This is a genomic window from Rhodococcus sp. 05-339-2, assembly GCF_002258965.1.
Taxonomy (GTDB): Bacteria; Actinomycetota; Actinomycetes; order Mycobacteriales; family Mycobacteriaceae; genus Rhodococcoides.
This window is the reverse complement of sequence record NZ_NOYW01000016.1, coordinates 453,600-511,270: the sequence shown is the minus strand read 5'-3', so window position 1 is coordinate 511,270 and position 57,671 is coordinate 453,600. Positions and strand designations below refer to the sequence as shown.

Sequence of the window (57,671 nt, the reverse complement as noted above, 5' to 3'; positions counted from 1 at the left end):
AGTCGAAGCCTGCGGCCGACGCTGGTTCCACAGCGGATGCGGATTCCGAGAAGACGGAAGCGGCACCGGCCACACCCGACGCCTCCGACTCGGCCGGCACCGACGAGGGTGCCACTGCAGCAGCCCCGGCGAGCGCTCCCGAGCGCACGCTTCGCGGCCCGACGCTCATTCCCGGTGCCTCCGTTGCCGGTGGCCGCTACCGACTGCTGGCACCGCACGGCGGAGCACGTGGACTCAAGTTCTGGCAGGCACACGACGTCAAGCTCGATCGCGAGGTCGCCTTGACGTTCGTCGACGCCGATCAGCAATCGACCGCCTCGACCGACGACCGCACGCAGGGACCGCAGGCGATTCTCTCGCGCACGCTGCGTCTGGGTCGGATCAATTCGCCCGGCCTCGCCCGCGTGCTCGACGTGGTACGCGGCAGCTCGGGCGGCATCGTCGTCGCGGAGTGGACTCCCGGCCGCTCACTGCGTGAGATGGCCGACACCGTGCCCTCACCGACCGGCGCTGCGCGTGCGATCAAGGTCCTCGCCGCAGCGGCCGAGGCAGCGCACCGCAGCGGAGGCGCCCTGTCGATCGACCACCCCGATCGGGTGCGTATCAGCTCGAGCGGTAACGCCGTCCTCGCATTCCCCGCGACACTGGCCGACGCCGACCCGAGTTCGGACGTCCGCGGACTCGGCGCGATGCTCTACGCCCTGATCACCGCCAAGTGGCCGCTGTCCGACACCACCGGCGATGCCGTCGTGTCCGGTGATGCAGCTCCGGCACGCAGCGTCGGTGGCATGCGTCCGGCCGACCGTGACGACAAGGGTGCCCCGCTCGAGCCGAGGCAGGTTCGTCCGGACGTTCCGTTCGAGATCTCCGCCGTCGCCGTGCGGGCATTGGAACAGAACAGCGGCATCAGGACCGCTGCCACCGTGCAGCACGTTCTCGATCAAGCAGCAGTGGTCAACGACAAGACCGATCTGATGCCGGCGCTGCGACTGGGCCAACGAGCGCCAGGTGCCAGTGGGCACTCGCTCGCCGATCCCGAGGAGATCGCTGCCGAGAAGGCCAAATCGATGCGCACCAACATCGCCATCGCTGTGCTCGGTGCCCTGACGGTGGTGGTTCTCGCATTCGCCGGCTTCTGGCTGTTCACCTCGATTGCCGGCAACGACACCGACACTCCGCTCGACACCCAGGACTTCGGTCTCACCACTCCTGCCACGGCGCCACCGGCGGGCGATGCGGCCGCTGCGCCGCCGGCCGAGACCGGTGGACCCGTGGCGATGGAGGACGTCAGCGTGTTCTCACCTCAGGGTTCCGCCGACAACCCCAGCACCGCGTCCAACGCGATCGACAACGACCCCAGCACAGCGTGGACGACCGACTCGTACTTCCAGCAGTTCCCGGCCCTCAAGAACGGCGTCGGGCTGCTCGTGTCCATTCCGTCCTCGACGCTGCAGAACGCGTGGATCGAGTCGACATCTCCCGGAACTGTCGTCGAGATCCGGTCGGCCCCGAACGGCTCGCCCAGTCTCAGCGACACCACGCTCCTCGGTGAAGCCACGCTGCAGAACGGCCGCACCGACATCGCCCTGAGCGACGCGGAGCCGACCGGGAACGTGCTCGTCTGGATCACCAGACTCGGCGAGCAGGGCGGCCGCATCGCCACCTCGATCTCCGGGATCGGTTTCGACTCCTAGATCGGGCTTTCGGTAGCCGATACCGACTTGTTTCGTACTTCGCGGTCTCGATGGCTTAGGCTCCCCCCAATGCGTTAACACGGGGGGAGCCGTTTTCGTATGACCGAACGTTTCGATTCGGCGCCAGGGGAGCGCACGGATGCGGAGCTTCTTGCTGCCCATGCGGCCGGGGAGCCGAATGCCTTCGCCACGCTGATCTACCGACATCACGAACATCTGTGGCTGACGGCTCGACGCACCAGCTACACGCCCGAGGACGCCTCCGATGCTCTGCAGGAGGCACTGCTCTCCGCTCACCGCACGGCCGGGTCGTTTCGCGCCGACGCCGCGGTGCGAAGTTGGTTACACAAGATCGTCGTCAATGCCTGCCTCGACCGCATCCGAAGAAACAAGGCTCGGCCGTCGGTTCCGTTGAGCGAGAACGAAAGTCACGAGCCCGTTTCGCCCAGGGACCGGATCTCCGAGACGGAGACGAGCATTCTCGTTCGACAGGCTCTGATGACGCTGCCACCCGACCAACGCGCAGCCGTCGTCATCGTGGACATGGAGGGCTATTCGGTGGCCGACGCTGCCGTGTTGCTCGGTGTTCCCACCGGTACCGTCAAGAGTCGATGCGCCCGCGGCCGGCTCAAACTCTCGACACAGCTCGCGTATCTGAAAGATGCAGGGAACCGAATCTGACCCTCTCGCGTCTATACCGTGTGAGAGGGAAAGCAGATTCGGCGGAGGGAGGCAGGAACGTGTCGCCGAGCACCGACGCTCCACAAGCCCCGTTCTCGCCGGAACTACTCGCCGATCTGCATGCGGATGCACTTCCCGAGGACGTCAGCAGACGACTGTGGCCACTGGTTCGTCTCGACGAGGATTCGATGCGGATCCTCGCCGGTCTCGACGCCGTCTCGGCTCGACTCCACGAGATGGGCGAGGACCCCACCGGAACGTTGTCGATCCCGCCCGAGGTCGCCCGGCAGATCGACCGCACTATCCAGACGGTCGAGCGATCGGCATCCGCGCCGGGGGTCGTCGTTCCGCTCCGTCCCCGAGGACGACGTGTCGTCCTCGGAACTGCCGCTGCCGCAGCACTTCTGGTGGCCGGGTCGGTTGCCGTCGTGGCACTGCTGTACACCCCGAACGAACCCGAATCGATCGCCGCCGACCCGTCGCAGGCTCCGGATTCGTCTCTGGTGCTCGATTCCGCCGACCTCGATTCCGGTTTCGCCTTCAGCATCATCGGCAAGCGCGATCCCGGAGCACTCGCCGATCCGGCCGATCTTGCTGCCTGCCTTCGGTCCAACGATGTGGATCCGGCCACCACCGTTCTCGGCTCCAGTCGAGTGCGCGTCGACGGCCGAGACGGAACCATGCTCGTCCTCGCCGGAGCACAGCCTTCACAGTTCATCGCCCTCGCGGTGGGCAACGACTGCGGCACCGCCAACCCCGATGTGCTCACGCGTCGCGATATCGGCTGACGGATCTCTCACCGGGGAACAACTGCCTCTAGGGTGGTGTTGACCAGATGTACGTCGAGAGCCGTGTGCGCTGAGCACTCGCTTGTCGACGACACGTACACGCCGCACAAGATCGGAAGGTCTGCATTGAGTACCCCCAAGGTTCACGATCTCATCATCGTCGGCTCGGGACCGGCCGGTTACACCGCCGGCGTCTACGCCGCACGCGCGGAACTGGAACCGATCCTGTTCGAGGGAACGCAGTTCGGTGGTGCGCTGATGACCACGACCGAGGTCGAGAATTTCCCCGGGTTCCGCGAGGGCATCATGGGCCCCGATCTGATGGAACAGATGCGCGAGCAAGCGCAGCGATTCGGTGCCGACATCCGAACCGAGGATGTCGAAGAGCTCGACCTGACCGGCCCGATCAAGACCGTCTCTGCCGGCGGCGAGACCTACCGGGCTCGCGCGATCATCCTCGCGATGGGCGCAGCAGCTCGCTACCTGTCCATCCCGGGTGAGGAGAAGCTGCTCGGACGCGGTGTCAGCGCCTGCGCCACCTGTGACGGCTTCTTCTTCCGCGATCAGGACATCGCCGTCATCGGTGGTGGCGACTCGGCCATGGAGGAAGCGACCTTCCTCACCCGCTTCGCACGCAGTGTCACCATCGTGCACCGCCGCAGCGAGTTCCGGGCGTCGCGCATCATGCTCGAGCGCGCCAAGAACAACGACAAGATCCGCTTCCTGACCGACACCAAGGTGCTCGAGGTCCTCGGCGACACGAGCGTGACCGGACTGTCGCTCGAACACGCCGACACCGGCGAAAAGACCACCCTGGACGTGACCGGAATGTTCGTGGCGATCGGTCACGATCCCCGCAACGAACTGGTCAAGGGCCAGGTCGAGCTCGACGACGCCGGCTACGTCAAGGTCGCGTCGCCCACTTCGGCCACGTCCGTCGAAGGCGTGTTCGCTGCCGGAGACCTCGTCGATCACGTGTACCAGCAGGCCATCACCGCTGCGGGTACGGGCTGCACCGCGTCGATCGACGCCGAGCGTTGGTTGGCCGAGCAGGGCGATATCACCACCAACACACTCGAACACGCCGACCAACCGGTCGACGCCGTCAACGCCTGACAGGCACCGAGCTTCCAATATCGAGGAGATAGATATGTCCGACGACAAGAGCACCGTCACCATCACCGACGCATCGTTCGTCGACGATGTTCTGACCAGTGAGAAGCCCGTCCTGGTCGACTTCTGGGCCACCTGGTGCGGCCCGTGCAAGATGGTCGCCCCGGTTCTCGAGGAGATCGCGGCCGAGCACAAGGACAAGCTCACCATCGCCAAGCTTGACATCGACGCCAACCCGCAGGCCGCCCGCGACTTCAAGGTCATGTCGATTCCGACGCTGATCCTCTTCCAGGGCGGCAAGCCGGTCAAGCAAATTGTCGGCGCAAAGGGCAAGGCCGCGCTGCTCAAGGACCTCGAAGGCGTTATCTGACTCACCCGCACACCGTGTGGATTGCAGCGGAAGCCAGTCTTTCTGCGACAATCATCTGATGTGCCGATGCTTCGGCATCGGCACATCGGCCGCGAGGTGCGAGTGCCGTCGGAACGATCGAGAGGCTTTGTCGAGGATGCAGGAACTCAGTCACGGCGATTCCGGACCCGCCGTCGCCGAGGTCCGCGGCACCCTGTCGGCACTCGGCTTTCTCCACGAAGCAGTCGTTCCCCCAGGTCCGATGGCCGACGGCCACTGGACCGCTCCCGGATCCGTGTTCGACGGTGCCCTCGGAGGTGCCGTGCGCGCCTTCCAACAACACCGCGGCCTGCTGGTCGACGGCGTGGTGGGCCCGGCCACGTATCGCGCGTTGAAAGAGGCGTCGTATCGCCTCGGCGCTCGAACCCTCATCTATCAGCTGTCCGCTCCGCTGTACGGTGACGACGTCGCCTCGTTGCAAACGAGACTTCAGGATCTCGGCTTCTACAGCGAACGCGTCGACGGCTTCTTCGGTCCGCGCACACACGAGGGTCTGTCCTCGTTCCAGCGCGAGATCGGGCTTTCCCCCGACGGCATCTGTGGGCCTGCGACTCTGCGCTCTCTGGACCTTCTCGGAACTCGTGTCACCGGTGGATCCCCTCACGCCATGAGCGAGGAAGAACTCGTTCGTAAGTCCGGCCCGCAGTTGACCGGCAAGCGCATCGTCATCGACCCCGATCTCGGCGGAGCAGACACCGGACACATCGTCGACGGAGCGTTCGGCCGAGTCTCCGAATCGGAGATTCTGTGGGATCTGGCCAGTCGGCTCGAGGGCCGCATGGCCGCGACCGGCATGGAGACGTTCCTCTCCCGAGCGCGCGGAACCAATCCTTCGGTTGCCGACCGCGCCGAGACCGCAAATGCCTGGGGTGCCGATTTGATGATCTCGTTGCGCTGCGCATCGAGCACCAGCCCCATGGCCAACGGTGTCGCAAGCTTCCACTTCGGTAACTCGCACGGATCCACCTCGATGATCGGCCAGGTACTGACCAGCTACGTGCAGCGTGAAATCGTCGCTCGCACACCGCTTCTGGACTGCCGTAGCCACGGCCGCACGTGGGATCTGTTGCGTCTGACCAACATGCCGACCATCCAGATCGATCTCGGTTACCTCACCAACGAATCCGATGTCGAAGTGCTCAGCGACCCGAAGTTTCGCGACATCATCGCCGAAGCAATTCTGATCGCCGTCAAACGTCTGTATCTACTCGGGCAGGACGATCAGCCGACCGGAACGTTCACCTTCGCGGAGTTGCTCGCCGAAGAACTCGCAGCCTCCGATCGCCCCTGACCGACCGCGCACGAACGTGTCGATCGGTGAGTACTCAGCGCGCCCCGACGGTCGACTTCTGCTCGATGTCGACGACGGAGATACTCGCCGCGATCAGTAGCTGCTCGAGTGCGGATTCGACGTCCTGCTTCCACCCGTGATCACGATCGAGCTCGAGCCGTAGTCTCGGGAATCTGTGGTGGGGAGCGATGACCTCGAACCCGACCTTCTCGAGGAAATCCGCTTCGATCATGCACGTCGATGCCGAACACGTCAGTTGCGCGGTGGCGTTGGGAACCACCGGCGCAGCATCGTCGGCGTTGCGTCGAATGCCGAACGCTTCCAGAGCGCGAACGCCACGATTGACCAGATCACCCACGACTGCCTGGATCAGGGTCGCCGAATGCAAATCCGCATCGTCGGGCGAATCGATGCGGAGTTGGGTCAGTAGAACCGCATCGTGGCTGACGGGCGAAGTCGGGAACGTCGCCGCGCGTGGAACTGCTCGGGGTGGGCAGTAGAGCGCGCAGCCGATCGTCCTGCCATCGATGGACAGCAACTGCCCACACGATCCCCATTCGAGCATGATGGTCGACAGCCATACTTCGTTCTCGAATTCGAGATCGACCGACGAACTCTCCGACGCGGGATCGAGTACCCAGAAGCTGCACCGCCGCGAATGCGTCGGCAAGTGCTCGAACGAACCGAGCGTCACTCCGGTCACCATCGCCGACACCGCTTACCTCAGCCTTCGTGCACTCGTTCAACGCGAGAATTCTCCGTCGGAGTCGATCCGCTCCTCGACAAGGATGTCACATGGGTTGTTCCGCAGGCGTCACCCCCACCATTCCATCGCCGAACCCGTCGAGCGGAGCGAATCATTCAAATGCGTTGTATGACAATATCTTTCGACCATTTTGCGAACATTCGTGACCGCCTCCGACCGAGCTACGTCACAGTGACGTTTCGACCGCGTATGACTGGTCCTGAAAATTCGCCACTACTTTTTCTTCTGTGCTTCCATCATCTCGACGATCCTCTGAAGGTCGTCTACCGAACCGAATTCGACCACGATCTTGCCTTTCCGCTTGCCGAGGCTGACCGTCACCCGAGTGTCGAACGAATCCGAGAGCCGATCGGCGACGTCCTGGAGGCCCGGCATCTGAATCGGCTTGCGTCGAGGTGCCGGATCCGGGCTCTTTCCGTCCTCCCGATTGGCGAGAGTGACGGCCTCTTCCGTCGCGCGTACGGAGAGACCCTCGGCGACGATTCGCGCAGCCAACGACTCCTGGGCATCGGAACCCGCGTCCAAGGACAACAAGGCGCGGGCGTGTCCGGCCGACAGAACCCCGGCCGCCACTCGTCGTTGTACGGGAATCGGCAGCTTCAACAGACGAATCATGTTGGTGACGACCGGCCGTGATCGACCGATTTTCACGGCCAATTCTTCGTGCGTGACGTCGAATTCCTCGAGCAACTGTTGGTACGCGGCCGCTTCTTCGAGCGGATTGAGCTGTACCCGGTGGATGTTCTCGAGCAAAGCATCGCGCAACATCGCATCGTCCGCGGTCTCCCGAACGATCGCGGGGATCGACTCGAGGCCGGCTTCCTGGCTTGCACGCCACCGACGCTCGCCCATGACGAGCTGATATTTTGCGTCACCGGCACCAGCGGAACCCGATACGAGACGGACCACGATGGGCTGCATGAGCCCAAATTCACGGATCGAGTGAACCAGTTCGGCCAACGACTCGTCGTCGAAGACGTGCCTCGGTTGCTTCGGGTTGGCTTCGATCCGGTCTGGTGCGATCTCGCGATAGACGGCACCGACGGGGGAGAGGTCGTCTCCACTCAGTACCGGAGGTGTCGGAGTGGGCGCCGTCGCAGTCTCGGTGAGATCGTCGGCCGGTGCGGCTCGCTTCGGCTTGGTGGACGTATCCGGACGGTCCTTGGCATTGCGATCCGCGCCGATGATCACGTCTGCCGCGGCGTTACCGAGGCGTGGTCCGGCGTCAGGTCCGGTGGGGATCAGTGAGGCCAGGCCGCGACCCAGACCACCCTTACGTGTCGAACTCATCTGGTTACTTCTTTCGTGCTTCGTCGATGCCGGCCGATCGGGCAGCGAGCTCTCGTCCGGCGTCCAGGTAGCTCATCGCACCTCGCGAACCGGGGTCGTAATCCAACACCGTCATGCCGTACCCGGGAGCCTCGGATACCTTCACGCTGCGGGGGATGACGGCGCGCAAGACGGCGTCCCCGAAGTGCTTGCGTACTTCTTCTGCTACCTGGTCCGCCAACTTGGTGCGGCCGTCGTACATCGTCAGGATGACGGTCGAGACGTGCAGTTCGGGATTCAGATGAGACTGCACCAGCTCGATGTTGCGGAGGAGCTGACCCACGCCTTCGAGCGCGTAGTACTCGCACTGGATGGGAATCAGTACCTCGGTCGCGGCCACGAGCGCGTTGACAGTCAGCAGACCGAGCGACGGCGGGCAGTCGATCAGGATGAAGTCCGCGTCGATGCCGGCGAGCTCCTCCACGGACAGCGCCGTCTTGAGGCGCCCTTCGCGAGCGACCATCGACACCAACTCGATCTCGGCTCCGGCGAGGTCGATGGTTGCCGGGATGCAGAACAACCTGTCGCTGTGCGGACTCTTCTGCACGGCGTCCTTGGCGCTCACCTCACCGATGAGGACCTCGTAGCTCGACGGCACACCCGAGTGGTGCTCGACGCCCAACGCGGTGCTGGCGTTGCCCTGAGGGTCCAGATCGACCACGAGAACCGTCAGGCCTTGGAGCGCGAGCGCGGCAGCCAGGTTCACGGCGGTCGTCGTCTTCCCGACGCCACCCTTCTGGTTGGCAATGGTCAGCATGCGTCGCTTCGCCGGCTTCGGCAGCGACACCGATCCGGGATGCAGAACCTGGCTGGCTCGATGTGCCGCGGCACCGATGGGGGTGTCGTTCGGTGAGATCGCGTTGGTGTACTCGAACCCTGAGCCGGCCGTCACCCCCGACTTGTTCTCCGAGTTGCTCGAGGCGTTCTTCTTGGGCGCTGTTTCACGTGAAACAGCGGGATCGGACCCACCCGACATATGTGCTCCTTAGTGCGGAACTGACTGTGTTCAATACGATCGATCGGGTCGAGCGCGCGGCGTGTGAGCCCGCAATCGACTTCAGTGACGACTCAGTCTCCGCGGCTCACGCACCGCTCTGACGACAATGGTGGGAGTGGGCAACAGCCCCACTCCGCACTCCACTACCTCCAGCTTGCCAGCACCCATCCGAGCGAGGGAAGCCCGGTCACGTTCGATCTCTTCTGCGGCGCTCGAACCCTTCAGAGCCAGCATTCGACCGTGCTCGTGAACGAGAGGCAGCGACCATTTTGCAAGCTTTTCCAAAGGTGCCACCGCCCTCGACGTCACCACATCGGCGCCGCCGGCTTCCTTCTTGACGCCGGGCTGCTCCGCGCGGCCGCGCACGACCAAGATGTTCAGATCGTGTTCCTCGATGAACTCGGCAAGATACACGGTCCGCCGGAGGAGGGGCTCGACGAGTGTCACGCGCAGATCGGGTCGCGCGATCGCCAGCGGGATCCCGGGCAAGCCCGCGCCGCTGCCGATGTCCACGACGGCCTCGCCTTCATCGATGAGCTCACCGATCGCCGCACAGTTGAGGATGTGTCGCTCCCAGAGCCGTGGAACTTCACGCGGTCCGATGAGTCCTCGTTCGACGCCTGCCGTTGCCAACGAGTCGTGATACCTCCGTGCCAACTCGAGCCGGTCACCGAAGATATGCTCTGCCACGGCCATCACTTGGTTGCTGTCCGAGCCTTCTTGTTCCACGTGAAACATCTTCCCGTGCCCGAGCGCGGAACGCCAAACGACATCGCTGTAACTCGACGGATTGCGACATCGACACCGGAATTGGCGACAGCACGGGCGCCGTGCGGGCGTCGCCTCTCGGACCGAGACTTAGCAAATCACGATTGGCGAGCCAGCCAGTTTTCGGTCAGGTCCGTCCGAGCAAACCGATCCGCCCGTGCGCTCGAATCAATGATCTCCAGCCCAGCCCGAATCAGATCGCGTTGATTGATCCAAACCCGACGGACTCGGTCCTTTCGACGACTCGAGGTCTACCGGCCCCACATCATGTTTCACGTGAAACTTCACCTCCCATCGATGGCACTCAATCGCCTACCGCGCACCGACTCGATAGGGCACACGTTCGTCGACTGAGCAACAAGTCGATGGGAGAAGAGTCGACGCAATCGATCGGTTCGTCCGCACCTGGCAGCAGCCTCCAGAATCCAACCGAATGGGCCCGGTGCGATCCACACCAACGCCGCCGTACCGATACCGCGGGACGGGTCCATCCCGTCGGCGAACGATCACAGTCGGTGGCGCTACGCCTTGACGACACGGATCCTCGAGAACAACGTTCTACGTGAAACCAACCCACCGTTGCTCGGCCCCGCGTCAAACGTCATCGCAGAACGATCGCGGGTAGCCGATGCACACCGCAGACATTCTCGGCCGCAATGGCGTCCCGGAGATCCTCGATCTCGACGCCGGGCACGGACGGGGGAGAGTCCACAGTTTCGATCTCGATCACATCGCGATCGACTCGAGCACCCAGCCGCTGCACCCGAACTCCAGACGCACCCACACTGCATGTGGATCAGCCGGATGGGTCAGCAGTCGTACACAGTCGATCGCTGGACGAGTGCTCCCGTGCAACTGTCCCGAGCACATCGTCGGCCCTCGCTCATGTCCCCGAATCGAGCCCGCGAAGATTTCGACGGGCACCCTCTCGAAGATCGACAACGCCGCGAGTGTCGCCTCATCGTCGGCTTCGCGGTACGGGCACTTCGTATCGCGCTGGAGTTCCCGCCGCGGCTACAGCAATGGAACGATTCTCTCGACCTTCACAACGATCGATGCGCGACTGTCCAAGGTGAGTCGCATCGTCGTCGGAAGGATCGTCCATGAGCCCGGGCCCGCTGTTGTCTATCTCCGAATCTCGGCAACGCCGATCTTTGCCGACATCGAATCCGACAGTGACGGCCGGATGTCCTGTCCCACGCATTTGCCCTCGGCCGGATCGTCGGCACACCCTGCGCGATCGGTGCCGTCGCCATTTCTTCGGTGAGTGTCTCGAACTCAGTTTCACTGCTATGCCGAACTCGATCCGGACACCCAACTGGCATCGCACTGTTTCACGTGAAACCGCCCCGGCTCCGGACCGTCTCGAACGGCAGTCGAAATGTTGCAACTTGATCAGAGAACGACCGTCACGACGGCCCAGTGTGCGCGGTGCCTAGAACCAGCGTCGGCGAGAACAGCACTGCGACGGACGCAACATGGTTGGAGGATGACGACATCGATGTCGCACGTTTCACGTGAAACAATTCCGCAGAATGTCCGCCCGATACCGACGCGTCACACCGCCATTGTTGCCGTCACAGTGACGAAAGCGCACTGGATGCCTGGATCTGGTAATTCGGCGAGGAAATCGATCGAACCGGCAACATCGTCGTCTGCTCAGCGCACAAATTACATCGATGATATTTGCCAGGATGTGCGGCTACATCCGGATACGACGATGGCCCCCACCGAAGTGGGGGCCATCGACTGGGAGGCTCAGTTACGCCTTGACGACGACTACTCGTCGGGCCGGCTCGACGCCGGTACTTTCGCTCGCGACGCCGTCGATCTTGGCCACCGCGTCGTGCACGATCTTTCGCTCGAACGGAGTCATCGGGGTCAGTTCTTCGCGTTCACCGGATTCGAGAACGCGCCGGGCTGCTTCGGCACCGAGGTTGCCGAGTTCCGTACGCCGGTTGGCGCGCCAGCCGGCGACGTCGAGCATCAGCTTGCTGCGCTCACCCGTCGACTGCTGAACGGCGAGACGAGTCAGCTCCTGCAGTGCATCGAGAACTTCGCCCTTGCGACCGACGAGCTTGGCGAGATCGTCGCCGCCGTCGATGCTGACGATCGCGCGATCACCCTCCACGTCGAGATCGATATCGCCGTCGAAGTCCAGGACGTCCAGAAGTTGCTCGAGGTAGTCGCCGGCAATCTCGCCTTCCTCGACCAGATAATCCTCGTCGTCCTCGTCCTCGTCATCCTCGTCGGTCTTGTCCTCGACCACTCCCGAGTCATCGGATTCCTCGACCACAGGAGTCCGATCTGCCTCCGCGTCGACTGCACCCACCTGATCGGCCTCGACCACCACGTCACTCGCTCCATCCCCGGATACCGCGCCGGTTGTCCGTACTTCGTCGTTCTGTGCTTCTTCTACGTCCGCTGCCATCTTCGTCCTTCTCTCGACGTGTCGGTCAGCGCCGCTTGCGCTTGGTCGACTTGTTCCGGTTCGCCTGCGGTCTCGGTTTCGCCGGCGTTGCGGCACCGGTCGTCGAACCGGAACTGCCCTCGCCGGTCTCCGCCACGGACGAATCGCTCGTCGGCGTCATCTTCGAGAGCTTGGGACGAGCACCTGGCTTCGGCTTGGTGGTCGATACCGGCTTCACACCGGGCTTGGGCGCGTTCTCGGAACGCTTCTCCACTGCGGCAGCGACCTTCGCGGCTTCTTCCTTGTCGATCTTTCCGAACACCAGGTGCTGCTGCGCGTAGGTCCAGGTGTTGTTGCTGACCCAGTACAGCAGGATCGCGACGGGCAGCAGGGCACCGAACACGAGAACACCGAGCGGGAAGACGTACAGCGCGAGCTTGTTCATGATCGCGGACTGCGGGTTCGCTGCGGCCGCCGCGCTCTGACGCGCGACCGATGCGCGCGAGTTCAGGTGCGTCATGATGGCCGCGATGATCATCAGCGGGATGGAGACTGCTGCGATGACCCAGGTGGACGGAATGGTCGCATCCGGTCCTACGGCGAATGCATTGAGCTGGTCCTGCGGCATCGTGATCCACGCCGAGATCGGTGCACCGAACAGGCGGGCGTCCAGGAAGGACTGCACGTCCGCCACGTTGAACGCGTAGTTCGACAGCTCGCGGTTCTCCTCGGGAGTCAACCCGAGCTGACCGAAACCGGTACCGGTGCGGTTGAACGAGCGCAGTACGTGGAACAGGCCGATGAACACAGGCGCCTGCGCCAGCACCGGCAAGCAGCCCATCAGCGGATTGAAGCCGTGCTCCTTCTGGAGCTTCTGCATCTCGACGGCCATCTTCTGCTTGTCTTTGCCGTACTTCTTCTGCAGCGCTTTGATCTGCGGCTGTAGCTCCTGCATCTGCCGCGTGGTGCGAACCTGCTTGACGAAGGGCTTGTACAGAATCAGGCGGAGGGTGAAGACCAGGAAGACGACGGACAGTGCCCAGGCGAACCCATTGCTGGGATCCTGGAACACAAAGCCGAACACCTTGTGCCACACCCAGAGAATCCAGGCAACCGGGTAGTAAATGAAGTCGAGCACGGCTCTATGTACTCCTCTGTTCTTCCACTCGCACGAGATCGTGGTGTTCTTCGGTTTCGGTAGGTTCGGTGACGATCGCGCGCCACCTACCGGGTTCGGGTACCGGGTCCCACCCTCCAGAGTGCCAGGGAGCACATTTGAGGAGGCGGACGACTGCCAGCAACGAGCCCTTCGTCATTCCGTGCACCTGGAGGGCCTCGATGGCGTACTCGCTGCAGGTGGGGGAGAAGCGACAGGTGGGAGGTCTCATCGGGGACACGTATGTCCGGTACAACCCGATGACGTAGACGAGTGTTCGAGCAGGAATGGAACGAAGGTTGCCCATGAATGTCATGACGGCGGACCCTTCGGAGCTTCGAGAAGACCGAGCTTCTTCAATCCTGAACGCAGTTGAATCGATAGATCTGCCGAGGACGCGCGCGCGGCTCCGGGCAGTGCACGGATCACCACGTCGGTGGTCTCGGGGAGCTCACCGATGACGTCGGTACAGATATGCCGAAGCCGGCGCGCAACTCGATGACGAGTTACGGCCGGCCCGACTGCCTTGCTGACGATCAATCCGAATCGTGGCCCGCGAACGGTCGATGCGATGTCCTGTTCGTCACGCACGACGGCGTGAACCACAAGATCCGATCTACCCATTCGGCGTCCTCGACGCACCGCTACGGAGAAATCACGTGCTCGGTGTAGTCGATTCGGCTCAGGAAGCATCCCGAGCTCCAAGCTTCGGACGAACAGATATCAGGCTGTGAGTTCTTTACGGCCCTTGCCGCGACGTGCGGAAACGATTGCACGACCCGCACGGGTACGCATACGAAGACGGAAGCCATGAACGCGCGCGCGGCGGCGATTGTTCGGCTGGAACGTCCGCTTGCCCTTGGCCACGGTCAACACTCCTCGAGATTCGACGACGCCGATCTGTCGGCGCCTGCTGTAAAGGTTCTCAGCGAGTTCGGATGAAGTCGCTAGCCTCCCGAGCGAGAAATCCGAGTGAAGACAGACTGTGAGCAGCCAGCAAGCATCGGCCACCTCGCTATTGGGTGACTGTTCGAGAGTACTGATCGAGTCACTGCCGGTCAAACTCGCTCTCGAGTGCACCGTGCCGTCGTTCATGCACAGGCAGTGCCGGTCCGGGGCCACCGATGGTGGGACGGTGCTCGACATCGCCGCCGAACGAGCAGGCACTGCGACACAATTCGTCCGATCGCACGACAGACAGTCGGCATCGATGCAGGTCAGACTGGCGCAAACGCCATACCACGAACCGAAACGCGTTCTGGGGTCACATCGGTGTCGTTTATCCACACCTGTGGATAATTGTGTGGAAACACAGTTCAGGTGGCATATTCGTACCTTGCGGGGTCCACCCACGGACCCTGGTCTCGGCCGCAGCGACGCACGAACGACGACGCTATCCGACGCTGTTGCTGCGCGGGTACGAAACGACGCACGAACTCACGCGTCGAACACCGCCCGAGACCAATGCTCGACGACGGAGGGCCCAACGTGAACGACGATCCGGATGCGCTCGCGCGCATCTGGCCCGAGGTGGTCGCGGAGCTCACATCCGACCGACACAGTGGGTCGCCGCTGACCAAAGGCCAGAAGGCCTGGCTCGCGCTGGTCAAACCGCTGACCTTGACGCAGGGGTTCGCACTGCTCGCAGTTCCGTCGACCTTCGCGCAGGAAGCGATCGAGCGAGATCTTCGCGAACCCATCCTCGGCGCCCTCGGGCGTCACCTGGGACAGGGTGTCGAGGGACTCGGTGTGCGTATCTCGGCTCCCGAGGACGAGAAGATCGAGGCCGAGCGATCCACGTACCCCGATGCAGTCAGTTCTCCTACCTACCGGCGCCGCATCCTGACCAGCAGAGACGACGAGCCGTCGGACTCCGAAACAGCCGACTACGAAGAGGTCGACGACGAACGCGAGGCCTTGGCCAGCGTCCAGAACTCCTGGCCGACGTATTTCACCAAGCCTCCCGACTCGACGCCACCGTCCTCGGGCGCCAACAGCCTAAACTCGAAGTACACCTTCGACACGTTCGTCATCGGTGCCTCCAATCGCTTCGCACACGCAGCCGCGGTGGCCATTGCCGAGGCACCTGCTCGCGCCTACAACCCGCTGTTCGTCTGGGGGGCGTCGGGTCTGGGCAAGACGCATCTGCTGCACGCGGCCGGCCACTACGCGCAGCGGTTGTTCCCGGGCATGCGCGTCAAGTACGTCTCGACCGAGGAATTCACCAACGACTTCATCAACAGTCTTCGTGACGACCGGAAGGTGGCGTTCAAGCGCCGCTACCGGGAGACCGACGTGCTGCTCGTCGACGACATCCAGTTCATCGAAGGCAAGGAAGGCATCCAGGAGGAGTTCTTCCACACCTTCAACACCTTGCACAACGCGAACAAACAAATCGTCGTCTCGTCCGACCGGCCACCGAAGCAACTGGCCACGCTCGAGGAGCGACTTCGTACCCGCTTCGAGTGGGGCCTGATCACCGATGTGCAGCCACCCGAGCTCGAGACGCGAATCGCAATTCTGAGCAAGAAGGCTCGGATGGATCGGCTCGATGTGCCGCACGACGTGCTCGAGCTCATCGCCAGCCGGATCGAACGCAACATTCGTGAGCTCGAAGGTGCCCTCATTCGAGTGACGGCCTTCGCATCGCTGAACGGACAGGCACTCGACCTCACCCTGGCCGAGGTGGTCCTGCGCGATCTCATCCCCGATTCGTCGAGTCTGGAGATCAACGCGGCCACGATCATGGCAGTGACCGCGGAGTACTTCAACACGTCCATCGAGGACCTGTGCGGTCCGGGTAAGGCCCGAGCACTGGCCATGGCCAGGCAGATCGCGATGTATCTCTGCCGTGAGCTCACCGATCTGTCGCTGCCCAAGATCGGCCAGACGTTCGGTCGCGACCACACGACGGTGATGTACGCGGACAAGAAGATCCGCAAGGAGATGACCGAGCGTCGCAAGGTCTACGACCAGGTCCAGGAGCTGACGGCGCGGATCAAGCAGCGCTCGAAGAGATAGACGACCCGGCACGGACCGACTCGTCGGACGGCACCGAATCCCATCGCGGGTTCGGTGCCGTCGTGCTTTTCTCGTCGTTCGGCGGACCGATTCTCGACGCGGATTCGGTGAGTTTTCGAGGCGTCGACCATTGATTCACACCTGTGGATAACCATGTGGACAACATCGAAGTTCTGGGGATGGAGTGTGGGCGCCTGTGCACCGATGTGATTCGTCCACAGGCAGCGGTTCGTCAACCACGAATTGGTCCCGAGTTCATCCCCACGACACCACGCTCGGCCACCAGCGGATCGAGTGGTCCGTGCACAGATTCCACAGGACCTATTAATACTTCTGTTTTCTCCTTGAAAGAACTTCTTTGAAAACAGGTGTTGGGGAACGATCCGTTCACAGGCCCCTCGGGGACACCCGAATCCCGAGTTAGGCGAGACCCTCGCGCTTCCGTCTTCGGTTCGGAGGGCATACGGTGTGCTTGCGCTGGATGTGCCACACTCGTCGTTGCATCGGTTCGAGCGGCAACCATCGTGGTTGCACCGCCGGATCGTGAAGACGAACGCCACCGAACGAGAGGAAATGCCGAGCGATGGAGCTTGGAAGTTTGAAGTTTCGCGTTGCTCGTGAAGATTTTTCCGATTCCGTCGCGTGGGTGGCTCGTAGCCTGCCGTCCCGGCCGCCCGTTCCCGTTCTCGGTGGAGTTCTTCTTGCCGCCGACGAGCAGGGTCTGACGGTCTCCGGATTCGACTACGAGGTCTCCGCTCAGGTCAAGGTCTCCGCCGAAGTTGCCACTGCAGGCCGAGTTCTGGTGTCGGGCAAGCTACTTGCCGATATCACCAAGTCGTTGCCGAACAAGCCGGTCGACGTCACCGTCGACGGAACCCGCGTTCTGGTCAACTGCGGCAGCGCCAAGTTCTCACTGCCCACGATGCCGGTGGAGGACTACCCGCAGCTCCCCGAGCTGCCCAACAACACCGGTTCGCTGGCCGGCGATGTCTTCTCCGAGGCAATTGCCCAGGTCGCCGTGGCGGCGGGCAAGGACGACACACTGCCGATGCTCACCGGCATCCGCGTCGAGATCGACGGCACCAACGTCGTTCTCGCGGCCACCGACCGTTTCCGGTTGGCTGTTCGAGAGGTGGAGTGGACACCCGCCGGCGCCGATACCACCACCGCGGTGCTCATTCCGGCCAAGACCCTGTCCGAGTCGGCCAAAACCCTCGGCGGCAACTCCGGCTCACCCGTCGAACTGGCCCTCGGTTCCGGTTCGACCATCGGTAGTGACGGGCTGCTCGGCATCGTCAGCGATGGGCGCCGCACCACGACGCGTCTGCTCGACGCCGAATTCCCGAAGTTCCGTCAGTTGCTGCCGGCCGAACACACTGCGGTGGCGACCCTCGAGATCGCGTCGCTGATCGAGGCGATCAAGCGTGTGGCTCTCGTCGCCGAGCGTGGCGCGCAGGTTCGACTGGAGTTCAACGGCGAGGGTGTGTTGCTCTCCGCAGGTGGAGACGATGCAGGTCGCGCCGAGGAGGCGCTGCCTGCCGATTTCCAGGGCGAGGCGTTGACCATCGCGTTCAACCCCGGTTACCTCATCGACGGCCTGTCGTCGCTGCACAGCGAGAAGGTCACGTTCGGATTCACGACGCCGAGCCGACCCGCAGTGCTGCGGCCGACCTCGGACGAGGAATTGGTGCCCGACGACGCGGGCAAGTTCGCGGCGCCGCAGTCCGAGTACACGTACTTGCTGATGCCGGTCAGGCTGCCGGGCTGATCCGGTCTGGTTACTGTTGAACCCGCGCGAACTTTCGCACCTGACACAGACAAGGACGCCTCATCATGCAGCTGGGCTTGGTCGGTCTCGGAAAAATGGGCTTCAACATGCGCGAGAGACTGCGTGAGCACGGTCACGAGGTGGTCGGCTACGACCCCCGACCGGAGGTGACCGATACTCCGTCACTGGCCGGTCTGGCCCAGGCGCTGACGGCGCCTCGTGTGGTGTGGGTGATGGTTCCGTCGGGCAAGATCACCCGCGACACCATCACCGGTCTGGCCGATGTGCTCGAACCGGGCGATCTGGTGATCGACGGCGGAAATTCTCGATTCACCGACGACAAGCCCAACGCAGAGCTGTTGGACGCCAAGGGAATCGGCTACATCGACGCCGGAGTGTCCGGTGGCGTCTGGGGCCTGAAGAACGGCTACGGCCTGATGGTCGGCGGTCAGGACGAGCACGTCGCTCGGGCGATGCCGATCTTCGACGCATTGCGTCCCGAAGGCGAGCGTGCGGACGGTTTCGTGCACGCCGGTCCGGTCGGTGCAGGTCACTACTCGAAGATGGTGCACAACGGCATCGAGTACGGGTTGATGCAGGCGTACGCCGAGGGTTACGAGATCCTCGAGGCCGAAGAACTCGTGCAGGATGTCCAGGGCGTACTGCGAGCCTGGAGCAAGGGAACGGTCGTGCGATCGTGGCTGCTCGACCTGTTGGTCGAAGCGCTGGGCCAGGATCCGGAATTCAGTGCGATCTCCGGCTACACCGAGGATTCCGGTGAGGGCCGTTGGACCGTCGAGGAGGCCATTCGCCACGCGGTCCCTGCGCCGGTCATCTCCGCGGCCCTGTTCGCGAGATTTGCGTCGCGGCAAGAGGATTCACCGGCAATGAAGGCTGTTTCCGCACTGCGCAACCAGTTCGGCGGGCACGCGGTGAAGAAGGCCGATGCCGACGAGACCCTGCGCGCCCCGGCGCCGAAGAATACCGAGTAAGTGTTCGTTCGGTCTCTGCAGCTGCACGATTTTCGATCCTGGGACGATCTCACCGTCGACCTCGGACCGGGCTCGACCGTGTTCGTGGGGCCCAACGGACACGGCAAGACCAATCTGCTCGAGTCGCTCAACTATCTGTCGACGTTGTCCTCGCATCGTGTGTCGTCGGACGCTCCCATGATTCGGGCCGGTGCTGCCAAGGCCTTCGTGGGCAGTGCCGTGGTCAATCACGGTCGCGAACTGATCATCGATGTCGAGCTCCTCGAAGGCAGAGCCAACAAGGCTCGGATGAACAGGTCTCCGCTGCGGCGCCCCCGTGAGATTCTGGGGGTGTTGCAGAGTGTGCTGTTCGCTCCCGAGGATCTCTCGCTCGTGCGCGGCGATCCCGGCGAGCGACGCCGCTATCTCGACGAGCTACTGACCACTCGGATTCCTCGAATGGCCACCGTCCGTGCCGATTACGACAAGGTGCTGCGGCAACGATCGGCTCTGCTCAAGACGGCGAGTGGATCGCTGCGCCGCGGATCGTCCTCGGGCGACGGCGCGAGTGCGCTCGCCACCCTGGACGTCTGGGATGGTCATCTCGCAGCGCACGGAGCTCGATTGCTCGCTGCCAGAATAGCTTTGGTGCACGAGCTGATGCCGTTCGTGCAACAGGCCTACAGTTCGATCGCACCCGAGTCGCGGTTGGCTGCCGTCGCCTATCGCTGCAGTCTGGCCGAGGCGCTCCCACCGGAGTTCTCCGATGCCGACCGTGCACCCGAGCCCGACGACACAGAAGTTCTCGAAGCTGCCTTCCTCCACCAACTTTCGGTGATGAGACAGCGTGAAATCGAACGCGGGGTCTGCCTGGTCGGACCACACCGCGACGACCTGGAACTGATGCTCGGTGACCAACCGACGAAAGGCTTTGCCAGCCATGGTGAATCGTGGTCGTACGCGTTGTCTTTGCGGCTCGGCTCCTTTGCCTTGTTGCGGGAGGACGGTACCGATCCGGTACTGATGCTCGACGACGTCTTCGCCGAACTCGACCGCAAACGGCGTGCCGCGCTGGCGACGGTGGCGGCCGGTGCCGAGCAGGTGCTCATCACGGCCGCGGTGCCCGAGGACGTACCACCCGAGCTGGACGCTCGTCGTTACGGAGTGGAAGCGAAGCAGAGCGCGGATTCCGGTGCAGCAGGACGTATCTCGCGTATCTCGGACTTGTCGGACGATATCGACATCGCACGTTCGGAAGGTGAGGATCGATGACCGACGACGACGCGACTCCCACGGACAACGGTGACGTACCGGAACTGAAAGGCGTGGATCTGGCGCGTCGAGCACTCGAGGACGCCCGAGCCGCAGCCAAGGCCAGCGGCAAATCGGTGGGACAGGGACGGTCGTCACCGACAGGCGGAGTCAGAGCACTGCGGGGGCGTCGTCGCCGGGGCTGGTCGGGAGCGGGGCCGGACGACCGTGATCCCCAGGCGTTCGGGGCGCTGGCGAACTCGATCGCATCCAAGCGCGGATGGTCGGCGAAGGTGTCGGAGGGCGCGGTGCTCGGCCGGTGGCCGAGCGTGGTCGGTGAAGACATCTCGGCTCATGCGGACCCCACCGGTCTCAAGGACGGAGTGTTGAGTATTTCCGCCGAGTCCACGGCGTGGGCGACCCAGTTGAGGCTGATGCAGTCGCAGATTCTGGCCAAGATCGCTGCCGCCGTCGGTCACGGCGTGGTGACCTCGCTACGCATCACCGGTCCGACGACCCAGAGTTGGAGAAAAGGCGAACGGCACGTCCGGGGACGAGGGCCGCGCGACACGTACGGATAGTGAGAGGTCCCAACCTTCGCTTTCGAAACCTCCTGGTCCAGGTGATTCTCAACAGATGTTGGGGCCAGTGTTGCTGTGACGTGGTCGATGTGCGTAGCGTGATTCGGGACACGCAACGGTCGGGGGACCGATTTACTGTTCTGTGCGCATCGGACGAGGAGAAGTTGTGTCTGCACCAACGAAGAAGACATCGACAGCAGCCGTCGATGTCGACGGAACCCCCGAAGATCGCGTCATCCTGCACGCGCGGAACGTGGAGTTCGATTGGAACTCCCTGCCGCTGCACTACATGGACGGCAACCCACTCGCGACGCACCTGATCAACGTGATGCACCTGCTCCTGCCCGAGGGTGAGGAGTGGTTCGTGCGCACGTTCAAGGAGGCGCTGCCACTCATCCACGACGATCAGTTGCGCGACGACGTGATCGGATTCATCGGTCAGGAAGCGATGCACGCGCAGGCGCACACCGATGTGCACGATCAGCTTCGGGCCCACGGCATCGACGTCGATCCGTACGTCGATCAGATGAAGTTCCTGTTCGGCCGTGCTCTCGGCAACCGGACCGGCCACGGCCAGAACAGCCTGGTCGAACGTCTCGCCCTGATCGCCGCCGCCGAGCACTTGACCGCTTTTCTCGGCGATTGGGTTCTCAATGCCACGGCGTTGGACGAAGCGGACATCGATCCGATCATGCTGGACCTGCTGCGGTGGCACGGAGCCGAAGAAGTCGAGCATCGATCGGTGGCCTACGAGGTGATGCGGTACTTCGACGTCCGCCCGGCCCGCCGGATCCGAACCTACGTCGTCATCGCGCCCACGCTCGTGTGGTTCTGGACCCGCGGTGTTCGCTTTCTCATGAGCCAGGATCCGACGCTGGCGCACCTTCCCGCCAAGCAGCGCACACCGTCGTTCCGAGAGTTCCGCCGAGTGGCCGCTGCGGGTCTGTTCCCGACCCCGATGTCGATGGTGAAAGCGTCGCTGCGCTATTTCAAGCGCACGTACCACCCTTCGCAGGAAGGGTCGACGGCGCAGGCAGTGCAGTATCTGGCCACCTCACCGGCAGCTCGGTCCGCCGATCGATGACCAAACGCACGTTGCGGAGCAAGCTCGGCGCAATGGCACAGAAGGTGGATTCGTTCCGACTGGGACGCACGATTCCGAAGAATCTGTACGGCCGCGACGAGCCCGATCAGACCGTGTCACTGGTGACCGACGCGCTCGACAAATGGTTCGCTCTGCTCGACGGTGACGACTACGACGCGTCGTTCGCGGCACCGCCCGTCGTACGGACCCGCGTACTGACCTTGGTCTCACGCGAAGTGCTCTGCGTGGACGAGCAAGTGGTCCGACTGACGTTCGCCGCGGGCGACGGAGCGGTGTTGCCTGCGTGGGCACCGGGAATGCATCTGGACTTCTATCTCCCGTCCGGCCGCCGTCGGCAGTACTCGTTGTGTGGCGATCCGGATGCCGACTCGTACTCCATCGCGGTGCGCCTGGTGCCCGACGGCGGCGGCGGGTCGCGCGAGATGCACGATCTCCCGGTCGGCACCGAAGTCTCGATTCGGGGGCCGCGCAACGGTTTTCCGTTCGTACAGTCCGAGCATGCACTGTTCGTGGCGGGAGGAATCGGTATCACCGCGATCATCTCGATGGTCCGTCGCGCTCGCCGGACGGGAATGGACTGGCACTTGGTCTACTGCGGCCGTTCGCGCGAATCGATGCCGTTCCTCGACGAGATCGCCGGCTGGGAGGCCGATCGTGTCACGGTGCGGACCGACGATGTGGACGGCATGCCGTCGAGCATGGATCTGCTCGGTGCCGCGGCACCGGGTGGTTCGGTCTACGTGTGCGGGCCGCCGCCGATGATCGACCTGGTTCGGGCTTCGTTCGACTCCTTGCCCGCAACGCATCTGCACTTCGAGCGGTTCTCGCCGCCACCGGTGAAGAACGGAGCCGAATTCGAGGTCCAACTCGTCGACTCCGGTGACATCGTCACGGTCGGCCCGGAAGAGACTGCGCTGCATGCCATTCGGCGGCTGCGCCCGGATGTGGCGTACTCCTGTCAGCAGGGTTTCTGCGGGACGTGTCGCGTTCGAGTACTGAGCGGAACACCGCAGCATCGGGAGAATCGGCTCACGGCCGAGGAGCAGCAGCGTGAGATGTTGATCTGCGTGTCGCGTTCCGAGGGCGAACGGATCGTGCTCGATCTGTAGCCGAATCGCCGGTTTTACCCTTCATCTTTGCCGTCCGGTATCGAAAAAATGCGTCTGTGAAGCAATCAGGGGCCTTTTAGGGGTGTCATCGTGCCCATGCTGTCGCAGGCAACCAGTACTATGGACCGGTACGACATCAAGCCCGGAAAAAACGCATGGACTCGGGCGCGGCCGGAACCGACTGCGCCCATCCCTGCGGTAGCACCCTGCGGGGTGTGAGCGGGGTAGTGGACGCGTAGAAGGAGAACCAGCTAACCGTGGCTGCCCAGAAGTCAGGTACCAACGACAACAGCAAGGATTACGGCGCTTCGTCCATCACGGTCCTCGAGGGCCTGGAAGCGGTTCGTAAGAGGCCCGGTATGTACATCGGTTCCACCGGTGAACGAGGCCTGCATCACCTGATCTGGGAGGTCGTCGACAACTCCGTCGACGAGGCCATGGCCGGCTATGCGTCCACCGTCGACGTCACCATCCACGAGGACGGTAGCGTCGAGGTCAAGGACGACGGTCGAGGAATTCCCGTCGCCATGCACGCCTCCGGTGTTCCCACCGTCGAGGTCGTCATGACACAGCTGCACGCAGGCGGCAAGTTCGACTCCGACTCCTATGCCGTCTCCGGTGGACTGCACGGCGTCGGCATCTCGGTGGTGAACGCACTCTCCACCAAGGTGGAACTGCAGATCGCGCGCGACGGTCATCGCTACAAGCAGACCTACGACTACGCCAAGCCCAGCCCCCTCGAGACCGTCGGCGATACCGACGAGACCGGCACCACCGTACGATTCTGGGCCGACGGCAAGATCTTCGAGACTCTCGACTACAGCTTCGAGACCGTACATCGTCGCCTGCAGGAGATGGCGTTCCTGAACAAGGGACTGACCATCAACTTCACCGACGAGCGGGTGGCAGCCACCGACGCCACCGAGGAAGAACTCGGTGAGACGGCCGAGGCACCCAAGACCGCCGAGGAAGAACAGGCCGACGCGGCCGTCGCCAAGCCGGCCAAGGTGCGCAAGCGGACCTATCACTACCCGGACGGCCTGGTCGACTTCGTCAAGCACATCAACAGGACCAAGACCGCGATCCACAATTCGGTCGTCGGCTTCACCGGTAAGGGTGAGGGCCACGAGGTCGAGATCGCCATGCAGTGGAACGCCGGGTACTCCGAGTCGGTACACACCTTCGCCAACACCATCAACACGCACGAGGGCGGCACCCACGAAGAGGGCTTCCGAACCGCGCTCACCTCGACGGTGAACAAGTACGCACTCGAGAAGAAGCTCGTCAAGGAGAAGGACGTCAAGCTCACCGGCGACGACATCCGTGAGGGTCTGGCCGCAGTCATCTCGGTACGGGTCGGCGAGCCGCAGTTCGAGGGACAGACCAAGACCAAGCTCGGCAACACCGAGATCAGGTCGTTCGTGCAGAAGGCATGCAACGAGCACCTGGCGCACTGGTTCGAATCGAACCCTGCCGACGCCAAGACCATCATCAACAAGGCGGTCTCCTCCGCGCAGGCCCGGATGGCCGCACGCAAGGCGCGAGAATTGGTGCGCCGCAAGAGCGCAACCGACATCGGAGGCCTGCCGGGCAAGCTCGCCGACTGCCGCTCGAACGATCCGAGCAAGTCCGAGATCTACATCGTGGAGGGCGACTCCGCCGGCGGCTCGGCCAAATCGGGACGAGATTCGATGTTCCAGGCGATCCTGCCGCTGCGCGGAAAGATCATCAACGTCGAGAAGGCTCGCATCGACCGCGTCCTCAAGAACAACGAGGTCCAGTCGATCATCACCGCCTTCGGCACCGGCATCCACGACGAGTTCGACATAACCAAGCTTCGCTATCACAAGATCGTGCTGATGGCCGACGCCGACGTCGACGGCCAGCACATCTCGACCCTGCTGATGACGCTGCTGTTCCGCTTCATGCGACCGTTGATCGAGCACGGCCACGTCTACCTGGCCATGCCGCCGCTGTACAAGTTGAAGTGGAGCCGGGGTGAACCCGACTTCGCCTACTCCGACCGCGAGCGCGACGGTCTGCTCGAGGCCGGCATCGCCAACAAGCGCAAGATCAACGTCGAGGACGGCGTCCAGCGCTACAAAGGCCTCGGCGAGATGAACGCCAAGGAACTGTGGGAGACCACCATGGATCCGTCGGTGCGCGTCCTGCGTCTGGTGACACTGGACGACGCGGCGGCAGCCGACGAGCTGTTCAGCGTGCTGATGGGCGAGGACGTGTCCGCGCGTCGCAGCTTCATCGCCCGCAACGCGAAAGATGTTCGCTTTCTTGACGTTTAGTCACTTCCCGTCACGCACCGATGAGTTCTCTCGGTGCGTGACGGTGACCGTTTCTCGAGGAGATTTGCATGTCTGACATCACCGAACCGCCGGTAGGACCCCCGCCGGGTTCGACCACCAACGCCGAGGGCGGCGACCGGATCGATCCGGTCGACATCCAGCAGGAAATGCAGCGCAGCTACATCGATTACGCGATGAGCGTCATCGTCGGGCGCGCACTGCCCGAGGTGCGTGACGGACTCAAGCCCGTGCACCGCCGCGTGCTGTACGCGATGTACGACTCCGGCTTCCGGCCCGACCGCAGCTACGTCAAATCCGCACGCCCCGTTGCCGAGACGATGGGTAACTACCACCCCCACGGCGACACCTCGATCTACGACGCACTGGTGCGTCTGGCCCAGCCGTGGTCGATGCGATACCCGCTGGTCGACGGCCAGGGCAACTTCGGCTCCCGCGGCAACGACGGCGCCGCAGCCATGCGTTACACCGAGGCCCGGCTGACTCCGCTCGCGATGGAGATGTTGCGCGACATCGACGAGGAAACCGTCGACTTCATCCCCAACTACGACGGCAAAACCCAAGAGCCGACGGTCCTTCCGTCCCGCGTGCCGAACCTGTTGATGAACGGCTCCAACGGCATCGCCGTCGGTATGGCCACCAACATTCCGCCACACAACCTGCGTGAACTGGGCGACGCGGTGTTCTGGGCCCTCGACAACTTCGAGGCCGACGAAGAAGCGACGCTCGCGGCCTGCATGGAACGCGTCAAGGGCCCCGACTTCCCGACCCACGGCCTCATCGTCGGTGGCCAGGGCATCCAAGATGCGTACTCCACCGGCCGTGGCTCGATCCGCATGCGCGGCGTCGTCGAGATCGAAGAAGATTCCAACGGTCGCACCACGATCGTCATCACCGAGCTGCCCTACCAGGTCAACCCGGACAACCTGATCACCTCGATCGCCGAGCAGGTCCGAGACGGCAAGCTCTCGGGCATCTCCAAGATCGACGACGAGTCCTCCGACCGTGTCGGCATGCGCATCGTCGTCACGATCAAGCGCGACGCCGTCGCGAAGGTCGTGCTCAACAATCTCTACAAGCACTCGCAGCTGCAGACGAGCTTCGGCGCGAACATGCTCTCGATCGTCGACGGCGTTCCGCGGACGCTGCGCCTGGATCAGATGATCCGCTTCTACGTCACTCACCAACTCGATGTGATCGTCCGACGTACGCGGTATCGCCTGCGCAAGGCAGAAGAGCGCGCCCACATTCTGCGCGGCCTGGTCAAGGCTCTGGATGCGCTCGACGAGGTCATCGCGTTGATCCGGGCATCTCCGACGGTCGACGACGCGCGGCAGGGCCTGATCTCGCTGCTCGACATCGACGACATTCAGGCCCAGGCCATCCTCGACATGCAGCTGCGGCGCCTCGCAGCCCTCGAGCGTCAGAAGATCATCGACGAGCTGGCCGAACTCGAACGCACCATTGCCGACCTGCAGGACATTCTGGCCAAGCCGGAGCGGCAGCGACAGATCGTGCGCGACGAGCTCGCCGAGATCGTCGAGAAGTTCGGCGACGACCGTCGCACGCGCATCATCGCCGCCGACGGGGACGTCAACGACGAGGATCTGATCGCCCGGGAGAACGTGGTCGTGACGATCACCGAGACCGGTTACGCCAAGCGCACCAAGACCGACCTCTACCGCTCGCAGAAGCGCGGCGGCAAGGGTGTGATGGGAGCGGGGCTCAAGCAGGACGACATCGTCAGCAAGTTCTTCGTCTGCTCGACGCACGACTGGATCCTGTTCTTCACCACCAAGGGGCGCGTCTACCGGGCCAAGGCCTACGAACTGCCCGAGGCCAACCGGACCGCTCGCGGTCAGCACGTCGCGAACCTGCTCGCCTTCCAGCCGGACGAACGCATCGCTCAGGTCATCCAGATCAAGACCTACGAGGATGCGCCGTACCTGGTGCTCGCCACCAAGGGCGGTCTGGTCAAGAAGTCGCGACTGACCGACTTCGACTCCAACCGCAGCGGCGGCATCGTGGCCGTCAACCTGCGCGGCGAGGACGAGTTGGTCGGGGCCGTTCTCGCGTCCTCGGACGACGATCTGCTGCTGGTCTCGGCGCAGGGACAGTCCATCCGGTTCTCTGCCACCGACGAGGTGTTGCGCCCGATGGGCCGCGCCACCTCGGGCGTGCAGGGCATGCGCTTCAACGGCGAGGACGCGTTGCTCTCGCTCAACGTCGTCAGCGAGAACAAGTTCCTGCTGGTCGCGACCTCGGGTGGATACTCCAAGCGCACCGCGATGGAGGACTACCCCCAGCAGGGCCGCGGCGGAAAGGGAGTGCTGACAATCCAGTACGACCCGAAGCGTGGCACGCTGGTGGGAGCTCTCATCGTCGACGACGAGGACGAGCTGTACGCCATCACGTCCAGTGGTGGCGTGATCCGGACCGCTGCCAAGCAGGTTCGGAAGGCCGGCCGACAGACCAAGGGCGTGCGGTTGATGAATCTCGGTGAAGGCGACACACTGCTCGCGATCGCGCGCAACGCCGACGAGATCGAACCGGATTCTCTGGGCACCGAAGACGATGCAGCGAAGGAGTCGTAAGTGAGCACTCCCAACCGGCCTGGTAGCAGGCCCGGCCCCAGCGGTGGACCGGACAGCCGGGATGCCGCGCGGGCCGAGCAGCCCGCGCGTCCCGCGCCGCCCGAGGGAGCTCGCCCGGGCAACCGCCCGCAGCCGGCCACTCGTCCCGCGCCCGCCGCAGGCCGTGGTCCGGCCCCGCAGGGGGGTGCACGCCCGCCGATGCGACCCGCACCGGGTGCTCCGAACGGTCCGGCACGTCCGGCTCAGGGACCCCCGCCGCAGCGGCCGCCTGCACCTCAGGGACCGCCGCCTCAGGCTCCTTCGGGGGCCACCGAGCAGGGTGCGCCTCGGCAGGGACAGGCTCCTGCCGGTCCGGCGCAGGCCCAGCCGCCCCAGGCTCCCGGCCGTCCGCCCGGACCCGGTCAGCAACCGGCCGGTCGACCCAACGCTGGTCCGCCGCAGAACGGCCAGCCGCCACAGCGGCAGGCACCGGGCGGTCAACCTCCACGACAGCAGGCTCCACAGCCCTCGACTCCACAGCGATCGGCACCCGGCGAGACCGTGCGCACTCCGGAGGTCTCCGCCGACTCGACGGCCACCGGCGAGGCGTCACGCGCGCCGGAAGCCGCTCGGGGTCAGGACCAGGCCGGTCCGGCAGCAACTCAGGCGATGCCGGCCCAGCAGAACGACGGTCCGCAAGGTGGGTCGGGAACCCCGCCCTGGCAGCGCGGTCAGCGTCCCGCATCGCCGGGAACCGACGATCGGCAGCAGCCGCAGAATCAGCCGCAGACCAACCTCTCCGGACGCGGTGCGGCACTGCCTCCGACCGGTGAGTTCGATCGATCGGCTCGCACGTCCGCCGAACCGATCCAGCGCGAATCGACCGAGGACAAGACCGAACGGCGAGAAGCCGCCAGGTCGAAGGCCGCGGTCATCGACGGACCGACACGGCACATCGAACGCAAGGATCTGGCGAAGGACATGCCGGATCTGTCTGCGGTGCGGCACCCGGAGCCGTCCCTGTCCGAGCGTGCGGCACCTGCATCGATCACGGCCGTGCCCAGTGCCGACGGCGATCCCCTGCGGGCGACCATCCAGATCCGCAAGATCGATCCGTGGTCGACGCTCAAGATCGCCCTCGTGATCGCAGTGTCGCTGTTCTTCGTGTGGATGGTGTCGGTCGGCCTGCTGTACGCAGTGCTCGACGGCATGGGCGTCTGGGAACGGCTCAACAGTGCGTTCACCGAGATTGTCAACGAATCCGGCGACGGCGGACTCGTCAGCGCCGGGCAGGTATTCGGCTACGCGGCGGTGATCGGTGTGATCAATGTCGTACTCTTCACCGCTCTGACGACCATCGGCGCCTTCATCTACAACCTGTCGTCGGACCTGGTCGGCGGCGTCGAAGTGACATTGGCAGACCGCGACTGACCTGCATCATCGACAGCCGTATCGGGCCGTTTTGGAAGACAGCGGCCCGATACGGTAATCTCATCCCTCGGTTCGAGGAGAGGTTTTCTTCGGTCCGAAGCAGTGATGAGGGCCTATAGCTCAGGCGGTTAGAGCGCTTCCCTGATAAGGAAGAGGTCGGAGGTTCAAGTCCTCCTAGGCCCACACCGAACGAACGAAAAGAGGCAGGACGTGAAAATCCTTCTTCTGGTCGCATCGGCGGTGATCGCAGTGCTGACACTATCGAAGGTGCGCTCGCAGCGCAGCGCAGACGGCGTCTGGCACAGCATCCCCACCGCGTGACAATCGCTCGGAGTGGACGTGTAAGGTTCGTCTACGATTACCGGCAACACCCGGGGCCTTAGCTCAGTTGGTAGAGCGCTGCCTTTGCAAGGCAGATGTCAGGAGTTCGAATCTCCTAGGCTCCACAAGAAATAGGACGTCCACTTCGGTGGGCGTCCTTTTTCGTTTCTCCACCGGCCCCACGTCCACTCGATGTGACATCGACCCCCCAAAAGTCCACTGAATGTGACATCGAGTGCCCTCGAGTGCCGAGAGGTCCGAAGCGGATTCGGCGGCCCGGTTGTGATCGGACCCAAGGCGGTCTGTGCTTCGGCGCCCACATGTCCAGACAGTCGCCGGTTCTGTGTCGTATCCGTATTTCGATCCTTAGCGTGGTCGCTGTGCAAAGCACGTCGGTTCTCGGATCGATGTGGACGGTCGCGACGGCGCACCGCAGGGGGGTGTGCCGTCGTCCGATCTCGGTGGACGCTGTTCGCCACTGTCTCGAATCGGTTGGCGGTTCGGGCATCTCGAATCTCTAAGGAGTCCCGCAGATGACGCGTGTTCTCGATCATGAAGAGCTGTTGACGGAACTCGACGGCACTCTGGAAGCCAATTTGAATCGCCATCTGTCGATGGCGAAGGAATGGCATCCGCATGATTACGTTCCGTGGGATCTGGGTCGGAACTTCGCGGCGATGGGTGGGCAGGACTGGTCTCTGGAGCAGTCGTCGTTGTCGGAACTGGCTCGCACGGCGATGATCACCAATTTGCTCACCGAGGACAATCTGCCGTCGTATCACCGGGGGTTGGCAGACAACTTCTCGTTGGACGGTGCCTGGGGGACGTGGGTGGGGCGTTGGACTGCGGAAGAGAATCGCCACGGCATCGTCATGCGCGACTATCTGGTCGTGACCCGAGCGGTCGACCCGGTGGAGCTGGAGCGGGCTCGAATGCATCACATGACGGTGGGCGTCGATGCGCCTATGGATGGCGCGAATTTTCTCCATTCGGTGGCGTATGTGACGTTTCAGGAGTTGGCGACGCGGGTGTCGCACCGCAACACGGGTCTGGCGTGCGGAGATCCGGTGGCGGATCGAATGTTGGCTCGTGTTGCCGCGGACGAGAACCTGCACATGATCTTCTATCGGAACCTCGGTGAGGCGTCGCTGGATCTGGTGCCCGATCAGATGGTCCGCGCCATCACCGATGTCGCGACCGACTTCCAGATGCCCGGTCTGAACATGCCCAATTTCCGCAAGAATGCGATGACCTTGGCCAAGCACGGGATCTACGATCTGCGGCAGCATCTGGACGAGGTGTTGATGCCTGTCTTGCGCAAGTGGAAGATCTTCGACCGCAACGATTTCACGGGTGAGGGCGAGCGGGATCGTGATCGGCTGGCAGCCTTCGTCGAAGACCTGGCAGTCAAGGCGACCAAGTTCGAGGAGTCTCGCGATCGACTTCTTGCCAGGGAGGCGGCACGCGCCGAGAAGGCGTCCTGACCTGCTACGTCTTAGCCGGCCAGAGTCGTGATCACGTCTCGGAGGTGTTAGAGTCCGGGCATCGTTGGGTCATGTGAGGCGATGGCCGTAGTGCGTGGGGAGGGCCGATGGTGCCTGGGGGGTATCGGGTGAGTGGTGGTGTTTCTTTCGGTGAATGCTGCCTCCAGTCGGCCGAATCATGGTCTTGCACGGTTGGAATCGACTGGTGAGCAGGCCCAGGTTCGACGAATCCGGACGCATGCTCGCCGTGTTCGCGGCGGTCACCACGGTTCTGTACGCCGCCAGCGCGATAGCGTCGTGGTCGAATCTGACCGGTGCGCAGCAGGTTCTGGCCGCCTTGGCTCTGATACTCGGTCCGACGGCGATCGTGGTGCTGGCAAGGGCGGGTGTGCCGAGCCCCAAGCAGGCGGTGGGATTGGCGACCGCATTGTCGGTGATGGCACTCGCCTGTGCGCTGGGGAGCAGCGACACCATGCCGGCGTTCTTGATCTGCGTCCAGGCGGCCATGTTCCTCGGCATGCACATCGGTGCGTTCTGGTCCGAACGCAGTGCAGGCATTTGGGTTGCAGTGCTTGCTGTTTCGGCGGTCATCGGAGCGGCGATCGCGCCGTACGGCACGCCGTTCATCAGTTACATCCTCGTGGCGCTCGGCATCGTCGGTGCCACGGAGGTGTTCGGTGTCTTCGCGCGTCGAATGCGCTATTCCGCGACGCACGACGCTCTGACCGGCCTGCTCAACAGATTCGGGTTCGAGTCCAAGATCGAGAAGATGTTGCCGGCATGTGCCGCTCGCGGATTGTCGGTCAGCCTCGCCGTGCTCGACCTGGACAATTTCAAGGAGATCAACGACGAGTACGGCCACATTGCCGGTGACGTCCTGCTCGCCCGGGTCTCGAAGGCTTGGAAGGGGCAGTTGACCCGACGTGATGTTCTCGGTCGGCTCGGCGGAGACGAGTTCGTGCTGTTCATGCCGGGGGTTCTCGAAACGGAGGCCTGGCAGATCATCGAGCGACTGCGCCGCGCTCATCGTGCGGAGTGGAGCGTCGGATTGGCCTGCATGCCCGCGGGTCGCCGCTGGGGTGAGATCTATCGGGCAGCCGACGCCGATCTGTACCGGGCGAAGCGAAGCCGGCCGCCGAGGACGAGTCGGCCGTCCGATCCCGACGCCGGGTACAGCGGACCGATTCGCAGGATCGCGCAATAGCACTCCGTCGATGCAGCGTTGATCCCCAGATTTCATCCACAGGCTGGGGATAGATTTTCCCGCGCGGTGCACTTCTCGCGTTGACTCGTCGACAACGACGATGCTGCGGGGGATACGCGATGGTCACTCTCGACGAGTTCAGAACATGGGACAGCCGAGTGCTGGCAGCCGCGTCCGAAGCCCTGATGCGGCGCTGGCGTGAAGTGACTGCCGTGCACGATTCGGCAGCGGTCGCGGCCATGGGCACAGGCTGGGACGGTCCTGCGGCCGAGGCGGCGCGTGAGGCGATGAGCCGCATCCGATCCGATCTGGCAGACATCGCGGCCGAGTTGCTTCGGATCGCGACCTGTACCGCGGATGCCTCGATCGACATGCAGAGTCTGGTCGCTGCCCTCCGCTCGGTGGAGCAGAGAGCGGCGGACGAGCGATTCGCGGTCGAATCCGATGGCTCGGTGTCCGACGCTGCAGCGTCGTATTCGGTTGCGCTCGTGGATCTGTGGTCGACGATGCGAGAGCGGCGGCGGTGCCGTGACGAGCTCGCCGAGCGAATCGCGCAGCTGATTCGTACGGCCACGGACTTCGACGACTTCCTTGCCCGACGCCTCGCCGGGGAAACGTCCGTAGCCTCGGTCGCGACGGCAGTTGCGGCTTCGGTGCCGCGCGACGGGTCACCGGCGGCCAATGCTGCCTTCTGGAGCGCGCTCTCGCCTGCGGCACGGACCAGGTTGCTCGTCGAACAGCCCGCGCTGATCGGCAATCTCGACGGCCTGCCTGGACGGGTACGGGACAGCGCCAACCGCCGAGTGTTGGCCGCCGAGCGTATCCGCCTCCGCGCCGTCGAGGCCGAACTGCAGAAAGAGTTGGACGACAACGTGTTCGGCGGAATCTTCAGTGACGCCGATGCCGGACTCGAGCAGACTCGCACACGGCTGGCATCACTCGATGCGATCGACGCGACGCTGGCGCAAGGAGCTCGACAGCTTCTTGTCCTCGACAATTCCTCGTACGAGGAGACGATGGCGGCCGTGGCGGTCGGCGATGTCGACACCGCAACCCATGTCGCCGTCTTCGTGCCCGGTCTCGGCTCGACGGTGCACGGTCATCTTCTCCGCTACGACGGCGACATGGAGGACCTCGAAAGCACTGTGCAGCAACTTGTTTCGCAAGACGCACCGCAATCTGCGGCTGCCGTGACCTGGCTGGACTACCAAGCCCCTCAGGTGGGGTGGAGCTTGCTCGATCCGAATCGGACCGTGGTCTCGGGTGCGGCTGCGCAGGCGGGAGCCGATCGACTGGTTCCGTTTCTGAACGGCCTCGACGCCGCGCGTGCGAGCGATCCGCATCTGTCGGTGTTGGCCCACTCCTACGGATCCCTCACGGCAGCATCCGCGCTCCGAGGTGACACGGGAGTCGACGAGTTCGTAGCTCTCGGGTCACCGGGGCTCGGCACCCACAGCCTCGCAGACCTTCAGCTTCCCGTCGGACACGCCTTCGCAGCGGAGGCCCAGGGCGATATCGTCGCCGATCTCGCCGCGTTCGGCCGCGATCCGGGCGCACTCGACGGAGTCACACTGCTGTCCACCGAGCCGTCCGACGGGACCGGCGGCTCGAGCGGGCACAGCGACTATCTCACCGAGGGCACCACCAGCGGCCACAACACGGCACTGGTCGTCGCCGACCGCGGCGCTGAGGCCGTGATCAGAACGAGGCCGGGTCTGCTCGACCTGCTGCAGAAAGCTCTGTACCTATGACGGCGTGTCGTCGTAGTCGGCCAGACTCGGCGGAACGTCGGCAGGCGGGGGCACCTCGTTGCGACGGCGACCGAGGAAGAACACGACACCTCCGACGACGGCAGCAGCAGCACCGAACACCAGGATTCGGCGGGTCCGACGCGATCCGGCGTCGACCGTGACCAGCGCTGGGGTGCGATTCGCTTCGACAATACGTTCCGCGGTCACCGCTCGCCGCTGCGCAGCCTGCTTGCGTGCCAGCCCGTAACCCTGTCTGGCCAACAGCAGGCCCACTCCGGCCGGACCCTTGCTTGCGGCAGATGCGGCTCCGAGCAGCGCGGACGCTGCGGTACCGGTGGTCGACCGACCCTGGTCGGGCTTCGTTGTGCTCGTCATACCCTCACTGTTCCACAACACGCCCCCGCTGAACCCTCCCGATACACCCGACTCGATGCCCGTTGTGAACTGCCCGATCACCCGAGATGGCACGATGGAGGGCGTGACTTCACCAAACAAGACCCAAACGGCCACGCTGCACACCAACCGCGGCGATATCGTCATCGAACTGTTCGGCAATCACGCCCCCAAGACCGTCGCGAACTTCGTCGGTCTCGCGGACGGATCCAAGGAGTACACGACGCAGAACGCATCGGGTGCCAAGACCGGACCGTTCTACGACGGCGCGGTCTTCCACCGCGTCATCGACGGCTTCATGATCCAGGGCGGCGACCCGACCGGCACCGGTGCAGGCGGACCGGGCTACAAGTTCGAGGACGAGTTCCACCCGGAGCTCTCCTTCGATCGCCCGTACCTGCTGGCCATGGCGAACGCCGGCCCCGGCACCAACGGCTCGCAGTTCTTCATCACCACCGGCAAGACCCCGCACCTCAACCGCAAGCACTCGATCTTCGGTGAGGTCACCGAAGAGGCGTCGAAGAAGGTCGTCAACGCGATCTCGAGCACGCCGGTCGGCCGCGGAGATCGCCCGGTGGACGAGGTCGTCATCAACAACGTCACCATCTCTTGATCTGACCGAAGGACTCTCGACAAGATGACGAACCCCGGCTGGGGTGGCGCCTACGGCGACCAGCCCAACCCACCCCAGTCGGTGTGCGTCCGACATCCCGATCGCCCCACCGGCCTGGCCTGTTCGCGCTGCGGCCGGCCGGCATGTCCGCAGTGTCTGCAGGCCGCCGCCGTCGGACAGCACTGCGTCGATTGCGTGCGCGAGGGCAACAAGAACATCCGCACTGCGCAGACCGTCGCCGGTGCACCCATGGCACGATCGGCCAAAACCCCCCTGACGTACGCCCTCATCGCCGTCAACGTGATCGTCTACGGCATCACCGTGGCACAGTCCGGCGATCCGATGAACAACACCTCCGGATCCGCGCTCGCGCGCAGCTGGGCTCTCAACAGCCTGCTCGTCTCGAACGGCGATGTGTTCCGGTTGGTCGGCAGCGGCTTCGTCCACTACGGGCCGATCCACCTGCTCGTGAACATGTTCGCGCTGTACATCATCGGTCGCGACGTCGAACTCGTGCTCGGCCGAACCCGCTATCTGGTCGTCTACTTCCTCTCGCTCCTCGGCGGAAGCGCGTCGGTGATGCTGCTGGAGAACCCACTGGCGCTCACCGTCGGCGCGTCCGGTGCCGTCTTCGGCCTCCTCGGCGCGCAGGCCGTCATCCTGCTGCGGCTCAAGCGAAGCCCGGCACCCATCCTCATCGTCATCGCAGTGAACATCTTCATCAGCATCTCGATCCCCAGCATCTCGCTGTGGGGACACATGGGCGGACTCGTCGCCGGAGCCGCCGCAACCGCCGGTCTGGTGTTCCTCTCCCGACGAACCCCGGACACGGGTCGACAACGAACCATGGCCGGCGTGTCCATGGCCTGGCTCTCGGTCATCGCCGTCGGTCTGGTGTCACTGGGCATCATCGCCATCCGTGTACTCGACCTGCGCGCCCATATGGGCCTCTAGCCAGTCCACTCGATGTGACATCGACCCCCTAAAAGGCCACTGAATGTCACATCGAGTGACCCCTGGGGGCCGGGCGGTCAGGAGTTGCGGGGCACCAGACCATGTATTTCGAGTGCGTCGAACACATCTCGGGGGTCGGTTCCGAGGTCCCATCTGCCGAAGATGATGAGTCGGTCGTCGTCTTCGCCGGGTGGGCGGACGTCGAGTTCGAGCATCGGGACGCGTCGGCCCAGTCGTGGGTATTTCACGATTTTGACGCGGACGATGTCATTGCGGGTGTACGTGTGTCTGCCGCCGAGGCGTTTCATCACCAGTGATCCGTCGTGGGTGATGGCCAGTCGGGGGCGTTGTGCGGCGGCGAGTGCGGCGATGATCCACATTCCGACGGCGGCGAGCCCGACGAGGAATGTTCCGGCTGCGTCGGTGGATGAGAGTGCGGCTCCGATTCCGAGCGCAATTCCGCCCACGACCAGGGCTGCGACGGCGACGAGGGGCGTCGCCCACTGCTGTTCGTACACACCCTGTGGATCGCTCGAAGAGTTATCCACAGGGTTTATCCACATTGGGGATGAATGACATCGATGTAACTCGGTCGGCTCTCAGCGCCACCGCATGGTCATCACGAGTCCGACGACCATGAACCCGAAGCCGATCAGGAAGTTGTAGGCGCCGAGGTTCCCGATGAAGGCGATGTCCTCGGAAGCCAGGTAGTAGACGATCAGCCACAGCAGCCCTACCAGCATGAATCCCAGCATCAGCACCACGTACCAGACCGGTGACGGCCCGGCGTTGACCTTGACCGGCGTACGGTTCGCCGGGTTGATCGTGTAGTCGTTCTTCTTCCGTACCTTCGACTTCGGCATTGCTTCCTCTTCGTGTTCGTGACGGCCGGTGGCACTGCGGCCGTACCTGTGGACAACTTACGGTCGGAACCTGTGGATCGGCGGGTGCCGCGCATCCCCAGGCTATTGTCACCTCAAGGACCGTGACGGTCACCGAACCGGTTGCTGTACACGCTAACGCAGGTGAGCCCAGCACCGACCCACCGGACAAATTGCGAGCACCCGTGAGACGACGATCGACTGCCCCCGCCGACACGCGCTGGTGGGTGCTCGCCGTTGTGGTGTGCGCTGTCGTGGGTCTGCTGCTCGGCACCACCAGGCATGTCTCGGACGGCTCCGAGCTGCGCGGCGGCGACACCACTCGGCTCGCAGATCTGGTCGATGCGGCCCGACTCAGCAGTGACGATGCCCAGCGGAGCCGGGACGCGCTCGAGCAGCAGGTCGAGTCCATCCAGCAACGCACTGCGACGGGGGACACCGAGGTTGCCGATGCGTTGGTGCGTATCGATTCCCTGGCCGACGCGGCGGGACGCGAGCCCGCGTCCGGCGGGGGTGTGACCGTCACGATGGCCGACGCTCCCCGTGGACCGGACGGCTCGTATGCGTCCGACGCGTCCGTCGACGATCTGGTGGTTCATCAGGTCGATGTCCAGAGCGTGCTGAACGCGTTGTGGGCCGGCGGCGCGTCGGCGATCGCGATGCAGGATCAACGCCTGGTGGCCTCGTCGGCTCCGCGGTGCATCGGGAACACCCTTCTGCTCGGCGGGCGGACGTACAGTCCGCCGTACGTGATGACGGCGATCGGGGATTCGGATCGGTTGCGCGCGGCCTTGAAGAACGAGCCGGGTGTGCGGTTGTACGAGCAGTACGCGCTGCGGTACGGCCTCCGTTACGACGTCGCAGCGTCCGAGGACCTCTCGGTGCCCGCGTATTCCGAATCGGTGCGCATGCGGTACGCACAGCCTCGCTGAGTACGCTGTCCACATGCGTATTCTCGTCGTCGACAACTACGACAGCTTCGTCTTCAACCTCGTCCAGTACCTGGGCCAGTTGAATGCCGATGTCGAGGTCTGGCGCAACGACGACGAGCGCCTCACCGACCGTGACGCCGTTGCTGGCCGGTTCGACGGCATTCTGCTCAGCCCGGGGCCGGGCACGCCGCAGCGCGCGGGTGCCACGATGGATCTCGTCTCGGCCAGCGCTCGCGCGAAGACGCCCCTGCTCGGGGTCTGTCTGGGCCATCAGGCGATCGGTGCAGCCTTCGGTGCGACGGTGGAGAAGGCTCCGGAACTGCTGCACGGTAAGACCAGCCTGGTGCACCATTCGGGCGTCGGAGTTCTCGAGGGGATGAACGAGCCGTTCACGGCCACTCGCTACCACTCGCTGACCGTCCGGGAGGACACGATCCCGGCCGAACTCGAGATCATCGGGCGCACCGAATCCGGTCTGGTGATGGCCATGAGGCACACCGAACTACCGATTCACGGCGTCCAGTTCCATCCGGAGTCCATCCTCACCGAGGGCGGCCACCGCATGCTGGCGAACTGGCTGACCGTCTGCGGGATGCCCACCGACCAGGGCCTGGTTTCCAAGCTCGAAGCCCAGGTCGCCGAGGCGTTCGCCTGAGCCGGCCTCGACGCGGCTAGTTGCCGCTGGGGATTCCCAACGCCCCGATGCTCACGGTGATGGTGTCGGTCTTGCTGATCTCCGAGCCTGCCGGCTGCGTCTGGTTGACGATTCGCCCGACCATCAGTGGGTCGAGTGTCGACTGCCTCGACGTCGACAGGTTCGATGCAGTTCCGGTCCACCCTGCCGATTCCAGCGCTGTCAGGGCCTGAGCCTCGGTGAGGCCGGACAGGTCCGGCATCGGGATCTTGTCTCCGTTGGAGACCCGCAACGTCACGACGGTGTTCTCGGCGACGTTGGCACCACCGGTCGGGTCCGTCGAGACGACCTGTCCCACCGGCTGACTCGAGTCGATGTTCTGTATCTGGACACGGAGCCCGGCACCCTCGACGTTCGGCTGCGCGACGTCGACGAGCTGGCCGACGACGTTGGGCATCCGGACCTGCGCAGGCCCCGAACCGAGCGTGATGCGAACCTGCGAGTCGGCGTTCATGCTCACGCCCGAGGACGGGTTCTGCTCGATGACCTTGTCGAGGTTCTCCGGCGTCGACGGCGCACGGGCGACGGTGGGATCGAGTTCGAGGCCCACCTCGTTCAAGGCGTCTGCCGCCTCCTGTTGCGTTCGTCCGGTCAGCCGCGGCACCTGCACCTGCTGCGGGCCCGAGGAGACGTCGAGCTGAATGTCTCCCGGTGATTCGGTCTGTGACCCTGCGGCCGGGTTGGTGCCTATCGCCGAACCCTCGGGGACCGACGCATCCGGCCTCTCCTGCACGGTGACGCGTAGTCCGACGTTCTCGAGTTCCCGCTGGGCCTCGTCCGCGACGAGTCCGGCGACGGACGGCACGGTGACGGACGTGGGCTCCGCTCCGGGACCGAGGGACCACAGGAATGCTCCGACGATCGCGACGACGATGATCGACGCCGCGGAAACGAGGGCGATCTTGAGTCCGCGACGGCTCCTGGGTTCGTCCTCGCGTTCGGCGTGCCTCGACGCACGGGGTGCGGCGGCTGCGGCCGGTTTGTCCGCGCCGGAGAAGTCTGCCTGCCGGGAGTCGACCGATCCGAGGATCGTGGTGCGGTCCTCGTCGTTCATGACCATCGGGGCGCTCGGGCGTTGACCTCCGAGGACACGGACCAGGTCGGTACGCATCTCGGCGGCGCTCTGGTAGCGGTTGGCGGGGTTCTTGGCCATCGCCTTGAGGATGATCGAGTCGAGTTCGCGCGGCACGGTGTCGTTGACCAACGACGGCAGCTGAGGATCCTCGCGCACGTGCTGGTAGGCGACGGCGACCGGTGAATCACCCTTGAACGGCGGTTCGCCGGTGAGGATCTCGAACAGCACACATCCGAGCGAGTAGACGTCCGATCGAGCGTCGACCTGTTCGCCGCGGGCCTGCTCGGGTGAGAGATATTGAGCGGTCCCGATGACGGCGGCGGTCTGGGTCATCGGCGACGACGAATCGGCGATGGCACGCGCGATGCCGAAATCCATCACCTTCACGGCGCCCGCGTTGTTGATCATGATGTTCGCGGGTTTGACGTCGCGGTGCACGATTCCGTTGCGGTGGCTGAAATCGAGTGCAGCACAGACGTCGGCGATGACCTCCATGGCCCGACGCGGCGCCATGGGTCCCTCGGCGCGCACGATGTCGCGCAGGGTGTCGCCGTCGACGTACTCCATGACGATGAACGGGAGCGGTCCGGCCTCGGTCTCGGCCTCGCCGGTGTCGTACACGGCGACGATGGCGGGGTGGTTCAGGGCGGCCGCGTTCTGGGCTTCGCGTCGGAAGCGCAGGTAGAACGTGGGGTCGCGAGCGAGATCGGCGCGCAGGACCTTGATGGCGACGTCGCGATCAAGCCGAGTGTCACGTGCCAGATGAACCTCGGACATGCCGCCGAAACCGAGTATCTCGCCCAGCTCGTAGCGAGAGGACAGCGTACGGGGAGTCGTCATTGTTGTCCTCGAGGATCTTGCTGGAATGGAATCTCGATCAGCGGCCGTCTCGTCGTCGTCTGCGTCGGCTCGGCCGTAGTCGTGGTGGTTTCCTCGGTGGTCGTCGGCGCCTCGGTTGTGGTCGTCGTCGTGGTCGTCGTGGTTTCTTCGGTGGTGGTTTCTTCCGTGGTCGTCGTGGGTTCGGTGGTTGTGGTCGTGGTGGTGGTCGGCTGCGTGGTCGTGGTGGTCGGCGGCACGAACGGAGTCGGCGTGTCGTCCCTGCCCCCGGTCAACAGCACGTAACCGCCGATGAGGATGGCCAGCAGCAGCAGTCCGGCGCCGCCCCAGGCCAGGGCCTTCTGCGCCGACGACATTCCGGTGGACTCGGGGACTGCGGCGGCTGCCGTTCCGGTGACCGGTCCGCGGTACTCGCGCTGCGATGTCGGCATCATCTGGGTGCTCGACGGCGGTGCCGCAGGGCTCGGTACGACGCCCGGCATCATGACCCGGCCGGTGCCCGTACCGCGGGAGTTTCCGGGTGCGGGCGGGCGACGGCCTGCACGGACCGCGGCGACGGCGTCGGCGAACTCGCCACCGTTGGCGTAGCGCGCGGCGGGGTCCTTGACCATCGTGATCTCGATGAGTTCGCGTACGGCAGGGGGCAGGTCGAGCGGCATGGGTGCCGGCGTTTCGCGGACGTGCTTCATGGCCACGGTCAGGGCGCCGTCGCCCACGAACGGCCGCGTGCCCGCGAGTACTTCGTATCCGACGACTCCGAGCGAGTAGACGTCGGAAGCCGAGGTGGCCTCTTCGCCGAGTGCCTGTTCGGGGGCGATGTACTGCGCCGTGCCCATGACCATTCCGGTCTTGGTGACCGGCGACGCGTCGACCGCTTTCGCGATACCGAAGTCGGTGATCTTGACCTGCCCGGTGGGGGTGATCAGGATGTTGCCCGGCTTGACGTCGCGGTGGACGACGCCTGCGGTGTGCGCGATCTGCAGGGAGCGGCCGGTCTGTTCGAGCATGTCGAGGGCATGGCCGAGCGGCAACCGGGACATCCGGCCCAACACCGCGTTCAGCGGCTCACCGTTGACCAGTTCCATCACCAGGTAGGCCAGCGATTCGCCCGCGCCGTCGCGGGTCTCGCCGTAGTCGTAGACCCCGGCGATTCCGGGGTAGTTCAGCTGTGCGGTGGTGCGCGCCTCGAACCTGAAGCGCTGCAGGAATTCCGGGTCCTCGGAGAACTCCGCCTTGAGTACCTTGACCGCCACGCGGCGATCCAGGCGATTGTCCATCGCCTCCCACACCTGACCCATACCGCCGGTGGCGATCAGGCGCAGCAGTCGGTAGCGCTGGGCGATGACAGCCCCGTTGCTCAATGGCACCGTACGTTCACCTCCCCTGCAATGCGGCTGCGATGACGGCTCGCCCGATGGGGGCGGCCACGGATCCACCGGTTGCGGCGAGAGCTCGGTCGCCGCCGTCCTCGACGATGACGGCGATGGCGACCTTGGGGTCGTCGGCAGGTGCGAATCCGATGTACCACGCGTGCGGTGGGGTGTTGCGCGGGTCGGAACCATGTTCTGCGGTACCGGTTTTCGACGCGATCTGGACGCCGGGGATCTTGCCCTCGCCGCTGGTGTTGTTCTCGGAGCCGATCATCAGATCGGTCAGCGTCGCCGCGGTCGCCGAGCTGATCGCCTCGCCCATGGCCTTGGGCTGGTAGCTCGACAGGTCCGACAGGTCGGGAGATTGCAGCTGCTGCACCAGGTTCGGGGCCATCCGCACGCCGCCGTTGGCGACGGTGGCGGCGATGACGGCGTCCTGCAGCGGGGTCAGCGCCACATCGCGCTGGCCGATGCTGGATTGGCCGAGCGCGGCGTCGTCGTCGATGGGCCCGATGGTGCTGTCGGCGACGGTGAGCGGAATGGTCGAGTCCTCACCGATGCCGAATGCCGCGGAGGTCTCACGCATCCTGTCGACCCCGGTGTCGATGCCGAGCTCGACGAAAGCGGTGTTGCACGAGCGTGCGAACGCTTCGCGCAGGGTTGCCGTCTGGCCACCGCCGCACGTCGACCCGTTGTAGTTCTCCAGTGTCGTCGAGGTCCCCGGCAACGTGATGTTCGACGCGGCCGTGAGTTGATCGTCCGGTGTCGCGCCCGCTTCGAGTGCGGCTGCGGTGGTGATCACCTTGAACGTCGATCCGGGTGGGTAGGTCTGCGAGATCGCCCGGTTGACCATCGGCTTCTCGGGATCGTTGCTCAGGTTCTCCCACGCTTCGGTGGTGGTGCTGCCGTCGTGGCTGGCCAACAGGTTCGGGTCGTAGCTGGGGGTGCTGGCCATGGCCAGGATGTTGCCGGTGGCGGGGTCGAGGGCCACTACCGAACCGGTGTATCCCTTGGCGGTCAGCTGGTCGTACGCGACCTGCTGAACGACGGGGTCGATGGTGGTGACGACGTTGCCGCCGCGGGGATCTCGGCCCGAGATGAGGTCGAACAGGCGTCCGCCGAAGAGCCGGTCGTCGGATCCGTTGAGGACGGGATCCTCGGCGCGTTCGAGGCCACTGCTCGAGTACAGCATCGAGTAGTAGCCGGTGATCGGCGCGTTGGCCTGCGGGCTGGCGGGGGAGATCGAATTCTGCGGGTAGGTGCGCAGGTACTTGTAGCGGTCGTCGGTCGGGACCGAGGACGCGAGTACCTGGCCGCCTGCCGAGATCTGACCGCGCTGGCGCGAGTACTCGTCGAGCAGTACTCGCGAATTCCTGGGGTCGGTGCGCAGATCGTCGGCCTTGATGACCTGGAGGTAGGTGGCGTTGGCGAGCAACGCAACGACCATGACCATCACGGCGATGGAGACGCGGCGCAGGGGAGTGTTCATGCGCGCTTCACCATCTCGGTGGGTGCCTCCGCGATGGGCGCTGCGGGAGCGGGCTTCTTCTTGGGCGTTGCCGGCTCACGGGCTGCGTCGGAAATCTTGATCAGCAGCGCGAGGAGCAGGTAGTTGGCGAGAAGCGACGATCCTCCGTAGGACAGATACGGCGTGGTGAGGCCGGTCAATGGGATGAGTTTGGTGACGCCGCCGACGACGACGAACAGCTGGATGGCAATGGTGAACGACAGACCTGCGGCCAGCAGTTTGCCGAAGCTGTCGCGGACGGCCAGCGCGGTACGCAAGCCGCGAATGATGAACAGCAAGTACAGGATCAGGACCGCGGTCAGGCCGATGAGGCCGAGTTCCTCTCCGACCGTCGCGATGATGAAGTCGGTCTTGGCGAACGGAACCTGGGACGGGCGACCGCTGCCGAGCCCGGTGCCGGCCAACCCGCCCGTGGCGAAGCTGAACATGGACTGGACGATCTGGTAGCCGGTGTCGTTATAGTCGTCGAACGGGTGCAGCCAGGTGTCGGTGCGGATCTTGACGTGGCCGAACACCTGATACGCGAACAGGAATCCGACGAGCAACAGCCCGAATCCGATGATCAACCAGCCGACGCGTTCGGTGGCGATGTAGATCATCACCAGGACGGTTCCGAAGATCAGCAGCGACGTACCGAGGTCCTTCTCGAACACGAGTACGCCGACCGAGACGATCCAGACGACCAGGATCGGCCCCAGATCGCGTGCCCGTGGGAAGTCCATCCCGAGGAAGTGCTTGCCGGCGACGGTGAACAGTTCGCGCTTGGCCACCAGCAGTGAAGCGAAGAAGATGAGCAGCAGGATCTTCGCGAACTCACCGGGCTGAATACTGAAGCCGGGCAGTCGGATCCAGATCTTCGATCCGTTGACCTCGGAGAATGCCGACGGCAGCATGGCCGGGATGGCCAGGAGCACCAGTCCGGCGAGTCCGACGGTGTAGCCGTAGCGAGCCAGGGTGCGGTAATCGCGCAGCAGCACCAGCAGAGCGACGAACCCGGCGATGGCCAGCGTCGTCCACAGCACCTGCTGGTTGGCATCGGGGGACGGAATGGGGTTGCCGAGATACTGGGCCTGCTGCTCGTCGGCCAGATCGAGGCGATGAATGAGCACCAGACCGAGTCCGTTGAGCAACGCCACGATCGGCAACAGCAACGGATCCGCGTAGGGCGCGAAACGGCGTACCGCCAGGTGCGCCACCGTCATCAGCGCGAGATACGCCACCGCGTACTTCGCCAGATCCCAGGTGATGGTCTGTTCCTGACTGGCTTCGACCAGAACCAAGGAGATCGTGGTGATCAGAACGGCAGCGCCGAGCAACAGCAGTTCGATGCCGCGTCGGTTGGATTGAACCGGCGCGGGCGCGAACCCTTCGGGCGGACTCGGAAAGGATCCTCCCGCGGACGGATTGGAACTCATCGAGTACCGGTCCTGCAGTTCTGGCCGGGAATTTGCGGAACCGTCGGTGTCGGCACCGCTGTGGTGGTCGGTGCTGCCTCAGGAGTGGGTTCGACCGTGGGCGGCAGCGGGGCGGCGGGCGGCGGGATGATCGCCGTCGGAGTCGGTTCGACGGTCGTGGTCACGACCGGCTCGGTCTCGCAGACCTGAAGCAGGTCCCCGGAGGCCAACCGCTCGACCTGTCCGCGCGCATCGTCGAGAGATCCCGACGGCAACCCGGCCGTGACCTGCTCACGTGCAGCAGGCAGAAGATCGTCGATCTCGAACGGAACACAGTCCGCCGGGGCGGCATCCGGCGCGGTCAACGTGACGGCTCCGTCGTCGTCGAGGCAGCCGATCAGTTCGACGCTCTGCAGCGAGTACCCCAGCACCGAGCCGGGCAGCCCGCGCAGCACGGTCACCTTGCTGTTGTCGGCACCGACGTAGTAATTGCCCTTGATGATCGAATTGGCCACCACCGCACCGATTCCGGCGAGAACGATGAGCGTCAGGGCAATGAGTGTCCAGCGCAGCTTGTGCGATTTCTTCTCCGGTGCGACAACCGGAGCGGTGACGCGCTTGGGCGTCGTACGGGGGGGACGCATCGCTGCGGCGCGCCCTGCTGCGGTGTTGGGCGGAGGGGCGTCCTCCTCGTCTTCGGTGCTGGCGGCACCGCCGAGAATGGGGTGGCTCTGTCCGTAGTCGAGGTCGATCACATCGGCGACGACGACCGTCACGTTGTCCGGCCCGCCACTGCGAAGCGCGAGTTCGATCAGTCGGTCGGCGCAGGGTCCCGTCTCGCCCTCGTTCAGCGTGTTCTCGATGGTTTCGTCGCTCACGACGTCCGAGAGGCCGTCGGAGCACAGCAGATATCGATCGCCTGCGCGCACTTCCCGAACGGTGAGCGTCGGCTCGATCTCGTTGCCGGTGAGGGCACGCATGATCAAGGACCGTTGCGGGTGTGTGTGCGCCTGCTCGGCGGTGATGCGGCCTTCGTCGACGAGAGACTGAACGAAGGTGTCGTCTCGGGTGATCTGGGTGAGCGAGCCGTCGCGCAGCATGTACGCGCGCGAATCGCCGATGTGTACCAGTCCGATTCGCTTGCCCGCGAACAGGATTGCGGTCAGTGTGGTCCCCATGCCGTCGAGCTCGGGTTCGTCCTCGACCTGATCTGCGATGGACGCGTTGCCTTCGCGGGTGGCCGCCTCGAGCTTGCCCAGCAGATCCTCGCCGGGCTCGTCGTCGTCGAGATGAGCCAATGCCGCGATCATCAACTGCGAGGCCACTTCACCGGCGGCGTGACCGCCCATGCCGTCGGCCAACGCCAGTAGGCGAGCCCCGGCGTACACGGAGTCCTCGTTGTTGGATCGAACCAGACCGCGATCACTGCGGGCGGCATAGCGAAGGACGAGGGTCACGGGCGCAACTCGATCACGGTCTTGCCGACGCGGACAGGGGTTCCCAGGGGGACGCGAACGGCGGTGGTCACCTTCGCGCGGTCGAGGTAGGTGCCGTTGGTCGAGCCGAGGTCTTCGACGTACCAATCTCCGCCGCGGGGCGAGATACGCGCATGCCGCGTCGACGAGTAGTCGTCTGTCAGAACGAGAGTGGAGTCGTCCGCTCGCCCGATGAGGACGGGCTGCGTGCCGAGCGATATGCGCGTTCCGGCGAGACCGCCCTGGGTCACCACGAGGTACTTGGCCACCTTCTGCTTGTTGAACGACGGGAGAACTTTCGAGCCGCCGGAGTAGCGAGGAGGCACTCGCATGCCTGCGGCCGCATAGATGTCACTGCGCAAGGTGCGAAGGACGGCCCAGACGAAGAACCACAGCAAGAGCAGGAAGCCCGCCCTTGTCAGTTGCAGAATCAATCCCTGCACGACGATTCACCTCCTCCTTCGCAATCGACCCGTGTTCCGCACACGCGCAAAGTCGCGGCGCGGCAGACATGGTTGCCTCGCAGCATCATAGGGTGAAGCAGCTCGTGTCGACGACATACGGGTGGACGAGAGTGCGAGTCGAACCCCCACCCGAGCCCACGTCGATCGTCAGACGATCCGAACCAGAATTTCGGAGTGACCGGCCCGAATGACGTCGCCGTCGGCCAACTGCCAGTCCTGCACCGGAGCGCCGTTGACGGTGGTGCCGTTGGTGGAACCGAGGTCGGAGAGCATGGCCACGCGGCCGTCCCACCGGATCTCGATGTGTCGACGCGAGACACCGGTGTCGGGGAGCCGGAACTGTGCATCCTGGCCACGGCCGATGATGTTCTGACCGTCACGGAGCTGGAAGTAGCGGCCGCTGCCGTCCTCCAGTTGCAGCGTGGCGGCGAGCGCCTGGCTCCGCCCTGCGTACGAGGCGGGCTGGTCGTAGCCGTAACCGTCCCCGCGGTCGCCCGCACCCTGCGGGTAGCCACGGCCGTAGGCGGCCGGTGCAGGCGGGTAGTCGTAGCCGGGCTGCTGGTAGCCGGGCTGTTGATATCCGGCGGCCTGAGGCTCGGCATACCGGCCGGCCGGGTCGTTGTACGCCTGCTCCTGGTAGGGGGCCTCGGAGTACGCGGCACCCTGCTCGGCGGCGTTGTAGTCGTAGCCCTGGCCGTTGTAGCCCTGCGCGTTGTAGGCCTGCGCGTCGTATGCCTGGCCGTCGTACCCCTGCGCGTCGTAACCCTGGGCACCGTAACCCTGATCCTGGCCGCTGGGCGCGCCGTAGGCGTTGGGGTCGTAGCCCTGTTCCTGGCCGGCCGCGCTGTAGGCCTGACCCTGCTCGGGGTACGACTGCTCGTCGTAGCCACCGTTGTACGGCTGCTGGTCGTAGCGCGGATCGTGATCGGCAGGCGCGTAGGCCTGGGCGTCGTACCCGTTCTGCTCACGTGCGGGGTAGCGCGGATCCTGGCCACCGGCGTAACCGTTGCGCGTGCGCGGATCGGGACGATGGCCGTCCGCGGGATCGCGCTGCGGGTCGTAGCCTGGGTTCTGCGTCATGTGGCCGGCTCCTGGTATCGACATCGGTGGGGCAGACGGTCGCTGCGTAGCTGAAGGGACGGGACTGGGTGCCGGCGGAGCCGATACGTTCTTCGGGGCCGAGGCACCCTGCTGCGCGTTGCGGCCAGCAGTCGCCGATCGTCCCACATCGGGATCGACCGAGCCACTGGCACGGAACTGTCCGGTGTGCAGGGTGGGCGACGGCTCGAATCGAACCACCACGTCGCCGTAGGTCTGCCAGCCTTGATCGCGGATGTAATCGTCGAGATGGCGTGAGAACGCCTTGACCGTGAGTTCTCGGTCGCCGGCGAGCTCGTCGTGGTCCGAGCTGTTGATGGTGATGACGTAGCTGTTGGGTGCCAGCAGATGCCCGCCGTCCAGGGGCCGAACCAGATCCGACGCTTCCTGCTGAAGCGCTGCCTCTACCTCCGCCGGTACGACGCCTCCGCCGAACACGCGGGCGAAGACGTCGCCGACAGCGCCTTGGAGCTTGCGTTCGAAACGTTGAACGATGCCCATCGTGACCCCTCCTCTCACTGTGTTCTTCCACCGTGTGGTGCCTGCTGGTGTGCAGGACGCGACGGCCGCGTGTCATCACGAAGTCGCGCTGCAAGCATGATATACGGTGCCGCCGACGGGGACTGCCCGCCGCGGTCGGCTCCCGGCTGCCCGACGCGGCGATTTTCGAGCGCGGCATGGTGCGTGTTAGTGTTCTCGCCGTTACCCGGGCGGGTGGCGGAATGGCAGACGCGCTGGCTTCAGGTGCCAGTGTCCTTCGGGACGTGGGGGTTCAAGTCCCCCTCCGCCCACCACACTGGCCGCAGCTGATTCGATCGCTGCGGCCAGTAGTTTCTTCCGGGTCGGTTTCCTCGCGGCCCGTTCCTTGAATCGTCCTACAGGCGTGTGATTCTCGGCCGATGTCGGCCGGGTGGTCCAATACCCGGTCTCGATGGCGTCTCGTATACGAGAATTCGCAGGTGACAGCCCATAATAGGCTTACCTTATTTGCGGGGGCACCCAGGTGCTGACTTATCGTTCGTAGTTGGATCGGCCTCACCACGGCCGGATCCGTCGAGACCCTCACTTTTCTACCATGAGCTCACCCGCTCGTGCAGGGGAAAGCGTCGACGATCGACAGGTGCTGCTTCAACGGCGAGGACGCACCGCAGGCCGTTCGTGCAGCCGGTTACACCACACCGTCGCCGACGAGTATCAAGGCTGGACTTATCCGAAGGCTAGGTATGAAGCACACTCCGGGCCCGCAAGGCCTCTACGATCCCGTCAACGAACACGACTCCTGTGGTGTCGCGTTCGTGGTGGACATGCACGGTCGACGCAGTCGCGACATCGTCGAGAAGGCGATCACCGCACTGGTCAACCTCGAGCACCGCGGTGCTGCCGGCTCCGAACCGAACACCGGTGACGGTGCGGGCATTCTGATCCAGGTTCCGGACGCGTTCTTCCGCGCCGTCGTAGATTTCGAGCTCCCCGCTGCCGGCGCGTACGCGACCGGTGTCGCGTTCCTTCCCCAGGGCCGCAGCGATGCCGCGCGTGCCTGCGAGGGTGTCGAGCGCATCGTCGAGAGCGAGGGCCTGTCGGTTCTGGGTTGGCGTGAGGTCCCCACCGACGACTCCTCCCTCGGAGCTCTGGCGCGCGACGCGATGCCGACCTTCCGTCAGCTGTTCCTCGCGGCCCCCGACGCGTCGGTCACCGACCTCGACCTCGAGCGGCGCGCGTTCGTCATCCGCAAGCGCGTCGAGCACGAGCTGGGCGAAGAGGGCGCGGGCAAGGACGGCCCCGGCCGCGAAACCGTGTACTTCCCGTCGCTGTCCTCGCAGACGTTCGTCTACAAGGGCATGCTGACGACGCCTCAGCTCAAGGGCTTCTACTTGGACCTGCAGGACGAGCGTGTGGAAAGCGCACTGGGACTTGTGCATTCGCGCTTCTCCACCAACACGTTCCCGTCGTGGCCGCTGGCGCATCCGTTCCGCCGCGTCGCCCACAACGGCGAGATCAACACCGCCACCGGCAACGAGAACTGGATGCGCGCCCGCGAGGCACTCATCACCTCCGACGTGTTCGGTGGTTCCGAGGCTCTCGAGAAGATCTTCCCCGTGGTCACCCACGGAGCAAGTGACACAGCACGTTTCGACGAGGTGCTCGAGCTGTTGCACCTCGGCGGCCGCAGCCTGCCCCACGCTGTGCTGATGATGATTCCCGAGGCCTGGGAGCGGCACGAGTCCATGGACCCCGCACGTCGGGCGTTCTACAAGTACCACTCCTCGTTGATGGAGCCCTGGGACGGACCGGCCTCGGTGTGCTTCACCGACGGCACCGTCATCGGCGCGGTTCTCGACCGCAACGGCCTGCGCCCGAGCCGGCTGTGGGTCACCGACGACGGTCTGGTCGTCATGGCCTCCGAGGTCGGCGTGCTCGACATCGATCCGTCGAAGGTCGTCCGCAAGGTTCGCCTGCAGCCGGGCCGCATGTTCCTGGTGGACACCGCGCAGGGCCGCATCGTCTCCGACGACGAGATCAAGGACGAGCTCGCCGCCGAGCATCCGTACCAGCAGTGGCTCGACGAGGGGCTGACCTCGATCGACGACCTGCCCGAGCGTCCGCACGTGCACATGCCGCACGACCGCGTGCTCATCCGTCAGCAGATCTTCGGGTACACCACCGAGGAATTGAACGTGCTGGTCTCGCCGATGGCGAAGTCCGGTGCCGAGGCCATCGGTTCCATGGGTACCGATACCCCGATCGCCGTGCTTTCGGCTCGCCCGCGGATGCTGTTCGACTACTTCTCGCAGCTGTTCGCGCAGGTCACCAACCCGCCACTCGACGCCATCCGCGAGGAGATCGTCACCAGCCTCGGCGGCACCATCGGACCCGAGGGCGATCTGCTCAACCCGGGTGCCGACGGCTGCAAGCAGATCGTGCTTCCGCAGCCCATCCTGCACAACGACGACCTCGCCAAGCTCGTCCACATCAACGACGAGGGCACGCAGGAAGAGCTGCGCTCGGTGGTCGTGCGCGGTCTCTACCCGGTGTCGGAGGGTGGTGAGGGCCTCCGAAAGTCGTTGGAGGCCATCCGCGCTCAGGTGTCCGCTGCCATCTCGGGCGGCGCGCGGATCATCGTGCTCTCGGACCGTGAGTCCAGCGAGAAGCTCGCTCCGATTCCGTCGCTGCTGCTCACCTCGGCAGTGCACCATCACCTCGTCCGCGAGAAGACCCGAACCAAGGTCGGTCTGATCATCGAGGCCGGTGACGCCCGCGAGGTGCACCACATGGCTCTGCTCATCGGATTCGGTGCGGCAGCGGTCAACCCGTACATGGCGTTCGAGTCGATCGAGGACATGATCGAGCGCGGTGCCCTCACCGACATCGAGTTCGACAAGGCCGTCGCCAACTACATCAAGGCCGCGGGCAAGGGTGTACTCAAGGTGATGTCCAAGATGGGCATCTCGACCCTCGCGTCGTACACCGGAGCCCAGCTGTTCCAGGTCATCGGCCTCTCGCAGGAACTGGTCGACGAGTACTTCACCGGCCTCAACAGCCACCTCGGCGGTATCGATCTCGATCAGGTCGCCGACGACGTCGCAGCGCGGCACGCGGTGGCGTACCTGGACAACCGTCAGGAGCGTGCGCACCGCGAGCTCGAAACCGGCGGTGAGTACCAGTGGCGTCGCGAAGGGGAGTACCACCTCTTCAACCCGGACACGGTGTTCAAGCTGCAGCATTCCACTCGCACCGGTCAGTACGACATCTTCAAGGAATACACGAAGATGGTCGACGACCAGTCCGAGCGCCTCGCGTCGCTGCGCGGTCTGTTCCGCTTCAAGACCGAAGAGCGACAGGCTATTTCGATCGACGAGGTCGAGCCGGCCAGCGAGATCGTCAAGCGTTTCTCCACGGGCGCGATGAGCTACGGCTCCATCTCGGCCGAGGCGCACGAGACCCTCGCCATCGCGATGAACCGTCTCGGCGGGCGCTCGAACTCGGGTGAGGGCGGCGAGGACGTCTCGCGGTTCGAGCCGGACGAGAACGGTGACTGGCGACGCAGTGCCATCAAGCAGGTCGCGTCGGGACGTTTCGGCGTCACCTCGCACTACCTGACCAACTGCACCGACATCCAGATCAAGATGGCGCAGGGAGCCAAGCCTGGTGAGGGCGGCCAGCTTCCGGCGCACAAGGTGTACCCGTGGGTCGCCGAGGTTCGGCATTCGACGCCCGGCGTCGGCCTGATCTCGCCGCCGCCGCACCACGACATCTACTCCATCGAGGATCTCGCGCAGCTGATCCACGACCTCAAGAACGCCAACCCGCAGGCCCGCATTCACGTCAAGCTGGTCTCCGAGGTCGGCGTCGGAACGGTCGCCGCCGGTGTGTCCAAGGCGCACGCCGACGTGGTGCTCATCTCGGGCCACGACGGCGGCACCGGCGCGACGCCGCTGACGTCGGTCAAGCACGCGGGTGGACCGTGGGAGCTCGGGTTGGCCGAAACGCAGCAGACGTTGCTGCTCAACGGGCTTCGCGATCGGATCGTCGTGCAGGTGGACGGTCAGCTCAAGACCGGCCGCGACGTCATGGTGGCCGCTCTGCTCGGCGGCGAGGAGTTCGGTTTCGCTACCGCTCCGCTCGTCGTCTCGGGCTGCATCATGATGCGCGTGTGCCACCTCGACACCTGCCCCGTCGGTGTTGCAACTCAGAATCCGTTGCTGCGCAAGCGTTTCGCAGGCAAGCCGGAGTTCGTCGAGAACTTCTTCATGTTCATCGCCGAAGAGGTTCGCGAGCTGATGGCCGAGCTCGGGTTCCGCACGCTCGACGAGGCCGTCGGTCAGGTGGGTCTGCTGGACACCACCGCGGCCAAGGAGCATTGGAAGGCGTCGAAGCTGGATCTGGCACCGATCCTCGAAGAGGTCGAGTCGGCGTTCATGAACCAGAATCTCTACAACACCGGTGTCCAGGATCACGGTCTCGACAAGGCTCTCGATCAGCAGCTCATCTCGGCCAGCCGCAATGCGTTGGACAGGGGTGAGAAGGTCGCGTTCGAGTCCAAGATCACCAACGTCAACCGCACCGTCGGCACGATGCTGGGGCACGAGGTCACCAAGGCGTACGGCGGCGTCGGTCTGCCGGACGACACCATCGAGATCACCTTCACCGGCTCGGCCGGCAACAGTTTCGGTGCGTTCGTGCCCTCCGGTATGACGCTCCGACTCAACGGCGATGCCAACGACTTCGTCGGCAAGGGACTCTCCGGTGGACATCTGGTGTTGCGTCCGTCGCTGAATGCTCCGAAGGGATTCGTCGCCGAGGACAACATCATCGGTGGCAACGTGTTCCTGTTCGGTGCCACCAGCGGTGAGGCTCTCATCCGCGGCGTCGTCGGCGAGCGTTTCGCCGTTCGTAACTCCGGTGCCGTTGCCGTCGTCGAAGGCGTCGGAGATCACGGCTGCGAGTACATGACCGGCGGCAAGGTCGTCATCCTCGGCTCGACGGGCCGCAACTTCGGTGCCGGTATGTCCGGCGGAGTCGCGTTCGTGTTCGATCCGAACAAGACGTTCGAGGCCAACCTCAATACCGAGCTGGTCGACATCGAAGAGCTGGAAGGCGACGAGTTCACCTGGCTGAAGGACATCGTCACCCGCCATCAGGAGCAGACCGGCTCCGAGGTGGCCGAGCGGATCCTCGCGGATTGGTCACAGCAGGTGAACCATTTCGTGAAGGTCATGCCTCGCGACTACAAGAAGGTACTGCTGGCCATTTCCGAAGCCGAGAAGAACGGCGCGGACGTGGACGAAGCGATCATGGAGGCAGCTCGTGGGTGACCCACAGGGATTTCTGAAGAACACGGTCCGCGAAGTGCCGAAGCGGCGCCCCGTCGACCTGCGCCTGATGGACTGGAAAGAGGTCTACGAGGACTTCTCGAAGGACACCTTGCGCACGCAGGCCAGTCGATGCATGGACTGCGGTATTCCGTTCTGCCATAACGGCTGCCCGCTGGGTAACCTGATTCCCGAGTGGAACGACCTGGTGTTCAAGGACCGCTGGCGCGACAGCATCGATCGACTGCACGCCACCAACAACTTCCCGGAATTCACCGGTCGGTTGTGCCCCGCCCCGTGCGAGGCGGCGTGTGTCCTGGGTATCAATCAGGATCCGGTCACCATTAAGCAGGTCGAGGTCGAGATCATCGACAAGGCCTTCGAAGAGGGCTGGGTCACGCCGGTCTACCCGACGCATCTGACCGGCAAGACCGTCGCCGTCGTCGGCTCCGGACCCGCGGGACTCGCTGCAGCGCAGCAGCTCACCCGCGCCGGGCACACCGTCACGGTATTCGAGCGGGCAGATCGCATCGGCGGATTGCTGCGATACGGCATCCCCGAGTTCAAGATGGAGAAGCGCCACATCGACCGTCGCCTGGCGCAGATGGAGGCCGAGGGCACCGTCTTCCGCACCGGTGTCGATGTGGGCGTCGACATCTCGGCCGACGAACTGCGCGAGCAGTTCGATGCCGTGGTCCTCTCAGGCGGCGCCACCGCATGGCGCGACCTGCCCATCGAGGGCCGCGAGCTCGACGGCATCTACCAGGCCATGGAGTTCCTGCCGCACGCCAACCGCGTCCAGCAGGGCGACTTCGCCGCGCCGCCGGTGAGCGCCGAGGGCAAGAAGGTCGTCATCATCGGCGGCGGCGACACCGGGGCCGACTGCCTCGGTACCTCGCACCGTCAGGGCGCAGAAAGCGTCCACCAGTTCGAGATCATGGCCCGCCCGCCCGAGGAGCGTGCGACGTCCACCCCGTGGCCGACGTACCCACTGATGTACCGGGTGGCCTCGGCTCACGAAGAGGGTGGCGAACGCGTCTTCTCCGTCAACACCGAGCGTTTCGTCGGCGAGGACGGCAAGGTCACCGCACTCGAGGCCTGTGAGGTCGAGTTCAAGGCGGGCAAGTTCGAGAAGGTCGAGGGCAGTGAATTCACCCTCGAAGCCGATCTGGTTCTGCTCGCCATGGGATTCGTCGGACCGGAGAAGGGCGGCCTGCTGACCGACCTGGGTGTCGACTTCAACCAGCGCGGCAACGTCGAGCGCACCAACGAGTGGGTCACCAACGTCCCCGGCGTGTTCGTGGCCGGCGACATGGGCCGCGGCCAGTCGCTCATCGTGTGGGCCATCGCCGAGGGCCGCTCCTGCGCGGCCGCCGTCGACACCTTCCTGCAGGGAGCAACCGCACTGCCGTCGCCGATCGTGCCCACTCAGGCACCGCAGCGGTAAGTCGCGTTTCTCCGCCGAGCTCGAAGTTGTGGACGGATCGAGGTCCGATTTGGTCCACAACTTCGAGTTCGTCTGCTTTCCGCTGCCATTCGACACACGGTTACGTCCGTTAACCATGTAGGCATCTGATGGTCACAGGCCGCTGTCATTGTGGTGATCGAACAACGAAGCGCGTTCGACCACCAGTGAGGCCCCCTCCCATGAGTGTCAAGAAGATCTGCGCCGGTATCGGCGTCGCTGCAGCTGTTGCATCCGGAATCGTCGTCGGAACGGCTTCGCCCGCCGCCGCGGACCCGGCCGATTGCCCGGCGATGTACGTCGTGGCCATTCCGGGCACCTGGGAGACCAGCTCGGGTGCGGCCCCCAAGCCGGGCATGCTGACCGACGTCACCGATCGTCTCGGTGGCGACATCCGCACCGACTACGTCTCGTATCCCGCGACCGCGTTCCCATGGGAGGGCGAGGTGTACGGGCAATCGCGTGCCGAAGCCGTCGCCAACGCGGGCGGCATGCTCGAGGCCATGGTGAATCGCTGTGGCGCAACGAAACTGGGCATCATCGGGTACAGCCAGGGTGCCGACGCGGCGGGCGATCTCGCCGCGGCCATCGGCACCGGAGTGGGCGTGGTGCCCGCCGACAAGGTGGTCGCCGTGGGGCTGATCTCCGACCCGAAGCGCTCCGACACCGACGCTCTCGTGGGGCCCGCCGTGGTCGGAACCGGGGTCGGTGGACCCCGCGTCGGTGGATTCGGCTACGTCAGCCCCGTGGTGCGAACGTTCTGTGCCGTCGGCGACCTGTACTGCTCGACGCCCAAGGACGATTACGTCGCGCGGCTGGCCGGCTTCTTGGCCGTCTCGTCCAACCCCGCGCCGAACGTCGCCGATCAGTACTCGCAGGAAGCGCAGTCTCTGATCGCGGACCTCGCCGCGGCCGGTGGTCTGCCGGTGTTGCAGGGCCAGCTCACCGACCAGGCGAACGCTCAGCGTCAGCGTGAGATCGAGGCGTTCTACCGTTCGGGTATCCACCAGGAGTACCAGAGCTACGACGTCGGGGGCGGCCAGTCCGCGACTCGGTGGTTGGCGCGCTACCTCGCCGACGCGGTCTGACGGCGTAGCAGCACGAAAACCGCCACAGCGCTGACGGCCATCAGACCGGCGCTCCAGCCGGCCGCGAGGTTGAAGCCGTCGACGAACGACGAGTTCGCGACGGTGCTCAGTTGCGAGGCGAACGGCTCGGGCAGGTAGTCCGCGACGGCGACGGCGCCGCCTATGGTTTCTCGTGCGGGGTCCGCTATCTCGGCAGGGGTGCCCGCGGGGATGGCGTCGTCCATGCGGTGCCGGTAGACGGTGCTGCCGATCGTGCCGAGGATCGCGATACCCACGGCGCCGCCCAGTTCGGCTCCGGTTTCCGACAGTGCCGATGCGGCACCGGCCTTTTCGGGTGCCGCGGCAGTCAGGACGATGTCGGAGTTGAGCGTCGACGCCGCGCCGATGCCGAACGTCAGCAGAGCCATCCCGGTCAGGAGTAACGGTAGGCCCGAGTCGCTGGTGACGAAGACCATTGCCACACAACCGAATCCGATGAAAGCCAGGCCGCAGGCGATGATGGTGCCCGTATGGATGACCTTACTCATCGTCGGTGCCAACACAGCTCCGGTCGCTGCAGCCGCGGCGGGAATCAACAACCACAATCCGGCCTCGAGCGGCCCGAGCCCGACTACCAGCTGGAGGTACTGCGCGGCGAACAGGCTGAAGCCGGTCATCGCGAAAATCACCAGGAACTGCACGACGACAGCTGCACTGAAGGCACGTTCGGCGAACAGCGTGACGTCGATCAAAGGGTGTGCTGCCTTCCGTTGCCGGATGACGAACACTGCACCGAGCGTCAGCCCGACGAGGGCGGTCACGATCGTTGCCGCGTCGATCCCCTCCTGTGCACCGTGTTTGATGGCGAACACGATCGAGAGCATCGAGGAGATAGCGAGAATCACGCTGATGGGATCGAACTTCCCGGGGTCGGAGTCCTTGAACTCGGGGACCAGAAACGGGGCGGCGACGAAAAGTACCACCATGATCGGAATGTTGATCAGGAACACCGAGCCCCACCAGAAGTGTTCGAGCAGAACACCGCCGATGACAGGGCCCACTGCTGCTCCACCGGCGAAGCCGGCAGTCCACAGGCCGATGGCTTCCTTTCGCTGAGTGGGGTCGTGAAACATGTTGCGGATCAACGACAATGTACTCGGTGCAATGGTGGCTCCGCCGATTCCCAGCAGAGCGCGCGCCGCGAGCAGCATCTCGGGAGAGGTGGAGAACGTCGCGGCCAGAGACGCCACTCCGAACACGACGGCACCGATCATGAGCAGGGTGCGCCTGCCGATGCGATCGCCCAGCGAGCCCATGGTGATCAGGAGGCC

The 57,671-nt window shown here is 64.6% G+C and carries 47 protein-coding genes and 3 tRNA genes (2 of these 50 cut by a window edge); 29 read left to right on the top strand and 21 right to left on the bottom strand.

Translation table 11 applies throughout. The features are described from left to right. The 6 genes from CH273_RS16090 to CH273_RS16065 form a co-directional block, all read left to right on the top strand. Positions 1 to 1,694 carry the 3' end of a lipid II flippase MurJ gene (locus CH273_RS16090; protein ID WP_032396974.1) on the top strand. It extends 2,479 nt beyond the left edge of the window, so 1,694 of the gene's 4,173 nt are visible here — the last part of the coding sequence; its start codon lies off the left edge, out of view; the stop codon is at positions 1,692 to 1,694. Between the two features lie 99 nt (positions 1,695 to 1,793). After that, positions 1,794 to 2,375 (top strand): RNA polymerase sigma factor SigM, encoded by a 582-nt coding sequence (gene sigM / locus CH273_RS16085; RefSeq protein WP_032396975.1) that lies wholly within the window; start codon positions 1,794 to 1,796, stop codon positions 2,373 to 2,375. A 59-nt stretch (positions 2,376 to 2,434) separates the two neighbouring features. Further along, the gene (locus tag CH273_RS16080; RefSeq protein ID WP_032396976.1) at positions 2,435 to 3,163 is read left to right on the top strand and encodes a hypothetical protein; all 729 of its coding nucleotides are present in this window, start codon (positions 2,435 to 2,437) and stop codon (positions 3,161 to 3,163) included. 126 nt (positions 3,164 to 3,289) lie between these two features. Further along, positions 3,290 to 4,279: a thioredoxin-disulfide reductase gene (trxB, locus tag CH273_RS16075; protein ID WP_032397344.1), complete on the top strand. Its 990-nt coding sequence runs from the start codon at positions 3,290 to 3,292 to the stop codon at positions 4,277 to 4,279. 34 nt (positions 4,280 to 4,313) lie between these two features. Then, on the top strand, positions 4,314 to 4,646 hold the full coding sequence (gene trxA / locus CH273_RS16070; RefSeq protein WP_008711582.1) for a thioredoxin: 333 nt from the start codon (positions 4,314 to 4,316) through the stop codon (positions 4,644 to 4,646). 136 nt (positions 4,647 to 4,782) lie between these two features. After that, the gene (locus CH273_RS16065) at positions 4,783 to 5,976 is read left to right on the top strand and encodes an N-acetylmuramoyl-L-alanine amidase (RefSeq protein WP_032396977.1); all 1,194 of its coding nucleotides are present in this window, start codon (positions 4,783 to 4,785) and stop codon (positions 5,974 to 5,976) included. Between the two features lie 34 nt (positions 5,977 to 6,010). Here CH273_RS16065 and CH273_RS16060 read toward each other — a convergent pair whose 3' ends face one another. The 10 genes from CH273_RS16060 to rpmH form a co-directional block, all read right to left on the bottom strand. Next, positions 6,011 to 6,691 (bottom strand): hypothetical protein, encoded by a 681-nt coding sequence (locus tag CH273_RS16060; RefSeq protein ID WP_032396978.1) that lies wholly within the window; start codon positions 6,689 to 6,691, stop codon positions 6,011 to 6,013. Between the two features lie 264 nt (positions 6,692 to 6,955). Beyond that, positions 6,956 to 8,032, bottom strand: a complete 1,077-nt coding sequence (locus tag CH273_RS16055; protein ID WP_032396979.1) for a ParB/RepB/Spo0J family partition protein — start codon at positions 8,030 to 8,032, stop codon at positions 6,956 to 6,958. Positions 8,033 to 8,036: 4 nt separating this feature from the next. Beyond that, the gene (locus tag CH273_RS16050) at positions 8,037 to 9,047 is read right to left on the bottom strand and encodes a ParA family protein (protein WP_032396980.1); all 1,011 of its coding nucleotides are present in this window, start codon (positions 9,045 to 9,047) and stop codon (positions 8,037 to 8,039) included. Positions 9,048 to 9,128: 81 nt separating this feature from the next. Next, entirely contained in the window at positions 9,129 to 9,806 is a 678-nt protein-coding gene (gene rsmG / locus CH273_RS16045) for a 16S rRNA (guanine(527)-N(7))-methyltransferase RsmG (RefSeq protein ID WP_032396981.1), read from the bottom strand. A gap of 631 nt (positions 9,807 to 10,437) precedes the next feature. Continuing rightward, positions 10,438 to 10,599, bottom strand: a complete 162-nt coding sequence (locus tag CH273_RS27740; protein ID WP_155290816.1) for a hypothetical protein — start codon at positions 10,597 to 10,599, stop codon at positions 10,438 to 10,440. A 999-nt stretch (positions 10,600 to 11,598) separates the two neighbouring features. Then, entirely contained in the window at positions 11,599 to 12,267 is a 669-nt protein-coding gene (locus CH273_RS16035; protein WP_032396983.1) for a Jag family protein, read from the bottom strand. Between the two features lie 25 nt (positions 12,268 to 12,292). Then, the gene (yidC, locus tag CH273_RS16030; protein WP_032396984.1) at positions 12,293 to 13,384 is read right to left on the bottom strand and encodes a membrane protein insertase YidC; all 1,092 of its coding nucleotides are present in this window, start codon (positions 13,382 to 13,384) and stop codon (positions 12,293 to 12,295) included. Positions 13,385 to 13,388: 4 nt separating this feature from the next. Beyond that, a complete protein-coding gene (gene yidD, locus CH273_RS16025) occupies positions 13,389 to 13,718 on the bottom strand; it encodes a membrane protein insertion efficiency factor YidD (protein WP_032396985.1) in 330 nt (109 codons plus the stop codon). Then, entirely contained in the window at positions 13,715 to 14,095 is a 381-nt protein-coding gene (gene rnpA, locus CH273_RS16020; RefSeq protein ID WP_032396986.1) for a ribonuclease P protein component, read from the bottom strand. Before rnpA ends, yidD begins: the two co-directional genes overlap by 4 nt. A gap of 30 nt (positions 14,096 to 14,125) precedes the next feature. Further along, positions 14,126 to 14,269, bottom strand: a complete 144-nt coding sequence (gene rpmH / locus CH273_RS16015; RefSeq protein ID WP_026347786.1) for a 50S ribosomal protein L34 — start codon at positions 14,267 to 14,269, stop codon at positions 14,126 to 14,128. A gap of 621 nt (positions 14,270 to 14,890) precedes the next feature. Here rpmH and dnaA point away from each other — a divergent pair. The 15 genes from dnaA (at position 14,891) to CH273_RS15935 (ending at position 34,290) form a co-directional block, all read left to right on the top strand. Next, positions 14,891 to 16,423, top strand: coding sequence for a chromosomal replication initiator protein DnaA (gene dnaA, locus CH273_RS16010; RefSeq protein WP_032397345.1), 1,533 nt, complete (start codon positions 14,891 to 14,893; stop codon positions 16,421 to 16,423). A 583-nt stretch (positions 16,424 to 17,006) separates the two neighbouring features. Beyond that, the gene (gene dnaN / locus CH273_RS16000; RefSeq protein WP_032396987.1) at positions 17,007 to 18,191 is read left to right on the top strand and encodes a DNA polymerase III subunit beta; all 1,185 of its coding nucleotides are present in this window, start codon (positions 17,007 to 17,009) and stop codon (positions 18,189 to 18,191) included. 65 nt (positions 18,192 to 18,256) lie between these two features. Next, positions 18,257 to 19,183 carry a phosphogluconate dehydrogenase (NAD(+)-dependent, decarboxylating) gene (gnd, locus tag CH273_RS15995; RefSeq protein ID WP_032396988.1) on the top strand — a complete coding sequence of 309 codons (927 nt, stop codon included), beginning with the start codon at positions 18,257 to 18,259 and terminating at the stop codon, positions 19,181 to 19,183. Then, positions 19,184 to 20,434, top strand: a complete 1,251-nt coding sequence (recF, locus tag CH273_RS15990) for a DNA replication/repair protein RecF (protein ID WP_032396989.1) — start codon at positions 19,184 to 19,186, stop codon at positions 20,432 to 20,434. Beyond that, positions 20,431 to 20,994, top strand: a complete 564-nt coding sequence (locus CH273_RS15985) for a DUF721 family protein (protein ID WP_032396990.1) — start codon at positions 20,431 to 20,433, stop codon at positions 20,992 to 20,994. The genes recF and CH273_RS15985 overlap by 4 nt, the downstream gene beginning before the upstream one ends. Before the next feature lie 166 nt (positions 20,995 to 21,160). Beyond that, positions 21,161 to 22,078: a metal-dependent hydrolase gene (locus tag CH273_RS15980; RefSeq protein WP_052049959.1), complete on the top strand. Its 918-nt coding sequence runs from the start codon at positions 21,161 to 21,163 to the stop codon at positions 22,076 to 22,078. Positions 22,079 to 22,110: 32 nt separating this feature from the next. After that, positions 22,111 to 23,208, top strand: coding sequence for a PDR/VanB family oxidoreductase (locus CH273_RS15975; protein WP_052050059.1), 1,098 nt, complete (start codon positions 22,111 to 22,113; stop codon positions 23,206 to 23,208). A 257-nt stretch (positions 23,209 to 23,465) separates the two neighbouring features. After that, positions 23,466 to 25,508, top strand: coding sequence for a DNA topoisomerase (ATP-hydrolyzing) subunit B (gene gyrB / locus CH273_RS15970; RefSeq protein ID WP_032396991.1), 2,043 nt, complete (start codon positions 23,466 to 23,468; stop codon positions 25,506 to 25,508). A 68-nt stretch (positions 25,509 to 25,576) separates the two neighbouring features. Continuing rightward, entirely contained in the window at positions 25,577 to 28,120 is a 2,544-nt protein-coding gene (gene gyrA, locus CH273_RS15965) for a DNA gyrase subunit A (protein ID WP_032396992.1), read from the top strand. Continuing rightward, complete coding sequence (locus tag CH273_RS27735) at positions 28,121 to 29,530, top strand: DUF3566 domain-containing protein (protein WP_230596954.1); 1,410 nt, start codon at positions 28,121 to 28,123, stop codon at positions 29,528 to 29,530. A gap of 109 nt (positions 29,531 to 29,639) precedes the next feature. Further along, positions 29,640 to 29,713 (top strand) — tRNA-Ile (locus CH273_RS15955). Positions 29,714 to 29,903: 190 nt separating this feature from the next. Then, a tRNA-Ala gene (locus CH273_RS15950) sits at positions 29,904 to 29,976 on the top strand. A gap of 408 nt (positions 29,977 to 30,384) precedes the next feature. Further along, the gene (locus tag CH273_RS15945; RefSeq protein ID WP_032396993.1) at positions 30,385 to 31,335 is read left to right on the top strand and encodes an acyl-ACP desaturase; all 951 of its coding nucleotides are present in this window, start codon (positions 30,385 to 30,387) and stop codon (positions 31,333 to 31,335) included. Between the two features lie 205 nt (positions 31,336 to 31,540). Further along, positions 31,541 to 32,539 (top strand): GGDEF domain-containing protein, encoded by a 999-nt coding sequence (locus tag CH273_RS15940; protein ID WP_230596956.1) that lies wholly within the window; start codon positions 31,541 to 31,543, stop codon positions 32,537 to 32,539. Positions 32,540 to 32,658: 119 nt separating this feature from the next. After that, entirely contained in the window at positions 32,659 to 34,290 is a 1,632-nt protein-coding gene (locus CH273_RS15935; RefSeq protein ID WP_052049961.1) for an alpha/beta hydrolase, read from the top strand. On the opposite strand, the gene CH273_RS15930 is transcribed toward CH273_RS15935, so the two are convergent. Further along, positions 34,285 to 34,665 (bottom strand): hypothetical protein, encoded by a 381-nt coding sequence (locus tag CH273_RS15930; RefSeq protein WP_143546245.1) that lies wholly within the window; start codon positions 34,663 to 34,665, stop codon positions 34,285 to 34,287. The genes CH273_RS15935 and CH273_RS15930 overlap by 6 nt on opposite strands. Positions 34,666 to 34,759: 94 nt before the next feature. Between CH273_RS15930 and CH273_RS15925 the strand changes: the two genes are divergently transcribed. Both CH273_RS15925 and CH273_RS15920 read left to right on the top strand, forming a co-directional pair. Beyond that, the gene (locus CH273_RS15925; protein ID WP_094638022.1) at positions 34,760 to 35,296 is read left to right on the top strand and encodes a peptidylprolyl isomerase; all 537 of its coding nucleotides are present in this window, start codon (positions 34,760 to 34,762) and stop codon (positions 35,294 to 35,296) included. 24 nt (positions 35,297 to 35,320) lie between these two features. Next, positions 35,321 to 36,250, top strand: a complete 930-nt coding sequence (locus tag CH273_RS15920; RefSeq protein ID WP_032396995.1) for a rhomboid family intramembrane serine protease — start codon at positions 35,321 to 35,323, stop codon at positions 36,248 to 36,250. A gap of 77 nt (positions 36,251 to 36,327) precedes the next feature. Here CH273_RS15920 and CH273_RS15915 read toward each other — a convergent pair whose 3' ends face one another. Together CH273_RS15915 and crgA are read right to left on the bottom strand one after the other, a co-directional pair. Next, positions 36,328 to 36,813 (bottom strand): PH domain-containing protein, encoded by a 486-nt coding sequence (locus tag CH273_RS15915; protein ID WP_052049962.1) that lies wholly within the window; start codon positions 36,811 to 36,813, stop codon positions 36,328 to 36,330. A gap of 36 nt (positions 36,814 to 36,849) precedes the next feature. After that, positions 36,850 to 37,113 (bottom strand): cell division protein CrgA, encoded by a 264-nt coding sequence (gene crgA / locus CH273_RS15910; protein WP_032396997.1) that lies wholly within the window; start codon positions 37,111 to 37,113, stop codon positions 36,850 to 36,852. Positions 37,114 to 37,316: 203 nt separating this feature from the next. On the opposite strand from crgA, the gene CH273_RS15905 reads away from it, so the two are divergent. Together CH273_RS15905 and CH273_RS15900 are read left to right on the top strand one after the other, a co-directional pair. After that, entirely contained in the window at positions 37,317 to 38,063 is a 747-nt protein-coding gene (locus CH273_RS15905) for a DUF881 domain-containing protein (protein WP_032396998.1), read from the top strand. Positions 38,064 to 38,076: 13 nt separating this feature from the next. Continuing rightward, positions 38,077 to 38,718, top strand: a complete 642-nt coding sequence (locus CH273_RS15900; protein ID WP_032396999.1) for an aminodeoxychorismate/anthranilate synthase component II — start codon at positions 38,077 to 38,079, stop codon at positions 38,716 to 38,718. Positions 38,719 to 38,734: 16 nt separating this feature from the next. Here CH273_RS15900 and pknB read toward each other — a convergent pair whose 3' ends face one another. From pknB to CH273_RS15865, 7 genes are all read right to left on the bottom strand, one after another. Beyond that, entirely contained in the window at positions 38,735 to 40,672 is a 1,938-nt protein-coding gene (gene pknB / locus CH273_RS15895; RefSeq protein WP_032397000.1) for a Stk1 family PASTA domain-containing Ser/Thr kinase, read from the bottom strand. After that, a complete protein-coding gene (locus tag CH273_RS15890; protein ID WP_032397001.1) occupies positions 40,669 to 42,036 on the bottom strand; it encodes a serine/threonine-protein kinase in 1,368 nt (455 codons plus the stop codon). Before CH273_RS15890 ends, pknB begins: the two co-directional genes overlap by 4 nt. 7 nt (positions 42,037 to 42,043) lie before the next feature. Then, positions 42,044 to 43,528 (bottom strand): peptidoglycan D,D-transpeptidase FtsI family protein, encoded by a 1,485-nt coding sequence (locus CH273_RS15885; RefSeq protein WP_032397002.1) that lies wholly within the window; start codon positions 43,526 to 43,528, stop codon positions 42,044 to 42,046. After that, the gene (locus tag CH273_RS15880) at positions 43,525 to 44,982 is read right to left on the bottom strand and encodes an FtsW/RodA/SpoVE family cell cycle protein (RefSeq protein ID WP_032397003.1); all 1,458 of its coding nucleotides are present in this window, start codon (positions 44,980 to 44,982) and stop codon (positions 43,525 to 43,527) included. Before CH273_RS15880 ends, CH273_RS15885 begins: the two co-directional genes overlap by 4 nt. After that, positions 44,979 to 46,418: a PP2C family protein-serine/threonine phosphatase gene (locus tag CH273_RS15875; protein ID WP_032397004.1), complete on the bottom strand. Its 1,440-nt coding sequence runs from the start codon at positions 46,416 to 46,418 to the stop codon at positions 44,979 to 44,981. The genes CH273_RS15880 and CH273_RS15875 overlap by 4 nt, the downstream gene beginning before the upstream one ends. Continuing rightward, on the bottom strand, positions 46,415 to 46,879 hold the full coding sequence (locus tag CH273_RS15870; RefSeq protein WP_032397005.1) for an FHA domain-containing protein FhaB/FipA: 465 nt from the start codon (positions 46,877 to 46,879) through the stop codon (positions 46,415 to 46,417). Before CH273_RS15870 ends, CH273_RS15875 begins: the two co-directional genes overlap by 4 nt. A gap of 168 nt (positions 46,880 to 47,047) precedes the next feature. After that, positions 47,048 to 48,499 carry a DUF3662 and FHA domain-containing protein gene (locus tag CH273_RS15865; RefSeq protein WP_032397006.1) on the bottom strand — a complete coding sequence of 484 codons (1,452 nt, stop codon included), beginning with the start codon at positions 48,497 to 48,499 and terminating at the stop codon, positions 47,048 to 47,050. Between the two features lie 207 nt (positions 48,500 to 48,706). Between CH273_RS15865 and CH273_RS15860 the strand changes: the two genes are divergently transcribed. The 4 genes from CH273_RS15860 to CH273_RS15845 all read left to right on the top strand — a co-directional run bounded on the left by CH273_RS15860 (position 48,707) and on the right by CH273_RS15845 (position 56,361). Continuing rightward, a tRNA-Leu gene (locus tag CH273_RS15860) sits at positions 48,707 to 48,792 on the top strand. 429 nt (positions 48,793 to 49,221) lie between these two features. Then, positions 49,222 to 53,811 carry a glutamate synthase large subunit gene (gene gltB, locus CH273_RS15855; RefSeq protein ID WP_032397007.1) on the top strand — a complete coding sequence of 1,530 codons (4,590 nt, stop codon included), beginning with the start codon at positions 49,222 to 49,224 and terminating at the stop codon, positions 53,809 to 53,811. Beyond that, the gene (locus tag CH273_RS15850) at positions 53,804 to 55,255 is read left to right on the top strand and encodes a glutamate synthase subunit beta (protein WP_032397008.1); all 1,452 of its coding nucleotides are present in this window, start codon (positions 53,804 to 53,806) and stop codon (positions 55,253 to 55,255) included. Before gltB ends, CH273_RS15850 begins: the two co-directional genes overlap by 8 nt. A 200-nt stretch (positions 55,256 to 55,455) precedes the next feature. Beyond that, on the top strand, positions 55,456 to 56,361 hold the full coding sequence (locus CH273_RS15845; protein ID WP_032397009.1) for a cutinase family protein: 906 nt from the start codon (positions 55,456 to 55,458) through the stop codon (positions 56,359 to 56,361). Here CH273_RS15845 and CH273_RS15840 read toward each other — a convergent pair. Continuing rightward, positions 56,340 to 57,671, bottom strand: partial view of an MFS transporter gene (locus CH273_RS15840; RefSeq protein ID WP_032397010.1) — the 3' portion only. 195 nt of this gene lie beyond the right edge of the window; only the last 1,332 of its 1,527 coding nucleotides appear in the window; the start codon falls outside the window, past its right edge; the stop codon is at positions 56,340 to 56,342. The two genes, CH273_RS15845 and CH273_RS15840, sit on opposite strands and share 22 nt — an antisense overlap.

Excerpts from the sequence above, each read along its gene's own strand:
- sigM (WP_032396975.1), top strand. The coding sequence starts at position 1,794 with ATGACCGAACGTTTCGATTCGGCGCCAGGGGAGCGCACGGATGCGGAG.
- trxA (WP_008711582.1), top strand. The coding sequence starts at position 4,314 with ATGTCCGACGACAAGAGCACCGTCACCATCACCGACGCATCGTTCGTC.
- CH273_RS16065 (WP_032396977.1), top strand. The coding sequence starts at position 4,783 with ATGCAGGAACTCAGTCACGGCGATTCCGGACCCGCCGTCGCCGAGGTC.
- CH273_RS16055 (WP_032396979.1), bottom strand. The coding sequence starts at position 8,032 with ATGAGTTCGACACGTAAGGGTGGTCTGGGTCGCGGCCTGGCCTCACTG.
- CH273_RS16050 (WP_032396980.1), bottom strand. The coding sequence starts at position 9,047 with ATGTCGGGTGGGTCCGATCCCGCTGTTTCACGTGAAACAGCGCCCAAG.
- rsmG (WP_032396981.1), bottom strand. The coding sequence starts at position 9,806 with ATGTTTCACGTGGAACAAGAAGGCTCGGACAGCAACCAAGTGATGGCC.
- CH273_RS16035 (WP_032396983.1), bottom strand. The coding sequence starts at position 12,267 with ATGGCAGCGGACGTAGAAGAAGCACAGAACGACGAAGTACGGACAACC.
- yidD (WP_032396985.1), bottom strand. The coding sequence starts at position 13,718 with ATGACATTCATGGGCAACCTTCGTTCCATTCCTGCTCGAACACTCGTC.
- rnpA (WP_032396986.1), bottom strand. The coding sequence starts at position 14,095 with ATGCTTCCTGAGCCGAATCGACTACACCGAGCACGTGATTTCTCCGTA.
- dnaN (WP_032396987.1), top strand. The coding sequence starts at position 17,007 with ATGGAGCTTGGAAGTTTGAAGTTTCGCGTTGCTCGTGAAGATTTTTCC.
- gnd (WP_032396988.1), top strand. The coding sequence starts at position 18,257 with ATGCAGCTGGGCTTGGTCGGTCTCGGAAAAATGGGCTTCAACATGCGC.
- CH273_RS15985 (WP_032396990.1), top strand. The coding sequence starts at position 20,431 with ATGACCGACGACGACGCGACTCCCACGGACAACGGTGACGTACCGGAA.
- CH273_RS15975 (WP_052050059.1), top strand. The coding sequence starts at position 22,111 with ATGGCACAGAAGGTGGATTCGTTCCGACTGGGACGCACGATTCCGAAG.
- gyrA (WP_032396992.1), top strand. The coding sequence starts at position 25,577 with ATGTCTGACATCACCGAACCGCCGGTAGGACCCCCGCCGGGTTCGACC.
- CH273_RS15945 (WP_032396993.1), top strand. The coding sequence starts at position 30,385 with ATGACGCGTGTTCTCGATCATGAAGAGCTGTTGACGGAACTCGACGGC.
- CH273_RS15935 (WP_052049961.1), top strand. The coding sequence starts at position 32,659 with ATGGTCACTCTCGACGAGTTCAGAACATGGGACAGCCGAGTGCTGGCA.
- CH273_RS15930 (WP_143546245.1), bottom strand. The coding sequence starts at position 34,665 with ATGACGAGCACAACGAAGCCCGACCAGGGTCGGTCGACCACCGGTACC.
- CH273_RS15925 (WP_094638022.1), top strand. The coding sequence starts at position 34,760 with ATGGAGGGCGTGACTTCACCAAACAAGACCCAAACGGCCACGCTGCAC.
- CH273_RS15920 (WP_032396995.1), top strand. The coding sequence starts at position 35,321 with ATGACGAACCCCGGCTGGGGTGGCGCCTACGGCGACCAGCCCAACCCA.
- CH273_RS15915 (WP_052049962.1), bottom strand. The coding sequence starts at position 36,813 with ATGTGGATAAACCCTGTGGATAACTCTTCGAGCGATCCACAGGGTGTG.
- crgA (WP_032396997.1), bottom strand. The coding sequence starts at position 37,113 with ATGCCGAAGTCGAAGGTACGGAAGAAGAACGACTACACGATCAACCCG.
- CH273_RS15900 (WP_032396999.1), top strand. The coding sequence starts at position 38,077 with ATGCGTATTCTCGTCGTCGACAACTACGACAGCTTCGTCTTCAACCTC.
- pknB (WP_032397000.1), bottom strand. The coding sequence starts at position 40,672 with ATGACGACTCCCCGTACGCTGTCCTCTCGCTACGAGCTGGGCGAGATA.
- CH273_RS15885 (WP_032397002.1), bottom strand. The coding sequence starts at position 43,528 with ATGAACACTCCCCTGCGCCGCGTCTCCATCGCCGTGATGGTCATGGTC.
- CH273_RS15880 (WP_032397003.1), bottom strand. The coding sequence starts at position 44,982 with ATGAGTTCCAATCCGTCCGCGGGAGGATCCTTTCCGAGTCCGCCCGAA.
- CH273_RS15865 (WP_032397006.1), bottom strand. The coding sequence starts at position 48,499 with ATGGGCATCGTTCAACGTTTCGAACGCAAGCTCCAAGGCGCTGTCGGC.
- gltB (WP_032397007.1), top strand. The coding sequence starts at position 49,222 with ATGAAGCACACTCCGGGCCCGCAAGGCCTCTACGATCCCGTCAACGAA.
- CH273_RS15845 (WP_032397009.1), top strand. The coding sequence starts at position 55,456 with ATGAGTGTCAAGAAGATCTGCGCCGGTATCGGCGTCGCTGCAGCTGTT.